Raw genomic sequence first — 57,671 nt, 5'->3', positions numbered from 1 at the left:
TTCGCCGACCCGTCGTTCCCGCCGCCCTTCCAGTCTTTTTACCACGAAAGCCGTCGCTGTGAGTGGGTCGAGATCAACGCCGAGCCGCTGGCGACGTTCGACTGAAGGCCGCTTTTTGGATACCCGGAACCGTCAACGCTCCGCGCCTTTGAGAGGGCATCGCCCCCTGATTGCCATTGCCGAGCCGTTAGCCACCGCGCTCGGCTGCCCCATGAATAGGCATAAGTCAAGACGAATCCGGCTTGCGGCCCGATTGCTGACATGCTTACCTGACGGCATGTGTTCAATGGGGGTATATGGATGGCTAAGGAATCTTCGAATTCCGCTTCTTCAGAAAAGAAGGCGGACGTAAATCTGATAGGTAACACAGAAGGAAACGGGCTGAACTTCATGGGAGTTCAGGCCCGCGAAAACGGAACCGCCGGCGACGCCGTCGGTGTCGACAAGATCCGTGACCTGCTCTTCGGCAACCAGATGCAGGACTATGACCGCCGTTTTTCCAAGCTTGAAGAACGGGTGTTGCAGCGCTTCAAGGATGTCGAGTCCGAGGCCAAGCGCAATCTCGAAATGTACGAGTCGAATGCAAAGAAGCAGATCGATTCGCTTGCAGGGCAATTGCGGAGCGAAAAAGATTCACGAGCCGATGCCGACAAGGAGATCGACCGGAATCTTCGCGAGCAAAACCAGGCTCTTGAAAAGCAGGTGCGCACGTTGTCGGATCAGTTGAGCGCGCTCGAGCGCGACGTTTCGGACCGGATAAATCGAAACGATCATTTGCTGCGTGAGGAAATCAAGCAGAAGAATGAAGGCGTTCAGATGCTGATCGAGAAGATGTTTGCCGACCTCAGCAACGTCAAGACCGACCGAAATCTTTTGGCTGGCCTGTTTGTCGAGGTTGCAAAATGTCTCAATCAGGATCCCGTCGGGAGCAAGAGCAACTCGGACCGCAGCTGGAAAGTGAGTTGATGGGACCTTGACGTCCACCGTCGACCCATTCAACCTTCCGCAAAGAACAGCCTCGAACGATACAGAGATTGATCGCGAGGCTCTGGCTCGTCTTTTGATCGAAATTGCCCGGAACGTTGATCCGGACTACCGTGCGCAGTTCGAGGCGGTTCCAACCGCCGATCCGCGCATGGAAACGCTGCGGCAGTTGCTGGTCAGCCGCGAAATCTCGGAGCTTTCACGCGTTACGCATCTGCTCGACGAACCCGAGCAGCTTGCGGCGGCCGTGGGCGACGTTCTTCCCAGTGCTGCCGGACGAGCGCCTTACGCGCAACTCGGCGAGGCGCTTGCGCCAGCTGTCGAACGGGCTGTGCAACGGTCGATCCAGAAGAGCCCGCGCACGCTGACGGACATATTGTACCCGGTGTTTCTGCCGGCAATTCGCAAGTCGATCGGGGAAAAGATCGACCAGACCTTTCAGTCGCTGAATGAAACTCTAAGGCACATATTCACCTGGCACGGGCTCAAGTGGAGACTTGAAGCCTGGAGAACAGGGGCAAGCTTCTCGGCAGTTGTTCTGAAGCATTCCCTTGTCTACCGTGTGGAACATGCCTTTCTCATTCATCGGAATTCCGGCCTTTTGATAGCGCATGTAACTGCCGACAATGCGACGAGCGAAGATCCTCAGCTCATTTCTTCGATGCTCAGTGCGATTCAGGATTTTGTAAAAGACTCATTTAACGAGAAAGAGCAGAGCGGCCTGGACACAATCCGTTTCGGCGAGCTTCGTCTCTGGTCGGAAGTTGGACCGTTCGCGACACTGGTTTCGGTGATCCGGGGAAATCCGCCGGAGGAATTGCATGAAATCGTTCGCGATGTGTTGCTTCGCATCCATGAGCAATCCTCAGAGGCTTTAGAGCAGTTCGACGGCGACGGTTCGCAGCTGGCCTCCGTAGAGGCGCAGTTGCAGACCTGCGTCGAGCTCAAGCAAGAGGAATCAAACGACGGATTTCCGTGGCTGGTGGCGGCCGTTGCCCTGTTGCTCTTGAGTCTGGCAGGCGGTTGGTACTTTCTTTCCTGGCAATCAGCGCAGCGCTGGCAGGCTTATGTGTCGCGCTGGCAGGCTTACGTGTCGCGAGTGGAGGCCCAGCCGGGCATCATCGTTGCCGAACAGCAGGTACGCGATGGCCAGTTCTATATTGCCGGCCTGAGGGACCCGCTTGCCGTCGACCCGCAGTCGCTGTTGTCAGGCACGGGAGTCGATCCGGCCGGGGTTCATCCGCAATGGCAATTTTATCAGAGCCTTGAGCCGGAGTTCGTGCTGAAGCGGCTGACGGCGTCGCTGGCTCCGCCGGATTCAGTGCGACTTTCGATTGTCGATGGCCGCATCGTCGCCGAGGGTGAGGCTCCCGACACCTGGATCAGCCGGGCGCGCGCGGCGGCCCAGCAGCTTTCGGCAGGCGGGCCGGTCTTCGATATCTCGGGGGTTCGTGACGTAAGCCCCCAAGTGCGCGAGGCGGAGCGCTGGCACGCCTATGTGTCGCGACTGGAGACCCAGCCGGGCATCATCGTTGCAGACCAAAAGATAAGCGACGGCCAATTCTATATTGCCGGCCTGCGAGACCCGCTTGGCGCCGATCCGCAGTCGCTGTTGTCGGGAACAGAGGTCGATCCCGCCCGGGTTCATGCGCAGTGGCAGTTCTATCAGAGCCTTGAGCCGGAGTTCGTGCTGAAGCGGCTGACGGCGTCACTGTATCCGCCGGATACAGTACGACTTTCGATCGTCGATGATCGCATCGTTGCCGAGGGTGAGGCTCCCGACACCTGGATCGATCGCGCGCGCGCGGCGGCCCGGCAGCTTTCGGCAGGCGGACCCGAATTCGACATCTCCAAGGTTCGTGACGTGAGCCCCGAAGCACGCGCGGCGGAGCACTGGCAGTATTATGTGTCGCGACTTGAGGCCCAATCGGGAATCATCGTCGCCCAACAAAGCGCGAGGGGCGGACATTTCTACATTTCCGGCTTGAGAGACCCGCTTGCCGCCGACCCGCAAGCCCTGCTGTCTGGAACGGACGTTGATCCTGCCCGCGTTCATGCACAGTGGCAATTCTATCAGAGCCTTGATCCGAAGTTTGTGGTGAAGCGGCTGACGGCGGCGCTGTCCCCGCCGAAAACCGTTCAGCTCTCGATCATCCAGGGTCGCATCGTGGCCGTGGGTGAGGCTCCTGCCGGCTGGATCAACCGCGCGCGGGCCGCCGCTGAACAACTTTCGGCGGACGGAGTGGTTCTGGATGTCTCGCAGCTGCGTGAGCTGAACCTCGCAGAACTTAATCATTTGAGGCAGGCGATCCAGACGACCGATATTTTCTTCTCTTCCGGCAAGGTTGTGCCGGGACCGGAGCAGACGCCGGTTCTCGACAGGTTGGCGGATCAAATAAAGGAATTCGCCCAGAGTGCCCGCAATTCCGGCGTAACGGCGCGGTTCATGTTGACCGGGCATTCGGACACCACGGGCCGTGAGACGGCCAACGCGTCGATCAGCGCCGCCCGCGCCGAGACAGTTCGTGCGCTTCTCAACAAGCGCGGCGTTGCTCCCGAATTGCTGCTGGTTCGGGGCGCGGGCACTTTTGAGCCGGCTGTACCTGAAAACAGTCTAACCGGTAGCTCCACCAATCGCCGGGTTTCGATTACCGTAAACCTGGACTAGCGGAGCCCAACATGTTGCAAAAAAAGATCTGCATGCTGGGCGGTTTCGCTGTCGGAAAGACGAGTCTGGTCCGCAGGTTTGTGCAGAGCATCTTCTCAGAAACCTACTTGACCACCGTCGGAGTGAAAATCGACAAGAAGAGCGTCGCGCTCCCGGACAAAACCGTGGATCTGATTTTGTGGGATTTGGCCGGCGAAGACGATATCGGCTCATTCCGCGTCAGCTATGTTCGCGGTGCAACCGGGCTCGTGCTAGTCGTCGATGGAACCCGCGCTGCTACTCTTGCCGTGGCACTCACGCTGCGCGAACGGGTCGAGGCCGAATTCGGCGCCATGCCGTTCGTATTGCTGTTCAACAAGTCCGATCTGGCCGATCGGTGGGCGATATCGGATGGTGAGATCAACGAGTTGAGGCAACGTGGATGGCAAATCTATCTAACAAGTGCGCTCTCGGGCGAGCAGGTAGATGACGCGTTTCGTCAACTGGCCTTGATGGTCACCAAATAGACCATGCATGAATTGCCAAAAGAAGTCAGAAATTGGTTTTTCAATTTCTTCTTCGACGGGCACGCTGTCGCTTATCTGAAAATCGACGCCCAGCTTTGTATAGCTGCCAAGGGCGGCAATGTTGAACATTACGGGCTGTCATCGCTTCGCATCGGCAAGCCTGTTGCGGAGCAGCTTGAATTCATGGAAGGTTTGCTGCCTTGCCCGGAGCTTCCGTTTCGCATGGACATGATCGAACTGCCCGGCGGGCGTGTCGCCGACCTTCATTTTTTTGCTGACAATGCGTGCGTGTGGCTGCTTTTTCTGGACGCCACTGCCGAACGGGACAACAGGCAGCGGCTTCAACAAAAGGCCTATGAAATGACGCTCCTGCAGGAGAGGGAGCGTCAACTCAACGAAAAATTGCAATCGACGAACGAGGCGTTGAGGAAGAGCCAGGAGGGATTGGCGCGTGAATACCAGCGCGCCGAAAACCTGCTCCTCAACATTCTCCCGGCCTCGATCGCGGAGCGATTGAAAGCGCAAAAGAAAATTGCCGACAACCACGCAGAGGTGAGTGTGCTTTTTGCCGACATCGTCGGTTTTACGGAACGAGCGCGCAGCGTCGGAGCGGTGACGACGCTCGCTATTTTAAACTACTTCTTCAAGGCGGCGGATCGGCTCTCTGAGCGATACGGCTGCGAAAAGATCAAAACAATTGGCGATTGTGTGATGGTGGTCGCCGGCCTGCCCACGGCGCGATCCGATCATGCAAAGGCCCTCACGCGCTATGCGATTGAGCTGCGCAAAGCGGTCAAGCGGGAACGCTTCGCAGGAGAACCGATAAGGCTGAGAATTGGAATTCACTCAGGACCGATCGTCGCCGGCGTCATAGGCAAGAGGCGGTTCGCCTATGACCTGTGGGGTGAGACCGTTAATCTCGCCTCACGTATTCAAACGTCCGCGGAGCCCGATGAAATCCGTATTTCCGATGCAACTTACCAACTGCTTGGACCGAAATTTGCTTGCGACCCACTCGAGGAAACGGAATTGCGCGGTGCGGGTCGCGTGCGAATGTGGCGGCTCCCGAGCTGATCCGTCACCTGCGGTGCGACCGTGGAGCGCCGATAGCGGCGCCCGAAAGCCATTGGCGTGACCTGATCTTGCGATCGCAAAGCACCCTTTGCGCTTGCCCGGAAGGCCTCTATTCTGGAGCACAGTGGCCGCTGGTGGGATAGAATGTCGGTACTGCCTTTTCTGAGAATCTACGCACCGCTAAATGCGGTGCTCGCTGCGCCTGGGCTTCTGGCGGTGGCTGCGCTCACGATGCCGAACATGTCCGGACGAAGCAGACTGGCTCTGGCTGCCGTGCTCGCTGTCATTTGGGCCGCCTATCTTCTGCAGATGGCCGAGACCCTGCTCAAGCGCTGGGCGGGAGACCTCAGGGACAGGACGCCGGCAATCGCGATCGATGTGCTCGCGGTTTTGGTTCCAGTCGCCGCATTTCTGCTCGACGGCACGCCCGACCGGAGCCTCTACTGTGCTGTCTGGCTGCTGAAGCCGCTGCGCGACTCGACCTTCTTCCCGCTGCTTGGCAGGGTTCTGGCCAACGAAGCGCGCAACCTGGTCGGCGTCACCACGGTCTTCGGCCTGGTTCTGTTCGGTGTCGCACTCGCGGCCTATGTCATCGAGCGCGACGTCCAACCGGAAAAGTTCGGCAGCATCCCCGAGACAATGTGGTGGGCGGTGGTCACGCTGTCCACTACCGGCTATGGCGACGACATTCCGCAAAGCTTCGCCGGCCGCGTCCTTGCCGGGGCTGTCATGATGTGTGGCATCGGCATCTTCGGGCTCTGGGCCGGCATTCTTGCCTCCGGCTTTTATCAAGAAGTCCGTCGCGAGGATTTCGTCCGCAATTGGCAATTGATTGCCGGCGTTCCGTTGTTTCAGAAGCTTGGCCCGGCCACGCTGGTCGAGATCGTGCGCGCGTTAAGGCCTCGCACGGTGCCGGCGAGCGCCGTGATCTGCCGCAGCGGCGAGACCGGCGATCGGATGTTCTTCGTCGTGGAGGGCCGCGTCAGCGTCGCGACGCCGAACCCGGTGGAGCTTGGCCCTGGCGCCTTCTTCGGCGAGATGGCGCTGATCAGCGGCGAACCGCGTATGGCGACCGTCACTGCCGCAACTTCTGTCTCACTCCTGTCGCTGCACGCGGCGGATTTCCAGATGCTGTGCAGCAGCAGCCCGGAAATCGCGGAAATCATCCGCAGGACCGCGCTCGAGCGGCGCGGCGCGGCGCCGGTGGCTTGACCGCACAGCCGATGGTGGTCCGGCTGGAACTGGATGGAGCGGCTCTATCGGCCGCGCGCGGAGGTTCTGGACGGCACGTGGAAGTTCCAGAGGCGTAGCCGGAGACGTAAACGTAGCCGATGTTTGGCGCTGTGCGTCGACAGTTCCTGCCCCGCGGCCTTTCGGACGACCGTCTTTGGCTAAACTCTAATGCCTTAGAATCTTGCTTAGAAAAGCCCGGCTGCGGTCGGTCTTCGGGTCGGAGAAAAACGCCTCCGGCGTGCCGCTTTCGACGATGGCGCCCGCGTCCATGAACACCACGCGCTGCGCCACCTTGCGGGCAAAGCCCATTTCGTGCGTCACCACCATCATGGTCATGCCTTCCTCGGCCACCGCGACCATGACGTCGAGCACTTCGGAGATCATCTCGGGATCGAGCGCGGAGGTCGGCTCGTCGAACAGCATGATCTTGGGCCGCATGCCGAGGCAGCGCGCGATGGCCACACGCTGCTGCTGGCCGCCGGACAGCTGTGACGGGTAGGCGTTGACCTTGTCGGCAAGGCCGACCTTGGCCAGCAAGTCGCGCCCGGCCTGCTCGGCCTCGGCGCGGGGGATCTTGCGCACATGGATCGGCGCCAGCGTGACGTTTTCCAGCGCCGTCTTGTGCGGGTAGAGGTTGAACGACTGGAAGACGAAGCCGATCTCGGTGCGCAACTGCGTCATGTTGGTGGCGGGGTCGCCGAGGCGCTGGCCGTCGACGACGAGGTCGCCATCCTTGATCGCTTCCAGGCCGTTGATGCAGCGGATCAGCGTCGACTTGCCCGAGCCGCTCGGGCCGCAGACGACGACCACTTCGCGCGGCTCGACGCTGAGCGTGATGTCCTTCAGCACATTGAGCGAGCCGAACCATTTGTTGACGCCGCGAAAGTCGATCATGCCCGTTTTGGTAAGGTTTGGTTTGGTCGGGCTCGGATGGGTCATGGCGGTCAGCCCTTTGGGGTTCGATGTCACAGCTGCACCTCGCCATGCGCCGCGCCCATGCGTCGCTCCAGCCGGCGGGCGAGCATGATCAGCGGATAGCAGACGACGAAATAGCCGACGCCGACCAGGAAGAAGACCAGCAGGCCGTTGGGCACACGCTGCACCACAAGCCAGCCGACGCGGGTGAGGTCGGTCAGCCCGATCGCCGAGACGACGGAGGAATCCTTGATCAAGAGTACATATTGCCCGACCAGCGGCGGCAGCACGATGCGCATCGCCTGCGGCAGCACCACCTGGCGCATGCGTTGCCAGCGCGACAGGCCAGACGCCAGAGCTGCCTCAACCTGGCCGGTCGGCACCGAGCGGATGCCGGCGGCGACGATCTCGCAGATGAAGCACGCGGCGAGGTTGGTGAGCGCGATGATGCCGGCGGTGAAGGCATCGAGCTCGATGCCGAATTCCGGCAGGATGAAGAAGATCAGGAAGATCTGCACCAGGAACGGCGTGCCGCGGATCAGGTCGACCCAGGCCCCGATCACGCTCGAGATCAGCCGGTTGCCGCCGGTGCGCAATATGCCGAGGCCGAAGCCAAGCAGCGTGCCCAGCACCAGGCTGATCGCCGACAGCATCACGGTCATGCCAAGGCCGCGCAAGGCGAGGGGGTAGCTGCCGGCCAGGCTTTGCAGCTGTTGCCAGATCATGTGCTGCTCCTTGCCGGCTGCAGACCGAGCCACCGACTGGACAGCCCCGCCAGTCCTTTGAGGCAGTAATAGAGCAGCAGATAGAAAGCGGCGATGGTGAGAAAGCCTTCCGCCGGCATGAAGCGGTCGGACGCCAGCAACTGGCCGGCGCGCGTCAGTTCGGAAACCGAGATCAGCGACAAAAGCGCGGAATCCTTGACCAGCACGATCGCCTGGCCGAGCAGCGGCGGGATCGTCACCTTGAAGGCTTGCGGCAGGATGACCAGGCGCATGCGCTGGACATAGGTCATTCCCGAGGCAACCCCGGCCTCGACCTGGCCGCGCGGGATCGACAGGATGCCGGCGCGGATGATTTCCGCGACATAGGCGCCGCTGTTCAGCGACAAAGCGATGATGCCGACGACGAGTTCGGGCAGGACGAAGCCGAGACGCGGCAGGCCGAAATAGAGGAAGTAGAGCTGCGCCAGCAACGGCGTGGCGCGCACGGCATCGATATAGCCCTTGGCCAGCACGCGAAACAGCTGGCCGCGCTGCAGGTTCATGGCGGCGAGCACGATGCCGACGGCCAGCGCGCCCGCAAAAGACAGCGCCGACAGCCACACGGTCGTGATCAGACCCTGCCCGAACAGCGGCAGATATTCGACGATGGTGCGGAAGCTGAAATTTTCGAGCATGGCGGTGAATTGTGAATGGTGAATGTGCAGTAGTGAGTAGTGAGTGGTGAGCAGTGAAGGGCGTCCGGAATGGCCATTCACCATTCACCATTCACCATTCACTACTTCCTACTCACTACTCCCTGCTTACCTCTGCTTAGTGATCCTTCTTCCAGGCGTCGGAATTGACCCAGTAGTCGAGGTTCTTCTGCAAGCGGCCGTCGATGCTGACCTGGTTGAGGAACAGGTTCATCCAGATCAACAGGTCCGGCTCGTCGTAGCGGGTGGCGAAGGCAAGCGGCTCCTTCGACAACAGGTCCGGCATGATGGTGAAGGTGCCGGCGGGATAGGCTGTCGACTGACCCTTGACCGCCGAGACGTCGTTGACGCCGCAATCGGCTTGGCCGTTGTTGACCGCGTCGAGCAGCAGCGGGCCGCCGCCCTTGTAGCTCTTGATGTCGGCATCCGGGAAGGCGTTCTTGGCTTCCTTTTCGCCGGTGGCGCCCAACAGCACGGCGATCTTGGTGCCCTTGGCCTTGCAGTCCTCGGTTGTCTTGAACTTGCTGTCGGCCCTGGTGAAGACGGTGCTGCCCGTATACATGTAAGGTGTGGTGAAGGCGACCTTCATGCCGCGCGCCAGCGTCGGCGTCATGTCGGCGACGAGCAGGTCGGCCTTGCCCGAAAGCAGCGCCGGGATCAGCCCGTCCCAATCATAGTCGAGGAAGGTGATCTTGACGCCCATTTCCTTGGCCATCAGTTCGGCGAGTTCGACCGAACTGCCGGTGCGCTCGCCGGCCGCGCCGACCAGCGAGAAGGGAGGTCCTTGCGTCTGTACCGCGACGCGCAGTTCGCCGCGCTTGGTGATCTCGTCGAGCGTTCCGGCACTGGCAGCAGCGGTCAGGCCCGCAAGCGCAAGTCCGGCGATGAAAAGCTTGGCAATCTTCATTTGGCATTCCTCCTGTTATCGTTGTTGTTCCACTTTGTTGTTCCACCCTTTTGGGTGTTTTTTGAGCGGCGGCACCGTTTGCCGGCGGCAGCCACCGTTCGAAAATCCTCAGTCCCAGGCCACCGTCTCGGCAACCTTGATGCCACGCCTGGCCAGCTCGTCGAAGAAGGGTTCGTCCGGCACATGCAGCAGCGGGTTCAAAAGCCCTGGTGTGGCGATCTCGCGCCGCGCCAGCATCTGCGCCACGATGCTGGCGGGATAGCCGACGCCAAGGCTCATGCCGAACAGGCCTGATGCCAGGTCGCGTTCGATGATCAGGTCCGACGTCACCGTTTTGGCGCGGCCGCCTTCGAGACCGGAAAAGACATTGCGCATCACGCAAAGGTCCTTCTCGTCGGCGCCATATTGCAGTTGCGGGCCGAGCAGACGGCCGAGAAATTCGCGTGGGCTGGCGCCGGTGCCGGGCACCTTGTCTTCGGAGAGGAAGCCGAGTTCCTTCAGCGGCGCCCAGAACGCCGACCATCCCGGCCAGCGCAGCGTATAGCGGCCCGAGCGTTGCAATCCCTTGGCGGCTGCCAGCATCTCGACATAGTGCAGAGCGTCGCCATTGGGGAAAGCTTCCAGCCGGCCGAGGCCCGCGACCTCGATTTCGTGGATGAAGGGATTGTCGTGCTGCCGCCCGGCCGGCACTTCGACGCGCTTGCCATCCTCGATCATGACGCTGTCGCGGTTCTGGCTGACCAGAACCATGTCGAAATTCCAGCTCACCTTGTAGCACAGCGGCTTGGCCATCGCCTTCGGTTCGGGGATGCCGCCGCAATAGGAATCGATCGAAGAAATCGTAGAGAACTGCTTTGCGGCGCGCGCGTAGAGCACGAGGTCGATGCCGGGGTCGAGCCCGCATTCGGTCATGATCGAAACGCCGGCCTGTTCAGCCTCCGCCGCCAGATCGGCAATCGCCTTGCCGTAATTGGTGGTGACCAGCGGCGTGCGCGTTGCGATCGCGGCCTGCACCGCCTCGCGCATCAATGGCTGCGGCAACAGATCGATGGCGGCGTCGACATCCGCCAGCACGGTGGCAAGCGCCGGACCGATCGCGCCCTCGGGCATGACGAAACGCACGCGGGAAAGGTCGGTCAGCCCGGCAAGCCGGGCAGGGCCGTCAGCCGACGTATCGAGGCAGACGACTTCCTCGACACCGGCGCTGGCGACGAGATCGGCGATGGCCGCCCGTCCCTGCAGGCCGAGGCCGCCGAGAACAGCTATTCTCATGCCGGCTCCTTGCGTGACGGTGTTTCTTCCGACCAGCAGCCTTCGGGAAGGCTGACCCATTTGTTGCATGAAGCCATGACGACGAAGGTTTCGCTGCGCACGACTTCCCCGGGAATGCCGGCGCCCGGAATCAGCTCGCTGGTGATGCGGTAGAGGTCGGCGACATCGCCGGCGACGGTCACGTCGACGATGATGTCGAAGCGCCCGGTAACCACCGAGGCCGAGTTGACGAAAGGCAGTTCGGCAATGCGCTGCGCCAGTTCCCGGGCGCGGCCACGTCCCTGAGCGTTGATGCCGACAATGGCCGAGATCAACTCGGGGCGTTCGGTCAGATTGAGCAGCCCGACGATCTTCAAGAGGTTGCGGTCGAGCAGATTGCGCAACCTTGAGCGCACCGTCGGCACCGAGATCGCCATCGTCTCGGCGAGCCGGTTGATGCCGGGCTGGGCATCCTGCGACAACAGCTTTACCAGCCGTCGATCGGTTTGATCGAGATGCTCACGCAAAGGCAAGGCTTTCATAAAGGGAAAGAAACGATCGGATTTTCTTTCGGATATGAAAAATACCTTATGGGGAATTTTTTACAGCAGCAAGAGCTATGTCATCCCTCTGTGTCAGTTCCCGTGTGCGTTCAGGCAAGACAGGATGCATGTCGTCCCAAAACCGCTGCACATTTTGGGGCAGTCGAGGATGTGCGCGACAGCACTAGGTGAGGGAGTTCGAAGACGATCTTGCCGCGGCCGTGGTCGCTTGAACGCGACGGTAGGTCGTAGTGAGCAACGCACCCGAATGGCAGGCCGACCGAGCTGCGGCGTAGCCGCAACTCACGCCTTCACCTGATAGGCGGAGAGGCTCATTCGCGACATGGCCAAAAGCGGCCTTTCGATAAAACTATAACTCGCCAGGGACACGGCGATGCAGGCGGTGACAATAGCTATGCTTGCAAGCCATGGTGACACATTGGCGGTTGCAACGACAGGAGCGATCGCGAGCAGCACGATAGGATGGGTCAGATAGAGAGAGTAGGAAGCATCTCCCAGCCTTGCCAGCACGCGAGGAGCAAAAAGTCGGAAGTAGCTCTCCAGGCTGATGCAACCCGCGACAAGGATCAGCGCCGGGATACCTTGAGCAAGGGTTCGCGGCAAGTTGAAGCCAAGTACCATCACCGGTGTGGACACAATAGCGAACCCGACAGCCGAGGCGCCCAGGAAAGCCGGCAAACGCACCAGTCTGCCGACCAGATGGCCGACAGCCATGCCGGCAAGGAACTCAAACAGGATTGGCGTGGTATAGAAAAACAGCACAGTGTCGGCGGCGGGTTTGAAGATAATGCGTGCGGCTACGGCGATTGCAAAGACAACGCCAATCGTGGCCATTTGCGTCAGCGCACCAAAACCCATAGTCGCCGCGAACAGAATGTAAAACAGGATTTCCAGATTGAGCGTCCAACCCACGCCAAGCACTGGCTGGACATAGCCTGTGGCCGTATCGAGATAGGGCACGAAAAGCAGGCTATTGGTAATCTGCTCAAAGGACACTCCACGACCGGCAAACAGCCAAAGTGCGGCGACCATGAGGAAGGTCATGACCCAATAGAACGGAACGACGCGCGTGAACCGCTGCATCAAAAAAGCACGGTGGTCGCGATGTCTGTTCTCCGTCGAGAGAACCATGACAAAACCGCTGATGACGAAAAACAGGTCGACGCCGCTGTTTAGAATGGGAATAGGCAAATCGAGCACGCCTAGTGCGGCCGGAAGATGATTGATAACAACCATTAGGGCTGCTAGCCCCCGCAGGGTCTGTATCGATGTATATTGTTGAATCCGACGCGGCGCAGCGTGATCATTATCCGGAATGACGTTCATTAAAAAATGTCCCCGATGCCGGAGAATATTAACACCGATGAGATCGTTGATGCGACGATTAACTGCCGGTTTAATTAATACATAAAATTTGAATAGCTTTCACCGACTTTCGCGGCCCGGGCCTTGCGATCGCCATCGTCTCGGCGATGCCTTGGCGCGCTGCTTGTATGCGCTATCGCCCGGCCTGGAAGATCGCCACGGCTGCCGCCGTCAGCGCGGCATTGCCGGCCGCAACCGTGCCATCCGGCAGATGCTTCCCATCCTCCAGCCCGACGCGCGTCGACCAGTCGCGATCCGCGGCACGGCGCACGAACGGCCACACCGTCGCGTTCTCGCCATGCAGCAGGATGGCACGGCGAATGCCGGCGCGCTCCAGGACCTGTTCGATGCCGTCGGCGACCGCAAAAGCCTCGTCTAGCGTCTGCTCGGAAATCTCGATCAGCACGCGCAGCACGCGCCCGCCATGGTCGAGGCCGACCAGCCGCTCGGCGTCGGCGACCGACGCCAGACCCGCCTCGATGCCGATGCCGCGCTGCCGCAGGCTCTCCATGACGATAGGCGCGGCCGCCTCGCTGAGATTGACCGAGGCATAGTCCGGCAATTCGCGCCAGCCGGCGATGGCGACCAGCGTGCTTGTATCGTCATTCTCGATCCAGGCGCCGGTGGAGACGCCGATCAGCGTACCGGGGCAGGCACGGCGCAGCCCTGCGATGGTCGGATCCATCGCTGCCGGCGCAAGGCTCTCGCGGCGGTCCGCGCTGCGGGCATGGACATGCAGCTCAGCTGCGCCCGCGGCAATCGAAGCCGCCCCGTCGCGCGCCATAGCGTCGGAGTCGAGCGGCAGTGTGGGGTGAAAATCGGCGGCGCGCGCGCCATTGATGCAGGCCTGGACGATCATGGCTCTCGCGATCCTGTTGCGGATCGCGCGAGCCTACCGCAGGGCAGGGCGGAGAGGGAACGGGCGTGGTGAAGATTGCTGACAGGGTGCCGCTTCTGCGGAGGTTGCGGTATCGGCCCAGGACATACCATATAGCGGGACAGGACACGCCACGGGCGATCCTTACCCCTTTGCCGGACTGCCGGCCAGAAGGATTTGCGATGGCTGAGTTGAAGGTCAGAACCCGCGTCACCGGCGCGACGGCGACGCTGCAGCCCGGCGGCTTGCCTTCCATCACCACTCCGACCGGCGGTGCAGTCGATGTCGTCACCGGCGTCAGCGCGCCGGGCTTCAATCCGCTCGACCTGCTCTACGCCTCGCTCGCCGCCTGCATGGTGCTGAGTGCGCGCATCGCCGCCTCCCGCCTCGGGGTTGCCGCCGCGCTTGGCGAGGTGCGCGCCGAGGTCAGCGGCGAGAAGGCCAAGGACGAGCCGTCGCGCGTCGAAAGGCTCAACATCAGGCTCGACATCTCAGGCGATCTCGACGCTGCGACCAAGCAGCGGATCGTCGAGGACGCCGAAGCGATCTGCACGGTGTCCAACACGCTGCGCGCCGCGCCGCAATTGCATACGACGCTTGGGTGAGGGCTTCGCAGAATGCCTCGCTGCCACCAACCAAGGACCGTCCCATGGCCATGATCCCGCCGATCGACTACGCCTCGGCATCGCAAGACATCCGCGCCGAGCACGACAGGGAGCTTGGCCTGCGCGGACGCATGACCAACATGAAGCGCATCCTGCTGCATTCACCGGCGGCCCACCGCATCTATGCCGAATGGTTCACCCTGCGCGATCTGCTCAAGCCCGCACTCGACGACCGCGCTGTCTGGCTGTTGTCGCTGGCGATCTCCGAGAGATGCCGCGCCGAGATACCGCTTACCTTCTTCCGCCGCGCGCTGATCGACAGCGGTCTTGATCCCGAGGCGATCGAGCCCAGCGCTGAAGAAGCTTTGCTGATCGAATTCGGCAAGGCAGTCGCTGCCGATACCAACGCCGTTCCCGACGATGTCTGGGCGGCACTCAAGGCTAGCTACGACGACACACTGCTGGTCAACCTCGTCGCCTTCGCCGGCATCATGGTGGCGACCTGCCTGTTCACAAACGCGGTGAGGGTCGATCTGGACCCTGAGTTGGAGGCGTGTCGCCGCAAGGGTGCCGATCCGGTCTGATGCGATCGATACGCAGTCGATCTGCAGTGGATATCGCCCGGAAGGATCAGCCGTAGTAGCCGGCTCCAAACAGCAAAAGTGTTTCCACCTGGGAGTCCGCTTCTTTTCCTATGGCTGTCCAGATGCTGATGCCGAGAGCATTCGAAATCGCGCTATCGATCTCGACCTTCACATTGGGGTCGGTTTGTCTCAAGAACCTCAGCGCAACCTCCATGGAAATCGGAAACAGCGACGCGCCACCCAGTTCCAAGATCGCAGGCGAGGTGAATTCTAGCGCTTCGAGTGCGCCATCGGCCTTGTAATAGGCGAATACTCCAAGGTCCGGCCAATAGTCGGCCGGAACGCTGGTTGGGCTCCGCCGAAAGACCTTGAGTTCTCCTGAAAAGAAGGATCTGACAGTCGCCTTAGACGATCCGAGAGGAAGCCCTTTGACGCCATTTAGCGGTTCGATCGAAAGATGCATGTACACAGTTAATCGCTGCCGGCAGCAGATGACAATGTTCATCGCAGGAATCGGGTGGCCCAGGCGCCTCGTTCGCCCCACTTTGACCGCAAGCAAAGGAGGCATCCATGACCATCCATTCGATAAGCACCAAACGCGCAGCCCATTCGGCCGAAGCGCGCGTCGCAGCGCAGGACTGGAGTGCTCTGGTCGGCGAACTGAACAGCCACGGCAGCACCGTCATGCCGGCGCTGCTTTCACCCGAGGAGTGCACCGAGATCGCCGGTCTCTATCCGCATGAGGACCATTTCCGCAGCCATGTGGTGATGGCCCGCCATGGCTTCGGCAAGGGCGAGTACCGCTATTTCCGCTATCCGCTGCCGGATCTGGTCGGTGGCCTGCGCACCGCGCTCTATCCCAGGCTCGCCGGCGTCGCCAACGACTGGAACGAACGCATGGGCGCGGCACGGCGCTATCCCGATGACCACGCCGCCTTCCTCCAGCTTTGCCACGAAAGCGGCCAAACGCGGCCGACGCCGCTTCTCCTGCAATATGGCCCCGGCGACTTCAACTGCCTCCATCAGGACCTCTATGGCGATCTCGCTTTTCCCCTGCAGGTGGCGATCCTGTTGTCGCAGCCCGGCGAGGATTTCACCGGCGGCGAATTCGTCCTGACCGAACAGCGCCCGCGCATGCAAAGCCGTGCCGAAGTGGTGCCGCTGACCCGGGGCGATGCGGTGATCTTTGCTGTCCACAACCGCCCGGTGCAAGGCACGAAAGGCCATTACCGCGTCAACCTCAGGCACGGCGTCAGCCGCCTGCGCTCCGGCAGGCGGCATACAGTGGGGATCATTTTCCACGACGCGAAGTGACAATTCGTCGGACACAGCCAAAGCACCTCACTACCGCTGCTTATTGACATGGCGAGTTCGGCGGAACAGTCTCCGCTTGTGTAAGAGAGGGGCATTTATGAAACGATCCTATGAGAAGCCGACACTCGTCAGACGGGGCAAGCTCGCCTCGCTCGCCGCCCAGCAGGTGCCGTCAATAGAAGCGGAAGTGCCCGCACCGAACTGAGTACAGAAGCTGGTTCAAAAACAGCCCGTTGCGCAAAATCGCGCGGCGGGCTGTTTTGCATTCTGGAGGTGCGGACCGCAGCGGCTTTTGCGCGCGGCGTCAAATGGGCGCTTCCTCTGGCGCGGCCGATCGCGTAAGGGCCGGGGAAAATCCTCCAAGGTTCTTCCAGTCGCATGATCCGTCTTGAAAGCATCAGCAAACAGAACGGCCGCCAGCTTGTCTTCATCGAGGCCTCGGCCTCGCTACAGAAGGGCGAGAAGATCGGCCTTGTCGGTCCGAACGGCGCCGGCAAGACGACTTTGTTTCGCATGATTACCGGCCAGGAGCAGCCCGACGAGGGCCAGGTGCAGGTCGATCGCGGCGTCACCATCGGCTATTTCAGCCAGGATGTCGGCGACATGGCCGGCCACAGTGCTGTGGCCGAAGTGATGAACGGCGCCGGGCCGGTCAGCGACGTGGCGGCCGAAATGGCCGAACTCGAGGCGGCCATGGCCGATCCCGAGCAGGCCGACCGGATGGATGAGATCATCGAGAAATATGGCGAGGCGCAGCACCGTTTCGAGGAACTCGACGGCTATGCGCTCGATGGCCGCGCCCGCGAAGTGCTGGACGGCCTGGGCTTCAGCCAGGAAATGATGGACGGCGATGTCGGCAAACTGTCCGGCGGCTGGAAGATGCGCGTGGCGCTGGCCCGCATCCTGTTGATGCGGCCCGATGTCATGCTGCTCGACGAACCGTCCAACCATCTCGATCTCGAAAGCCTGATCTGGCTGGAGCAGTTCCTGAAAGGTTATGAGGGCGCGCTGCTGATGACCTCGCACGACCGCGAGTTCATGAACCGCATCGTCAACAAGGTGGTCGAGATCGACGCCGGTTCGCTCACCGCCTATTCCGGCAATTACGAATTCTACCAGCAGCAGCGGGCGATCGCCGACAAGCAGCAGCAGGCGCAGTTCGAGCGCCAGCAGGCCATGCTGGCCAAGGAGATCGCTTTCATCGAGCGCTTCAAGGCGCGGGCGTCACACGCCGCCCAGGTGCAGAGCCGGGTGAAGAAGCTCGACAAGATCGATCGTGTCGAGCCGCCCAAGCGCCGTCAGATCGTGAATTTCGATTTTCAGCCGGCGCCGCGCTGCGGCGAGGATGTCGTGACGCTGAAGAACGTCCACAAGGGCTATGGCAGCCGCTCGATCTATGAGGGGCTGGACTTCCAGGTCCGCCGCCGCGAGCGCTGGTGCATCATGGGCGTCAACGGCGCCGGCAAGTCGACACTGCTGAAGCTGGTGGCCGGCGCGTCTGACCCGGATGCCGGCACAGTTGCTCGGGGGCCGAGTGTGAAAATGGGCTATTTCGCCCAGCACGCCATGGAGGTGTTGGAGGGCGAACGCACCGTGTTCCAGACGCTGGAGGACGCGTTTCCGCAAGCCGGCCAGGCGCCGCTCAGGGCACTCGCCGGCTGCTTCGGCTTTTCCGGCGACGAGATCGAGAAGAAATGCCGGGTTCTGTCAGGCGGCGAAAAGGCGCGCCTGGTGATGGCGCTGATGCTGTTCGATCCGCCCAATCTTCTGGTGCTCGACGAGCCGACCAACCACCTCGACATCGCGACCAAGGAGATGCTGATCACGGCGCTGTCGCAATACGAAGGCACCATGCTGTTCGTCTCGCACGACCGCCATTTCCTGGCCGCACTCTCCAACCGCGTGCTGGAACTGACGCCAGAAGGCATCCACACCTATGGCGGCGGCTATACCGAATATGTGGAGAGGACCGGGCACGAGGCGCCGGGGCTGCGGACCTGACGCAGGTCCTGCGTCCGCATTTGCGTCCAGCAAAGCCAGGATTTGTCAGCTCGCCGCCAGCCATTTGCGCGACTGCGCGAAGGCCTTGAAGGCTTTGGCATCCATCGGGTAGCCGAACAGGAAGCCTTGCAGGATGTCGCAGCCAAGCTCTTTCAGGATGCGCGCGTGCTCCATCGTCTCGACGCCCTCGGCGATCACTTCGATCCCGAGCGACTTGCCGATGTCGATGATGGACGACACAAGCTGCCGCTGTGCGGTTGAGCTGGTGATGGGGGTGACCAGCTGGCGGTCGATCTTGAGGCGACGGGGCCGCAACTTCAACAGCGAGACGATCGAGGCATGCCCGGTGCCGAAATCGTCGATCTCGACGTCGATGCCGAGCCCCTTGATGTGTTCGATGTTCCAGCTGACCAGCTCGTCGTTTTCGTCGAGGAAAATCGACTCCACCAGTTCGAACGACACGGTCCCTTCCTTGATCGGAAGCTTGCGCAAACCCTTGATCAGGTCCCTGTCTTCCAGGCGCCGTGCGGAAACGTTGACCGAGACGCGCGGGATGTTGAGGTGGCTGCGCGACCAACGCTCAAAATTATCGAGCGCCTGCTCCAGGACGGTGCGGTCGATAAGCGCCACGACATTAAGTTCTTCAGCCACCTTGATGTAGGCGTCGGGGGTCAGCATGCCGCGTTGCGGATGATCCCAACGCGACAGCGCCTCGACGCCGACGATCTCCAGCGTCTTGGCGTCGAACTGCGGCTGATAGTAGACGATGAATTCGTTCCGCTCGAGCCCGCCCAGAATCTCGTCGGCGGTCTGCTTGGTCCGCACGATCTCGCTCTGCAGCTCTTCGTTGAAAAACTCGTAGCGGTTGCGGCCGCGGCCTTTCGCCCGGTACAGCGCCAGATCGGCATTGACAAGCAACTGCCTTGCATCGACGCCGCTATTGGCCGCAATGCCGATGCTGACGCCGAACCGGCACTGGTGACCCAGATAGTCGACCGGCTGGCGCATCGCATCGATAATGTGGTCGGCCAGCGCGGCGAGTTCCTTGTCGTCGCGTCCATGGCTCAGCACGACAAACTCGTCGCCGCCGATGCGCGCAACGAAATCGGCACTGCCGACGCTGGCCTTGATGACTTTCGAAGCATGCACCAGCAATGCATCGCCCGCTGCATGGCCGAGCGTGTCGTTGATCTGCTTGAACCGGTCAAGGTCGAGATGCAGCAACGCCGCACGGCCGTCGGCTTCGCGGTTTTCGGCAAGCATCTCGTCCAGATACCGACGGTTGGGCAGACCGGTCAGCGAATCATGCATCGCGACATGCTCGATGCGGGCTTTGGCCAGGTTCAGTTCGGCATTTTTCGATTCTGAAAGGCGACGTTCACGCACGAGATTCTCGTTGAGCAGCACGTCGCCTGTCACATCCCATTCGGCGCCGATCATTTTTGGCGTGCCGTCGATGTCCCGGAAGAAACTGGCGCGGGTGCGCACATGGCGAATGGTGCCGTCCGGCCGCAGGAGCCGATACTGCGAAGAGTAGGGGCCTTGTGTTGCAACAGCCGAATCGAAATCTGCTTTAGCCCGTTCGAAGTCTTGGGGATGGATCGCCAGCGCCCAGTCGTCATAGCTACGGGTCTTGCCGCCGCCGGGTTTGCCATAGATTTCGTTGATGCGGTCGTCCCATACGAGTTCGTTGCTGACGGTATCGTGCTCCCACACGCCTATAGCAGAGGCTTCCAACGCCAGCTCCAGCCGCCGGGACAGGCGCCTCAACTCGGCGTCACTTTTCTGCCGCTCACCGAAAAGACGTCCTGCCACGAGGATCGGCAGCACCACCAGCGCGCCGGCAAGCGCCATGAGCAGACGCAACAGCCACTCATTTTTCGGAGCGGTCGGCCAGCCGCCCTTCGGTATGGCTGAAATTTGCCAGGAGCCTGAAGGCAATTGCACCTCTGCCATCACCGGATTGCCGGACACGACATTATCGCCGCCGAAGAACAGTTCCCCGCCGCCGCCGAGCGCATCCTTGCCGATAAGCGCCACATCGATATCCAGATCAGGGTCGGTCAGTCCGCTGGCAGCGTAGAGCCGATCGACATCGATCACGGCCGAGACGATACCCCAGAAACGGTCGCCGCCACCCGCCGTCGGCACGAAGACCGGGATACGGCCGATGAAGCCACGTCCGCCTTGCGCCAGTTTGACCGGCCCGGCGAGCACCAGCGCGCGCTGGTCACGGGCGCGAAGCGCGGCCATGCGTTGCGTATCGCTCTTGCGGTAGTCCAGCCCGATGGCTTTTTCATTGCCTTCCAGCGGATACATCAGCGCGATGACGAGGTCGGGGGCGCCGGCAATATCGCGCAACTGCGATTTTTGCTCGAACAGATTACGGGCGAGTGCCGCAAATCTTTGCTGGCCCATATAGGGCTCGGTAACGATTGTCGAAACGAGACCCTGAACCAGCTGGAGATTGCCGCCTATGTTGCCTTCGAGCTTGGCGCGTATGATGTTGACCTTGGCCAGGACGTCGGCGCGCGCCAGCTGATCGGAGACCTCTCTGTTCCTCTGGTCGGCAACCAGGGCGCAGACGAGAAGCACGACAAAGGCAATCGCCGCCGGCAAGTTGGCGGAAGAAAAAACGGCCCGTTTCAACCGGCCGGAATTGAGCATTGCACCTGCCAACTCGATCCGAAGACCTTTCCAGGACAGTAGTCCTTCGGTCGACCATAGTAGCTAAAGCTTAAGTTTGAGCTTCGAGACGAATCCGAGAACAAACGGTAAGCTTTTGGCTGCCAGGGTCCAGCCGAAATCTGAATGAGTGTCCGAAAGTAGGACGCCAGGTTGCAGCGTTCTGCAACCCAGCGGCGAAGTCATATTCGCCTCAGATTGCAACAAGCCGCCTGATCTTGCCGCGCGGGCCCTTGCGGGAGGCTTACTTCCCAGCCATTTGACCGGCCAGCGCCTGCGCCTGGGCGAGCAGCGCCGGGAAAGCCGGGTCAGTCGGCAGGCGCTGCGCCATGCAGGCCCGGTAGTCGCTGTCGCCCTTGTCCCAGGCGGCGTTGGAGGAATCGAACGCTTTTTCGTCCTTCAGGTCCGATGCCTGGTAGGCCTCCTGGAATTTCTGCGCGGCGGCGTCCGCAGCAGCCCACACGGCGTCGCAGGCGGCGATCTTCGGAACGGCTGGGGCTGCCGGCGCTGCGATAATTCTCACGCTGTTGCCTTTGACGAGCGTAATGACGACTTCCTGCTCGTAGATCGGCCCGACGTCCTGCGTCCAGCCGCCGAGCCGTGCGAAGGCGATGTCGGCGCCCTCGGGCTTCTTCAATGGAAAGTCGAGCGTTCCCTCGAAGGCGGCGTCGCTGTTGATCGCCTGGGTGTAGAAGGCATCGAGCTTAAGCGCCTCATCGATGCCGACGGGCAGTTTGAAACTCTCGTCGGTCTCGGCGGTTCTGGACTGGAGCCAGCGCTCCAGCAGCCCTCGCGTCGTTGCCACCAGGCTAGGCCCGTCGTCGTCCTTGGTGTATCGCAGCCCATCGAGCATGCCATAGCCGATATCGGAGTCGCTGAGGCTTTCGATATTGATTGTGCCGGTTGGCGGAAAGTCCTTGACCGCCAGCGGGCCGACGATGCCGGCAAGACGATGCTGGAGATCGGCCAAGGCCTTCTCGTTCTCAGCGTCGATGGTCTCGATTGCCGCGTTCGCGCTGTTCAGCGCCGCGATATCAGCCATCGCCTTGTCACGCGCGGCGACATAGTCGTCCTCCGGCGAGGCCGCGAAAGCCACGCTGCTCACCAGCGCAAACAGAAACGTCCAGACCCACCGCATGATATAAACCCTGCTCTACGTTCGATTCCAAGGATACATGACAACATTGGGCTGAAAAAAGACGGCGTTGGAGCTGCCCCCTTGAGGGGGAGATGGCCGGCAGGCCAGAGGGGGGTCGCCGCGCGTGAAGCGCTGACTCCTTTTGCAGCGCGAGACGACGTTAGCGCTTCACGCACAACGACCCCCTCTGTCGCCTTCGGCGACATCTCCCCCTCGAGGGGGGAGATTGGCGCCTAATCACGCCTTGCGCTTCTCCACCTCCGCCTTCCTCAGCAGGAAGCGCTGGATCTTGCCGCTCGGGGTCTTCGGCAGTTCGGTGATGAACTCGACCTCGCGCGGGTAGGCGTGCGCCGACAGCCGTTTCTTGACGTGCTGGGCAAGCTCTTCGGCGAGCTCCGAATTGCCCTTGTAGGCCGGCGCCAGCACGACGAAGGCCTTGACGATCTCGGTGCGCTGCGGATCGGGCACGCCGACGACAGCCGCCTCGGTGACCGCCGGATGCTCGATCAGCGCGCTTTCGACGTCGAACGGGCCGATGCGATAGCCGGCCGAAGTGATGACATCGTCGGCCCGGCCGATGAAGGAGACCGAACCGTCCGCCTCGTACTCCACCGTATCGCCCGTGCGGTAGTAGCCGCCCGTGATCGCCGGCGTCTCGGCTTGGTGATAGCCGTCGAACCAGCGCAGCGGCGACTTCGCGATGTCGACGGCGAGGATGCCGGGCTGGTTGGGGCCGAGCTCGTTGCCGGCCTCGTCCAATACCACCATGCGATATCCGGGCATTGCGAAGCCGGCCGAGCCCGCGCGCACGACATGCGAGAGCCCATGATGGTTGTTGACCATCATGCCGTTCTCGGTCTGGCCGTAATGGTCGTGAATGGGCGCGGCGAGATTTGCGTCGAACCAGCGGATGACTTCCGGGTTGAGCGGCTCGCCGGCGCTGCTCACCACGCGCAGTCTGCCTTTGACACGGGCCGCAGCTTCCGCGCCTTCCGCCATCAGCAGGCGATAGGCGGTCGGCGAGCCGGCAAGGCTGGTGACGCCGAGCCGCTCGATGATGTCGTAAGTGCTCTTGGCGTTGAAGGCGCCTTCATGGAAGGTCGTGGCGATGCCGAGCTGCAACGGGCCGGTGATGGCGTAATAGAGGCCGTAGGCCCAGCCGGGGTCGGCGATGTTCCAGAAGATGTCGTCGGGCAGCAAGCCGATCGCGTCACGCATATAGGCGCCGAAGGCGAGCAGGGCGCGGAGCGGCACCGGGACGCCCTTGGGCAGGCCGGTCGTTCCCGACGTCGACATCATCATGAACAAATCGTCGCCCTTGCGCATCACCGGCTGGCAGTCGGGCGAGGCGGTGCCAAGCGCGGCGCGGAAATCGATGTCGCCTGCAGGTAGCACATCGCCATTGCCAAGGATGGTGGCGATTTGCGCTGATGTCTCGACCTCGTCGAGCTTGCCGCGATTGGCCGGGTTGGTCACCACGATCCTCGCGCCGCTATAGCCGAGGCGGTGCTCGATGGCTTTCGGACCGAAGGCGGTGAACAGCGGCTGGTAGACCGCGCCGATGCGCCATGTCCCGAGGATCAGCGCCACCAGTTCGGGGACGCGCAGCAGCATCCCGGCGACGACATCGCCGGCACCGACGCCGGCGGCCTTGAGCACATTGGCGGCGCGCCCCGACATGTCGGCGAGATCGTCGAAGCTGAATTCGCGAAGCTCGCCGCCGGCCGAGATCGCGCGCAGCGCCAGCCGGTCTTCTCCGGTGTAGCGGCCGCAGCATTCGACATAGGCATTGATGCCGGTTCCAGGGTTGCCATACAACCGCGCGATCTCATCTTCGATGCGAAAGCGCTGAACGGCATCCTCATAGCGCGGCATTTTGCTCATGGCAGTCCTCCCTAGGCGGCGCCCATCTCCCCTTGGAGCGCCTTATCGGTCAGATTGCCTGAAATTGCTGCGCTGGTCGATTACGGCGATAGTCGGGGAATGTGAAGGACCGCAGCGCAGCGACAATCCGCGCCGAGCCACTGCTGTTGACCGAACCGTCCATCCGGCCGATAGCACCGCCAGAATTGCCCCGAGGCCCCAATGACCCCAGACCCAACTTTCGATGACGCGGCCATCGCCGACGAAGGACGCGATGCCGACACCGCCTGGCAAAACGACATCCGCGCGGGCGTGCGCCACGTCCGCGATCTCGCCTCCCTGCCGCTGTCACCCGCCGAGCGCGCGGCGGCGCAGGAGGCGGCCGTACGCCACAAGGTGCGTGCCCCCAAAACCTATCTCGACCTGATCGACTGGAACGATCCCGCCGATCCGATCCGCGCCCAGGTCATTCCATCGCCGGATGAGCTGACGGAAACGGAAGGCGAGCTCGACGATCCGATCGCCGACCATGCCTTCAGTCCGGTGCCGCGACTGACGCACCGCCACGCCGACCGGGTGCTGTTGTTTGCGACCTACCAATGCGCGGTCTATTGCCGTTTCTGCTTCCGCAAGGAATCCCTGACCTCGATCGGCCGCGGCTATACGCGAGAAGCGCTCGAAGAGGCTTTTGCCTATATCGAAGGCCATACCGAAATCCGCGAAGTGATCCTGACGGGCGGCGATCCGCTTTCGCTGCCCGACAAGGCGCTGGCTGAAATCCGCGCCCGCATCGAGGCGATCGCGCATGTCAGGCTGCTGCGTATCCACACGCGCGTGCCTGTCGTACTGCCCGCGCGCATCACGCCGGGGCTGGTTGGCGCGTTGCAGGGCCGGCTGATGGTCACAATCGTCACCCATTTCAACCATGCGCGGGAGATCACGCCGGCCACCGAATTGGCCTGCCGCGTCATGCGCCAGGCAGGCTTCGTGCTGCTCAACCAGAGTGTCCTGCTCAAGGGCGTCAACGACACGGTCGAGGTGCTGGAGGAACTCTGCCGCGAACTGATGTACCGGCTCGGCGTCAAACCCTATTACCTGCACCATGGCGACCTCGCGCGCGGCATGGCGCACAGGCGCACCACGATTGCGCAGGGACAGGCGCTGGCCGGCGCGCTGCGCGCCCGCCTGTCGGGCATCTGCAATCCGGTCTATGTGCTGGACCTGCCGGAAGGCGGTGGCAAGGTGCCGCTCGGGCCATGCCATGTCGAGGGCCGGGACGGGCAGGACTGGCGCATCCGCGGCCAGGACGGCGAGGTGAGGCTGTATCAGGACGTCGTGGTGTAGGCAGGGCGCAGCGGCGACGATGACCGCCGCCGTCACATTGTCGATCGGGATGACCATCGCACCAAACTCTCGCCATGACGCGTTCGCCTGCATTCCGTATGTTGACATAAAGATATCCTTATGTGATGGTTGTCGCCTCAAGGATAAAAAATGTCGCAGAATTCTGCATCGCTGGACGCAATGTTCGGCCCCGTCGCGGCCAAGCCCGACGGTTCGGAAGTGCTTGCGGTGCTCACCGCGGCGGCACGCGAGCGCATCCTCATCCTCGACGGCGCCATGGGCACGCAGATCCAGGGCCTCGGTTTCGACGAGGAGCATTTTCGCGGCGAGGCTTTCGCCGGCTGCGCCTGCCACCAGCAAGGCAACAATGACCTCTTGATCCTGACGCAGCCGAAGGCGATCGAGGAGATCCATTATCAATACGCCATCGCTGGCGCTGATATCCTCGAGACCAACACCTTCTCCTCGACCTCGATCGCCCAGGCCGATTACGGCATGGAGGATGCCGTCTACGCGCTGAACCGGGACGGCGCGCGACTGGTGCGTCGGACAGCGGCGAGGGCACAGCAGGAAGACGGCAAGCGGCGCTTCGTCGCCGGCGCGCTCGGGCCGACCAACCGCACCGCCTCGATGTCCCCCGACGTCAACAATCCCGGCTACCGCGCGGTGACCTTCGATGAATTGCGCCTGGCCTATGGCGAGCAGCTGCGCGGCCTGGTCGACGGTGGCGCCGACATCATTCTCATCGAGACCATCTTCGACACGCTGAACGCCAAGGCGGCGATCTTTGCCTGCAACGAGATTTTCCTCGAAAAGGGCGTGCGCCTGCCGGTGATGATTTCGGGCACCATCACCGATCTCTCCGGCCGCACGCTGTCGGGCCAGACGCCGACCGCCTTCTGGCATTCGGTGCGCCATGCGAGCCCCTTCACCATCGGCCTCAACTGCGCGCTCGGCGCCAATGCGATGCGCGCGCATCTGGCCGAAATTTCAGGCGCCGCCGACACCTTCGTCTGCGCCTATCCGAATGCCGGCCTGCCCAATGAATTCGGCCGCTATGACGAGAGCCCGGACTTCATGGCCGCGCAGATCGAGGATTTTGCGCGGGAAGGGCTCGTCAACGTCGTCGGCGGCTGCTGTGGCTCGACGCCGGACCACATCCGCGCCATCGCCGAGGCTGTCAAGAAGTATCCGCCGCGCGCCATCCCCGAGATCGAGCGCAAGATGCGCCTGTCGGGGCTGGAGCCATTCACGCTGACCGACGAGATTCCCTTCGTCAATGTCGGCGAACGCACCAACGTCACCGGCTCGGCCAGGTTCCGAAAGCTGATCACGGCGGGCGACTATGTCCCGGCGCTCGACGTGGCGCGCGACCAGGTCGCCAATGGCGCACAGATCATCGACATCAACATGGATGAAGGCCTGATCGATTCGAAAAAGGCGATGGTCGAGTATCTCAACCTGATCGCCGCCGAGCCTGATATCGCCCGTGTTCCGGTGATGGTCGACTCCTCGAAATGGGAGATCATCGAGGCCGGGCTGAAATGCGTTCAGGGCAAGCCGCTGGTCAACTCCATCTCGATGAAGGAAGGCGAGGAAGCCTTTCTGCATCACGCGAAGCTGGTGCGCGCCTATGGCGCGGCCGTGGTCGTCATGGCCTTCGACGAGGCCGGTCAGGCCGACACCAAGGCGCGCAAGGTCGAGATCTGCACCCGCGCCTACAAGCTGCTCACCGAACAGGCCGGTTTCCCGCCCGAGGACATCGTCTTCGACCCCAATGTCTTCGCGGTCGCCACCGGCATCGAGGAGCACGACAATTACGGCGTCGACTTCATCGAGGCCGCCGGCGAGATCACCGGCACGCTGCCGCATGTCCATATCTCGGGCGGCGTCTCGAACCTGTCCTTCTCGTTTCGCGGCAACGAGCCGGTGCGCGAGGCGATGCACGCCGTGTTTCTCTATCATGCCATCCAGCGCGGCATGGATATGGGCATCGTCAATGCCGGCCAGCTTGCCGTCTACGACACGATCGAACCGGGACTGCGCGAGGCTTGCGAGGACGTCGTGCTCAACCGCGCGCCCAGGGCCGGCGGCACCGCCACCGAACGCATGCTGGAGATCGCCGAGCGCTTCAAGGGCACCGCCGGCAAGGAAGCCAGGGAGCGCGATCTCGCCTGGCGCGACTGGACGGTCGAGCGGCGGATTTCGCATGCGCTGGTCAACGGCATCACCGAATTCATCGACGCCGACACCGAAGAGGCGCGCCTTGCGGCCGAGCGGCCTCTGCATGTCATCGAAGGCCCGCTGATGGCCGGCATGAATGTCGTCGGCGATCTGTTCGGCGCTGGAAAGATGTTTCTGCCGCAAGTGGTGAAGTCGGCGCGCGTGATGAAGCAGGCGGTGGCCGGATTGCTGCCGCACATGGAGGCCGAAAAACTGGCCAACGCCGCCAATGGCATCGACAATGGCGAGCGCCAGACGGCCGGCAAAATCCTGATGGCGACTGTAAAGGGCGATGTCCACGACATCGGCAAGAACATCGTCGGCGTCGTTCTGGCCTGCAACAATTACGAGATCATCGATCTCGGCGTCATGGTGCCGGCGGCAAAGATCCTGCAGACGGCGCGTGAGCAAAATGTCGACATCATCGGCCTGTCCGGCCTGATCACCCCGTCGCTGGACGAGATGGTGCACATGGCCGCCGAGATGGAGCGTGAAGGCTTCGACATTCCGCTGCTGATCGGCGGCGCGACCACCAGCCGCGTGCACACGGCGGTGAAGATCCACCCGCGCTATTCCAAGGGACAGACGGTCTATGTCAATGACGCCAGCCGGGCGGTCGGCGTCGTCTCGTCCTTGCTGTCGAACGAGACCAAGGGCGGCTACGTCGATACCGTGCGGGCCGAGTACAAAAAGGTCGCCGACGCGCATGCCCGCTCCGAGGCCGACAAGCAGCGGCTGCCGCTGGCCAAGGCCAGGGCCAATGCGCACAAGGTCGACTGGTCCGCCTATGAGCCGCCGAAGCCGTCCTTCACCGGCGTCAAGGTTTTCGGCAACTGGGACCTGACGGAGCTCGCGCGCTACATCGACTGGACGCCGTTCTTCCAGACTTGGGAGCTGAAGGGGCGCTATCCCAAGATCCTCGATGACGAGAAGCAGGGACCGGCGGCGCGCCAGCTGTTCGAGGATGCGCAGGCGATGCTGAAAAAGATCATCGCGGAAAAATGGTTCGCGCCGCGCGCCGTCATCGGCTTCTGGCCGGCGAACACCGTCGGCGACGACATCAGGTTGTTCACGGATGAGGCACGCTCGCAGGAACTGGCAACCTTCTTCACGCTGCGCCAGCAACTGCCCAAGCGCGACGGCAAGGCCAATGTCGCGCTGTCGGATTTCGTCGCACCCGCCGACATCGGCAAGCCCGATTACATCGGCGGCTTCATCGTCACCGCAGGGATCGAGGAGGTGGCGATATCAGAGCGTTTCGAGCGCGCCAACGACGATTACTCCTCGATCATGGTCAAGGCGCTGGCCGACCGTTTCGCCGAAGCCTTTGCCGAGCGCATGCATGAGAAAGTGCGCAAGGAATTCTGGGGCTATGCCGCTGATGAGAAGCTGGCGCCCGACGAACTGGTCGGCGAGCCCTATCGCGGCATCCGCCCGGCGCCCGGCTACCCCGCGCAGCCCGACCACACCGAGAAGGCGACATTGTTCCGGCTGCTCGACGGCGAAGGCAATGCCGGCGTCAGCCTCACCGAAAGCTACGCGATGTGGCCGGGCTCATCGGTGTCCGGCCTCTATCTCGCGCACCCCGAAAGCTATTATTTCGGCGTCGCCAAGGTCGAACGCGACCAGGTCGAGGATTATGCGCGGCGTAAGGAGATGCCCTTGGCCGAGGTCGAGCGCTGGCTGGGGCCTATCCTCAACTATGTGCCGGTGGATTATGCCGAGGCGGCGGAATAGCGGCTCGGACGTGATCTGACCCAACAGCTGCTCGCGCTTCCTTGATTTCCACCGACGAAAAAATCGCGCCCGGTCCTCGGCGGATGTGAGCTGCCGGTTGTCGGTCGGTCAGACTTAGGTCCCTCGCGCCTGCTTTTCTGGAACAAGCCGTGATGTCCCGCATTTTATTGGCAGGGACACAAGGAGTGTCGAGTGAAAGCGATTTTGGGACTGGTCGGCGGCTTCGTGCTGACCCTTGCGGTGTTCGGCAGCGGGCTGGTTTTCGCAGCCTGGCTGCTTGCCGCCAAGCCAGCGCGGGAGGCAAGGCCGACCGTCAGCGTGGCGGAACTGTGGACCCGGAAAGCGCGGCCGGTGGACAAGACGGCGCAGGACTTCGAACGTGTGCCGCCCGAGCAGTCCGCGCCTGCCGACATCGCCGCCAGGGAGCCAGCCCAGGACCCGGCCAGGCAGCAGCCCGATCCCACCGTCACCGGCGCCATCGCGCGGACCGAACTGCCGCCGCCGCATCTCGCCTGGTGCGCCAGCCGCTACCGCTCCTACGATCCCGAGGACAACAGCTACATGTCCTATAGCGGACAGCAGCGCACCTGCGTATCGCCCTATCTCGCCGCCGACCGCGTCGCGCCGCGAGAGGCAAGCTATGTCGAGGGCGCGGGCGCCTACGCGGCTGCCGGCGGCGAACCGGAACATGTCGCCTCCTGCTTCAGCCGCTATCGCTCCTACCGTCCGGAAGACAACAGCTACCAGCCATATTCCGGCGGGCCGAGACGGCAATGCGAGTAGCCAGCGCGAGGGGCGCCGCGAACGATTGCGACCGCGCGATTTCTGGGGTCGTTCGGATCGTCCTCGAAGCCCAGGGGAGGAACCACCATGGAAGACGACCGCCATCATAAGATACAGCAGCGCGCCTACCAGATCTGGGAGCGCGAAGGCACTGGCGACCCCGAGCACCACTGGCACCGGGCCGAGGCCGAAATCGACCGCGAGGCGGCCCTGCCGCTGACCGCCGACGACGCCCTGCCGCGCGAGATCGCCAGCACCGACGTCCTGACCGTCGAGGAACTCGCCGTGCGAACCGGCATATCGGGCGACGAGGCACAGGAGCTGATCGACAGACTGGGCACGGACCGCGCCGCAGTTGAGCAGGCTGCGCGGGGGGATTGAGGGAAAGAGGCGGGCGACGTCCTGATCGGAGGGCCAGGACGATCTTTCAGAGTGTCTTGTTGACACTTATCACTTTGGCAGTCGCGACAGAGGCCGTCATTTCCGACAGCTTTGCGCCCAAATTGATCCGTGCTGGCCATAGCAACATCCGTAAGCGGACGGTGCCGACGCCGGCGAAGCAGCCCAGATGCCGCGATACGAAGTGCCAACCACTTCGCGGCACCAGCGTGCCTGTAGACACTCTCGCCACTTTCTCTATACGACGTCGAGACGGGGTGGCGAGCAACGATGATCACAGTGTTGGTGCACGAGTTGAATCAGACGCCGATGCGGCGGCTGATTTCGTCGGCAGGGCACTTGTTGCCGCTTTTGCGCATGGAAACCTATCAGTCAGTCTTCCGCCGACTAAACTTTCCCGCGGGTACCTTGGTTTTTACTGATTTTGAGTATCTGAATGGCATGGAAATGATGGCGGCGGCGGATATTGCCGAAGCCGCAAAGCGCGCCGACCCTGATGCTCGAATTCTAAACCATCCCGCGACTGTCCTGGAGCGGTTCGCCCTGCTCCGCCGGCTTCGTATTAGAGGAAACAACCCGGTCGAAGTATCGCGTCTGGAGCAGGATGAGCGACCAACCCGCTACCCTGTTTTTATCCGGATGGAAGATGGCTTTTGGGGGCCGGAAACCAAGCTTCTGGAAAACCCACGCCAACTTGAAGAGGCGATCGCCGTGCTCCAGGGCAACGCCAAGCCGATGAAGCGGCGCATCGCCGTCTCCTTCGAAGCCGATCGCGATTCGAACGGCTACTATCGAAAGTATGGCGCATTCCGCATTGGGGACGCGATTGTGTCCCAGCACATACTTAGGTCCGTCGACTGGAACGTTAAGTCATCGGCAAGCAGCACCGACCCGGATTTCGTGCGCGAGGAACTCGCCTTCGTAAAGGACAATCCGCACGCTGAGGACCTGCTTCGCGCCTGCAATACGGGCCATATCCAGTTCGGCCGCGTGGACTACACGTTGCGAGACGGCGCATTGGTGATATTCGAGGTCAACCCCAATCCGACTTTTCCGAAGTTCAAAGGTGGCGCAGCCGCCCGTGAGGAACGACGTGGCCACATTATCGCGGCGTTGAAAGTTGCATTCGAGGCAATCGACAGTTCCGGCACCGGGAGAATCGACTTCCTGCCTTCAGCCGGATCTTACCAATTCATTCAGTCGGGCCGCTGGATATGGCCGGTGAGATGGCTTTGGAGAACAAGAATGGCCCGGCGAAGGAAGATGCATTCGCAATGAACGGCCCGCGAGAAAGCCCACCGGCAGGGCAACGGATCTCGATCCACACCGACGAACCACTCACGCAACTTGCCCGTTTTTCGTTTGATTGGGCTGAGGTGCTGTGTGACCCGAGCCATGGGTGTATGCCCTACCATCGCACGTGGAGCATGATCCGCCTGCTGGAATCGAAAGGTGCCAAGCCGGCCGGCGGGGGGTTCTTTGGACGTGAATTGGCTGCCGTGGCCCAGGAGGGACGCTGTCGGATTCTCCTGTCGGGCGCGGCCGACACCGGCCTGGCGGCAATGGTTCTGGGCCAAACGAGGCCGGTCGGCATCGAGCCCGAATTTGTGCTGATCGATCGCTGTGAAACGACGGTCGAACAGAACAGGCTGTTTGCCCGCTCCGCCGGTTTTGCGCTCGAGACCCACCGCGCCGACATTCGCGGTTGCGACTGTGCGCCGGTGCAGGCAGTTGTCGCGCATAGCGTTCTTAATTTCTTCGACCGCAGCGCACGCCAGCAGGTGGTCGACAGTTGGGCACGTAATCTCAAGCCTGGCGGACGCCTGCTTCTCTCCCAGAGGTTGCTATCGGAAAAAGACCAGCCGAGGGGGCCTCGCAGCAGTGCTGAAATCGGCCGAAGGCTTTCGACCATCGAGAAGGCCGCCGTCGCGGCGCATTTTCCTGCCGCTGCCGTGGCGGAGCTGAAGACGGCCGTCGAAGCGCTCTGGGATGAACCGCTACATGAAGATCGCACTACATATTCAGACCTTGCGGATATGCTGAAGCAATCCAACCTGACGATTGTCGGCTCGGAGCAGCATCATACCGGGAAAAGCGTTTCCCCGCTTGCCGCTGCCGACAGCGTTCAGACAATTCCTAGATACGAAATCGTCGCCGTCAGGATGTAGCCCGACCACTAGAATAAGTGCGACATCGCAGAAGCGGGAAGGTCGATAGCGGCTATCCGATCGAAATAAAACCAGGTCGCCACTGCGACCGCAACCGAGGTGCAAGATGCCAGTGTCGCCGACTTCAAGGTCAGCTTCTGACCGGCTGCAATCCATACCAGGGTAAACAGGGACAGCGCCGCCGGGAGGCCCGCCAGCCAGACAGCGACCGGCAACACGAGCATCATCATCAACGGCACACGATGGCTTTCCGGGATCGTATGGGTCCTTTCGCCTCCCTGTTTCTCGTGGCCAACAAGCGAGATCGTTTGCACAAGGGCGACCGCGAGCATCGCAAACAGACAACACCAGGCCACGGCCTGCGCGAAGATCGAATAGCCTGGCTGCCCTTGGAGCGATATCGCTGCCAGCACAGCGCATCCACCGGTCAACAGCCATGCGACTGCGGCATCGGCACGCTTTGGCTTGACACGTCGCGGCGGCAAAACACCACCGCGCACGATCCATGCGAGGGAAAGCGCGATTATGACCATGATCGTCAACGACGCCGGCCGTTGTAGAGGGTTCAGCCTGCCGACACGGGCCAACTCCACACTGAGCGCCAGGTTTCGCTCGATGAAGCCGCCCAGGACGAATGATATGACAAAAGGAATTTGCGGCCAGTCGAGGCGCTTCAGCATGTAGCCGGCCAGCCCGAAAGCGACGGCTACGTACAGATCGATCAGCAGCCCGTTTAGCTGCACGATCGTCACGAAGCTGACGACAATGATCGGGAGCGCGATGCGGTCGATCCTGAGAGCAGTCAGGCGCGCAAAATATGGTGTCAACGCCAATCCCACTGCGGACGTCAGCAGGTTCGACAGCAGCAGCGCGGTAATCAACGTGAACGTCAGGGGCAAGCCGGTCGTCAGCATCGGTATGCCCGGAACGATGCCGTGTACCGTCAGGACTGTCAGCAGGATCAAGCCGCCCTCGCTGCCGGGAAGGCCGAAGGCAACGGTCGGCAGAAGCGAGCCTCCGTCCTTCGAATCGACGGCCGCTTCCGGCGCAATGATGCCCCTGATGTCACCAGATCCGAACCTTGAGCGCTGGTCCTTGGGGGTTGTCTGGATCGCCTGCCCGTAGGCAACGAAGCTGGCGACCGTTCCTCCAACACCTGGAATGATGCCGACCAACACGCCGATGGCCGACGATCGCATTGTTAGTCCCCAATGACGAAAGACAGCAAGCATACCGGTCCAGGTCGAGTCGTTCGCGTTTTCCAGGCCAGCCGCTTTTTCAAGCTGCAATCTTTTTCGCCACGAGATGATTTCAGAAACGGTGAAAAAGCCAAGCAGCAGCGCGACCATGTCGACGCCGTCGAAGAGAGCGATGCTCCCAAACGTCCAGCGTGGTTGGCCATAGGTCGGATCAGTTCCGACAAGACCGACCAAAAGTCCCAGCAGCGCCATCGCCAGCGCTTTCAGACGGGACGTGCTTGGAACCGCAATGATCGTCGACAGGCCCCATACGCCGAGCAGCACGTATTCAAACGGTCCGAATTGCAGGATGAACGGCCGAATGATCGGCATGAGCGCTAAGAGGACGAGGACGCCAAAAACCGATCCGACGGCCGAGGCCGTTGCCGCGGCGGCTATCGCGGTGCGAGGCAGGCCGGCCCTGGACATCGGATGGCCGTCGAGCAGGGTTGCCGCGCTTGGCGCATTGCCCGGTATGTTGAAGAGGATAGCCGTTATAGATCCCATGAAGGTCGCGCCGCCGGTCAGGGCGCCAAACAGCAACAACACCGATACCGGATCCCAATGCACGGTTGCGACCAGCAGAAGGGTTGCAAGGCTGGCGCCGCCAATCCCTGGAAGAAAGGACGTAGCCATGGCAACCAAGGTGCCAAGCACCGGGATCAGTATGTTCGGCCAGGAGAATACATTGCCCAGTCCAGTGCCGAGGGCAGCCCAATATCCGGTCATCAGCGCGTTGCTCGCGCATCCCGCTCGAGTTCCGGGTGTTTTTTCAGATACGCTTCCGCCTCATGGAAGGCACTGAGCATATCGTTGATCACGATGACGGTCTCGTCGGCGTCGCGCGGCTCGATTGGACGTTTCTGAGCTTCAAGCGCCACCTTGAACCCATCGCTCTTGACCGCGGCGGAGACGGCGTCACGAAGACAACCTAGCGATTTCTGCTCCATGTCGGCAGGGGCAAAAAATCCCCGCGCTGTCGCCGAAGCTTTCGCGACGGCGATGGCCAACCGCAATCGTTCTTCCTGCTTCTCCTTGGAAAGGCCTTGGCTGCGCTGCCACACCAACCCTCCTTCGCCCGCCAGGAAAGCCACGCCTGGCGCGTTCGGGTCAGGTCCCTCCGTGAGAACCAGACCGACTTTGGCTTCGCCTGCGGCGGTCGAGCGCAAGCCTGTCGTCAATGAATTGGATGTCATATCGCCTTCGCCACGCAGGAGCGCGGACATGAGTGCGCCGCTGCCTTCATAGCCCGAGACCACGTCGACCTTGATATCGAGGAGGTGCGCGGTGAGCACTATCGGCAGGATGCCGGCTTCAAGCGATGAAACCGACGCGACCAGATGTTTGGCGCTTTGCAAATCGACATCGTTCCGAACGATCCACGCTTCGGGATCGATGTGAATCAGTCCTATCGGATTTAGCCGATTCATCCAGTTGTCGACGCCAGCCGGAATGTCACCTTGCGAAATTATGTCGGAGACGCTTTCAATCATAAGGACCAGTTCGTCGGATGGCGCATTGGTTACACGCTTTAGCGCCGCAAATCCGCCTGCCGCGGGCATATTCACGACCCTGACATCGAGCTCGGTCGTGCTGGCAAGGGCCGGCGCAAATGCACGGGCATAGGTATCATAGCCGCCGCCGGCAGCGTTGGGGACAACGAGGGTGATTCGCCGGCCGGCGTAGGTGGTTGCGCAAGCGATCTCGCCGCCGCTTGCCGCGGACGGCAGGTAGATTGCCGCGGCGGTGATTGCCGCCAACGCCACACGAAAGAACTTCATCTCGCCAAGCCCCAGATTTCACCCAGTGGTGATACTTTAGATAGCCCTTGCAACGCCAGCGTTGTTCCTTAGCAATCGCGCTTAGTTTCGTGAATGTCGCGGTCTGTGTCGCCAATTGGCGTCCGATCTGCCATGCGGTTATTCAGTTCATTAACCTTTCATTAACCATACCACGGCTAGCGTTTACCTCTCAGTAAGGAATCGCCCGCCGTGACCTTTGCCGCTCCCCTCGAGGCCAAGTCCATTCGCTTTCGCGCCCGCTCCTTCGTCGCTTTCACGCTGACGCCAGAGGCGCCTTTGGATGTTTGGCTGGAGAGCCTCGATCGCTGGGTCGGCAATTCGCCGGGCTATTTTGCCGGGCGCCCGGTGGTGCTCGATCTCAACGTGCTGAAGCCCGATGTCGTGGCCATCGAAGCGCTGGTCGATCTGCTCGGCCAGCGCGGAATCCGCATCTATGCCATGGAACTCGATGGTGGCGCCGAGCTTGGCACGCATCTGCCGCCAGTGCTGGTCGGCGCCAAGGAGGCGACCACCGACGGGCTGCTGCAGCCGAGCCGCAAGGCGGGCAGGGCGGAGGAGGACACTGCGGTAAGCGACATGAAGGCGGCCGGTGACATCAAGGCAGAGGCCGGCGATTTGAAGGCGGGCGATTTGAAACCGGCGAGCGATGCCAAGGCACAGCCGAAAGACGCCAAAATCGCCGCACCCGACGCCAGCACGCTGATGATCCGCTCGCCGATCCGTTCAGGGCAGCTGGTCTTCCACCCGCATGGCGATGTCATCGTGCTGGGCTCCGTCGCCTCCGGATCCGAGATCGTCGCCACCGGCTCGATCCACGTCTATGGCACGCTGCGCGGCCGCGCTTCGGCGGGCGCTCAAGGGAACACGGCGGCGCGCGTCTTCTGCCGCAGGAACGAGGCCGAGCTTCTGTCGGTGGATGGCTGGTATTGCACGGCCGAGGAGATGGACCCGTCAGTCCGGGGCAAGCCTGTGCAGGCATTTCTCGACAACGGCATGCTGCGCATCGCCCCTTTCAGCTAATGCGTCTCGCCCGACAACGACATAACGAACAACAACGGAGGCTTTATTGATGGGCAAGGTAGTGGTGGTCACCTCGGGCAAGGGGGGCGTCGGCAAGACGACCTCGACGGCGGCCCTGGGGGCGGCGGTCGCCAAGACCGGTAAGAAGGTGGCGCTGGTCGATTTCGATGTCGGCCTGCGCAACCTCGATTTGATCATGGGCGCCGAACGGCGCGTGGTGTTCGACCTCGTCAACGTCATCCAGGGCTCGGCAAAGCTGTCGCAGGCGCTGATCCGCGACAAGCGGGTCGAGACGCTGTTCCTGCTGCCGGCCTCGCAGACGCGCGACAAGGATGCGCTGACCGAGGAGGGCGTCGCCGAGGTCATCGGCAAGCTGCGCTCGGTGTTCGACTACGTCTTCTGCGACAGCCCGGCCGGCATCGAGCGCGGCGCGCAGCTCGCCATGCGCTTTGCCGACGAGGCGGTCATCGTCACCAATCCGGAAGTGTCGTCGGTGCGCGATTCCGACCGCATCATCGGCCTGCTCGATTCCCGCACCTTGCGGGCCGAGGAGGGCGAGCAGATCGCCAAGCATGTGCTGGTCACGCGCTACGATGCGGGACGCGCCGCGCGGGGCGAAATGCTGTCGATCGACGATGTGCTGGAAATCCTGTCGGTGCCGCTGCTCGGCATCATTCCCGAAAGCCAGGATGTGCTGCGCGCCTCCAATCTCGGTTCGCCGGTGACGCTGTCGGAGCCGCTGAACGCCGCTGCCAAGGCTTACATCGACGCGGCCAAGCGGCTCGAGGGCGAACAGCTGCCGGTCATCGTGCCCTTCGAACGCAAGGGCTTCCTCGATCGTCTTTTGGGAAGGAGGGCGGCATGAACCTGCTCGACATCTTCAAGCGGCGCACCAGCGCGCCGGTAGCGCGCGAACGGCTGCAAGTGCTTCTCGCCTATGAGCGCCGCAACCGCAGCCAGCCCGATCTCGTCTCCATCCTGCGCGAGGAGATCATGGCGGTGATCGCCAAGCATGTGCAGATCGACCAGGATTATCTCCAGGTCTCGATGGACCGCGGCGAGACCATGTCGACGCTGGAGATCGACATCCAGATCCCCAACAAGAGCGCGGTGCCGCTGGCGATGGCGGGGTGAGATTGAAGCTGCTGATCTCCCCCCTTGTGGGGGAGATGGCCGGCAGGCCAGAGGGGGGCACTGTCCCGCCGGCCTGTCGATTGTTTGGCAACGGCTTGGGCCGAAGTCGGTCCTAGCCGACACGACTTGTCGAACGTAGCGATCCTTCGCGCCCCCCTCTGTCCTGCCGGACATCTCCCCCACGAGGGGGGAGATTGGGCACTCCTTCGCGGCTTCGCCGATCAGTCACCCTATCAAAAAACATTCAACCAACCAGTTGACTATCTAAAATCGCATCTCTATATTCAACTACATGGTTGAATTAGAGACGCCCCAGATGGACCAGGTTTTTCACGCCCTTGGCGATGCCACGCGCCGGAACATGCTTAACCACCTCGCCGGCGGCGAGCGTACGGTGAGTGAGTTGGCGCAGCCCTTCGCCATGTCGCTGGCCGCAGCCTCCAAGCACATCAAGGCGCTGGAGCATGCCGGGCTGATCCGGCGCGAAGTGCGCGGGCGCACCCATGTCTGCCGCCTCGAGGCCCGCCCGCTGGCCACCGCCTATCAGTGGCTCGGCCAATACGCGCGTTTCTGGAACAGCCGCCTCGATGTCCTCGAACAGCTTTTGCGCGAGGAGGCGGGGCGCAAAACGTCGACAACGCCGTCAACGCCGGCACCGGCAAATCCGGAACCATCCAAGCCGGAATCACCCAAGCCAGACACATCCAGGCCAACATCATCCGAGGGAGACGACCGATGAACCAGATGAACAGCTTCGACGGCTACGCCCAGCTGATCCAGCCGGCCACTTTGAGGATCGAACGGCTTTTGCCCGGAACCAGGGAGCGCGTCTGGGAATATCTGACGCAGAGCGATCTGCGCCGCAAATGGCTGGCGGCCGGCGACATGGAGATGGAGGAAGGCTCTTCCTTCGAGCTGGTCTGGCGCAACGACGAACTGACCGATCCGCCCGGCGACAGGCCGGCCAGCTTCAGTGGCGGCGAGCAGCGGATGCACAACCAGATCGTCGAGTGCGATCCGCCGCGCAAGCTCACCATCACCTGGAACGGCAGCGGCAATGTCACCTTCGAATTGGCGCAGCGCGGCGACGACGTTCTGCTCACCCTGGTCCACCGCCGCCTGCCGGACCGCTCGAGCCTGATGATGCATGCCGCAGGCTGGCACGTGCATCTCGAGCTCCTGGTTGCCCGCGTGGCGGCCGAGAAACCCGAACCGTTCTGGGACAGCTTTAGCCGTCTCGTGGCGGAATACGACCGGCGCCTGCCGGCCTGACCTGACCTGACGCATCGCCCGGTCCGACCGGGCCCCATCGATCCCTTGCGCCGGATGCCGGCGCAAGGGCCGGCGAAACACGCGCCTTCGGCAGACACCGCGGCGCGTCATCGGAAGTGAAACCAGGCAACGTGCTTGCATCCCGCAAGCCCGAAGGAGGAAGTCATGCGTAAATTGATCACCGGAATGAAGATCTCCATCGACGGCAAGATGGAGGGCCCCGAAGGCTTCGCCGACTGGGTCGACAACTGGTCGGAGGAATACGGCTTGATGCCTGAGATCGACGCCTGCCTGCTCGGCGGCGTGATGTATGCCGGCTATGAGCGCTACTGGAGCGCGATCCTTGAGAACGAGCCGGACCAGCCATTGCCAATGACCGGCAGGCTGGTCGACCCGGCCGAACTCGAATGGGCGCGCTTTGCCGCCAAGACACCGCACTATGTGTTGTCGAACACCATGACTTCGGCCGCCTGGGCATCGACGCGCTTCCTGCGCAGCCTCGACGACATCGCGGCGCTGAAGCGCGAGCCCGGCAAGAACATCTACCTCATGGGCGGCGCGAGCATCACCGCCAGCCTGATCGAGGCGGGGCTAGTGGATGAAATGCGGCTCATCGTCTATCCGCTGCTCGCCGGCGACGGCAAGGCGCTGTTTGGCAAGGTGCACGCCCGGCACGGACTGGAACTGCGCCAGGTCGGCCAGCTGTCGGATGGGCGGGTGAGCCTGGTGTATGGGCTGGCGAGTTAGCCTCTTTTCCTCTCCCTCCGGAGGGGAGAGGTGGCGCCGCGAAGCGGCGACGGAGTGGGGGAAGGCGCTCATGAAACCCGCAGTCGCCGCAAGATGGGCACCACCCAACGCGCGCGAACGCTGAGGCAAGGCGGCAATCAGGCGGAAGCATTGCTATGGCTTGAATTGAAGGCGCGCAAGCTTGGCGGCTATCGCTTCACCCGCCAGTTTTCCATCGGACCCTTTTTTGCAGACTTCGCCTGCCGCGAAAAATGGCTTGTCGTGGAAATCGACGGCCATCAACACGCCGGCAGCTCCTATGACCGTCGCCGTGACGATTTCATGCGCGCGCAAGGCCATTCGATCCTGCGTCTCTGGAACCATGACGTCCTGAACCATCGCACTTCCGTCTGCGAAACCATCCTTGCCGCGCTTGATGGCAGGTTGGCCGAGAACGTCGCTGCGGCCGATCTCCGCTTTGTTTTCACGCCACGCCCATTCGATTCAATCTCTTAAAAAACGGACCTATCTCTCATGAAATCTCACGTTAAAGCGGTTGTCATTGGCGGCGGCGTCGTTGGCTGCTCGGTGCTCTACCATCTGGCCAAGGCCGGCTGGACCGACATCATGCTGATCGAGCGTTCCGAGCTCACCTCCGGCTCGTCCTGGCACGCAGCCGGCGGCTTCCACACGCTGAACGGCGATCCCAACGTCGCCAAACTGCAGGCCTATACGGTGCAGCTCTACAAGGAGATCGAGGAAATCTCCGGCCAGTCCTGCTCGCTGCATCTGACCGGCGGCGTGATGATGGCCGATACGCCCGAGCGCATGGATTTTCTGCGCCTGGCCCACGCCAAGGGCCGCTATCTCGGCATGGACACCGAGCTGATCACGCCCTCCGAAGCCAAGGCGATGTTCCCGCTGATGGACGAGACCAATTTCGTCGGCGCCATGTGGGATCCGGTCGAAGGCCATCTCGATCCCTCCGGCACGACGATCGCCTACTCCAAGGCGGCCAAGAAGCTGGGCGCCGAGATCGTGCTGCGCAACCGCGTCGTCGACTTGACGCAGGAAGTTGACGGCACCTGGAACGTCGTCACCGAACAGGGCACCGTCCACGCCGAGCATGTCGTCAACTGCGGCGGCCTGTGGGCGCGCGAGATCGGCCGCATGGTCGGCGTCGAACTGCCGGTGCTGGCCATGGAGCACATGTACCTGCTCACCGAGCCGATGCCCGAGGTCGAGGAATTCAACAAATCGACCGGCCGCGAGATGATCGGCGTGCTCGACTTCAAGGGCGAGATCTACACCCGCCAAGAGCGCAACGGCATCCTGCTCGGCACCTATGAAAAAGCCTGCAAACCCTGGTCGCCGGTCAATACGCCGTGGGATTTCGGCCATGAACTGCTGCCGCCCGACCTCGACCGCATCGCGCCGTCGCTGGAGATCGGCTTCAAGCATTTCCCCGGCATCGAGAAAGCCGGCATCAAGCAGATCATCAACGGCCCCTTCACCTTCGCGCTCGACGGAAATCCGCTGGTCGGGCCGGTGCAGGGCCTGACCAATTTCTGGTGCGCCTGCGCCGTCATGGCCGGCTTCAGCCAGGGCGGCGGCGTCGGCCTCGCGCTGTCCAACTGGATGGTGCATGGCGATCCCGGCTTCGACGTCTGGGGCATGGATGTCGCCCGCTTCGGCGAGTGGGCCGGCCTGCGCTACACCAACGCAAAGGTGCGCGAAAACTATTCGCGCCGCTTCTCCATCCGCTTCCCCAATGAAGAGCTGCCGGCTGCGCGCCCTGCACAAACCACCCCGCTCTATGACACGATGCTCGCCAACAACGCCGTAATGGGCGATAGCTGGGGCCTGGAGACCCCGCTGTGGTTCGCGCCGAAGGGCAAGGAGCCGAAGGACGTCGTCTCCTTCCACCGCTCAAACGATTTCGGTCCTATCGGCGAGGAAGTGCGCGCCACGCGCGAACGCGTCGGCGTCACCGAAATCGCCAACTTCGCCAAATACGAAGTGTCGGGACCTGCGGCTGAGGATTTCCTCAACCGGCTGATGACCAACCGCATGCCGAAGATCGGCCGCATCGTGCTGACGCCGATGATCAACGAGTTCGGCAAGCTGATCGGCGACTTCACCATCGCCAAGGCAGGCGAAGACAGATTTATGATCTGGGGTTCGTCCGCCGCGCAGAAGTACCACATGCGCTGGTTCGAAAAGCACCTGCCGAAGGATGGTTCGGTGCGCATCCACCGCTTCGATCAGACGCTCGTCGGCCTGTCGATCGCCGGGCCGAAATCGCGCGACCTCTTGCAGAACCTGGTCGATGTCGACATCTCGACGAAAGCTTTCCGCTTCATGGATTTCCGCGAAATGGCGGTCGGCGGCGCGCCCTGCATGGTCAACCGCATCACCTATACCGGCGATCTCGGCTATGAAATCTGGATGGCGCCGGCCTATGAGCGTCTGGTCTACAAGGCGATCAAGGACGCCGGCCAGGAGTTCGGCCTCGTCGATTTCGGCATGCGCGCTTTGCTCTCCATGCGCCTGGAGAAGAACTTCCCGACCTGGTACCGCGAGCTGCGCCCGATCTACGGCCCGTTCGAAGGCGCGATGGACCGCTTCATCAAGCTGGAGAAGAACGACTTCATCGGCCGCGAAGCCGCCGCCAAGGAACAGGCGGAAGGGCCGAAACTGCGCCGTGTTTCCTTCATCGTCGATGCGGCCGACGCCGATGTCATGGGCGACGAGCCGATCTGGGCCAAGGTCGGCAAGGACTATGGCACGGTGGAAAAGCCGCATGGTTATGGCGCGCCGCGCTTCGACATGGCGGGCAAGGAAGTGCGTGGCTCGAAGGCTGCCGAAGGCGCTTCCGCCGTGCGCGGCATCGTCGACGGCGACTGGCGCGTGGTCGGCTGGGTCACCTCGGGCGGTTATGCGCACTATGTGCAGAAGTCGATGGCGCAGGGCTATGTGCCGGCGGCACTCGCCGAGGACGAAAGTGCCGGACTGTTCGAGATCGAGATCCTCGGCCACCGGCGTCCGGCGCGCATCAATGTCGAGGCGCCCTTCGACCCCAGCGGCGAGAAGATGCGGACCTGAAAAGGCGACAGGGAGCGTGAGATCGTGTAAGGGGCCTTCGGCAGTTGGCCGCAGGCATTTTCCCTCGATGAGAAGACGATCCCCTTGCAGTATCTAGAGAAATGGACGGACTGGCTCGGCGAAGGCAAGGTCGGTCCCTTCAACGCCGCACTGGTCTGCGTCGCGGTCTATTGCGTCGTCCAGATCGTGGTGATGGCGCTGCTGTCCCATGTCGTAGGAACCGGTGTCGGCGTCGACGATTCCGAACAGCTGATGTACATGCACTACCTCTGGGCTGGCTATGGCGGCTCGCAGCCGCCGCTCTACACCTGGCTTGCCCGCCTCGTCGCCGCCGTGGTCGGAACGAACATCCTGGCGCTCAAGATCGTGAAGTACCTGCTGATCGGAGCGGCGCTGGCGTCGGTTTTCATCGCTGTCCGCCGCCTGGGCTATTCCAGCCGCGCTGGCGCCGCCGCATTGTTCGGCCTGCTGTTGTTTCCGCAGATGGTGTGGGAGATGCAGCACGCCCTCACCCACTCGATCGCCGCTTTCTGTTTTTCAGTGGTGCTGTTTCTTGCGCTCGTTGAACTGGTGCAGCGGCGTTCGCTGGCCACCTATGTGCTGTTTGGCGTGGCGATGGCCGCCGCCATCCTGTCGAAATACAACAACGCGATCTTTCTCGGCGCGCTGATGCTGTCCACCCTGTCGCTGCGCGAAACGCGCGGCGTCATCCTCAACCGCCGGTTTTCGATCAGCCTTGTCGTGGCGGTGCTGCTTTGCCTGCCGACGCTCTACTGGAACCTGACCTACACCGACCAGTTGCTGTCGCACAGCGGCGGCTTCGGCATGGGCAGAGGAGAAAGCGCCATACAAACCGCATTCTACGGAATGCGCGGACTGGGCAAGGCTATCCTGTATTTCGCCGTGTTGCCGGCCGGCATATTCGTCGCGGCTTTGCTCATCGCATGGAAAAAGCCAGCGCCCGCGCTGCAACCGGCGCCATGGACCGAGAAACTGGTGTGGCGCACCATCGCTTTTGCCCTGGCGATGACCATCGTGCTCGTCCTGGCGAGCGGGACGACGCAATTTCGCGATCGCTGGATGCTTCCCATCCTTGTGTTGCTGCCGGTCGCGCTGGCCTTGCGGATGGATGCCAGAGGCGACAAGGGAAGGAAGGTGCAGGACGTCGTCGTCTTTGTCGGCGCAACGCTTGCCATCCTCGTGCTGCCGGTGACCTGGTACACGCACCTCAATGGCGGCGACAGCCGCGGCAGCATCGTGCGTGTCGACTACCAGTCGCTCTATGGCCAGCTGACGGCAAACGGTCCGGTTCGCACGGCGATATCGAGCTGGCACTGGGTGGGAAATCTGCGTCTTGTCGATCCCGATCTGGTCGTGCTCGACGACGAGATGCCGAACTTCGGCCATTTGCTGATCGAGCCGGCGGTGCTCGTGATGGCCAATGACAAGGAACCTCCCGAGGGCATCCTGCGGGCCTTGAGCGAGGCCGGCTATGTCGCTGACGGCTCGCCGCAGCAGTTGGTCGTCCCGATGCTGTTCGACAGCGAGCCGCCCACCCGCACGCTGACGGTCACGCGGCTGAAGAAAGCGGCCGCGGGCGCAGCGCCACAGTAAGTCGGCAGGGAGGCGTCGGGTGGAGAAACAAGGGTTCGGCCGTTACCGCAAGATCATGCCGTTCGAGCCGGGCTCCGTCGAAGCCTTGCGCGACGCCTCGCGCCAGAAAGCGGCGTCGCTGAACCAGCATGTGCTGGGCTATGGCGCGCTGGCTGAAACCGAATGGCAAGCGGCAGGCATCGCCGCGCCCGATCTTGCCGCGATGCGCCAATACCGGCTCGAGCGCATCCGAGCCGAACTGAAGCGCCGAAACTACGCCGGCGCGCTGCTCTACGACCCCGTCAACATCCGCTACGCCACCGATTCGACCAACATGCAGCTGTGGGTCGCGCACAATCCGACCCGCCACTGCTTCATCGCCACTGAGGGGCCCGTGGTGCTGTTCGACTATTTCTCCTGCGAGCATCTGTCCGACCATTCCGGCGTAGTTGACGAGGTGCGGCCGGCAGTGTCGTGGATGTACCTCTATGGCGGTGAGCTGACCGAGCATAAAGTCCGCCGCTGGGCGGCCGGCATCGCCGATCTGGTCAAGGAGCATGGCGGCGGCAACAGCCGCATTGCGGTCGACCACATCAACCCGGAAGGCGTCGAGGAACTCGCCCGGCTCGGCATCTCGATTGGCAATGGCGAAGCGGTGATGGAAAATGCGCGGCTGATCAAATCGCCGGACGAGATCCTCGCCATGCGCCGCGCAATCGTCGCTTGCGAAGCGGCGATGGGTGAAATGGAGAAGGCGCTGACGCCGGGCATTTCCGAAAACGAATTGTGGGCCGAACTCCACCGCGGCAACATTGCGCGCGGCGGCGAATGGATCGAAACCCGGCTGCTTGCCTCGGGGCCGCGCACCAATCCGTGGTTCCAGGAATGCTCGTCGCGGGTGATCGAGGAAGGCGACCTCGTCGCCTTCGACACCGACCTGATCGGTCCCTACGGCTTCTGCGCCGATCTCTCCCGCACCTGGCTTTGCGGTGACGCCAGGCCGTCGAACGAGCAGCGCGACCTCTTCCACATCGCCGCCGACCAGATCGCCCACAACACGCAACTGATGCAGCCCGGCATATCCTTCCGCGACCTGGTCGAACGCTCGGTGGTGCCGCCGGGAGATTGCTTCCCGGCGCGCTACGGCGTGCTCTATCACGGCGTCGGCCTCGCCGACGAGTATCCAACCCTGCCGCATGCAAGCGACTGGACGCCGGACACGCCCGACGGCGTGCTGGAGCCGGGAATGGTCCTGTGCGTGGAAAGCTATATCGGCCGTCTCGGCGGCCATGAGGGCGTCAAGATCGAGGAACAGATCCTGATCACCGAGACCGGTAACGAGCAGCTTTCAACCTACCCGTTGGATGCGAGGCTGCTCGGCTGATCCGGCAAGCGCCTCGCGCAGAGCCTTGAGCGTCTTTTCCGGCGTCGTCCTGGCGGTGATGTAGGGCAGGCCTTTGCGCCTTGCCGTCCAGCCGACCACCTTCACGGCGTTTGCCGCAGGTTCGAAACGCTGCGCCAGCGCCCAGCTCTCACAGTCGATGGCAGCTATATCCGCCTTGCCCTCGGCGACCGCGATAATCGAGCGGCGATGGCCACCGCTTTCGCTGCGCGAGGAAAAGATATCCAGGCTTTCGCCGGCGGCCTGCAGGTCGCGCGTCAGCGCGATGATGCCCGACATCGAATCGAGGCTGTTGTAGGTAAAACGCTTGCCACGCATCAGATCGAGCGGCAGCAAGGCTTTGCCATCCGCGGGCGAGCGAACTTCCGGTCCCTCGGCCGTGCGCATCACCAGCGCGCTGGAATAGAGTTCGCCCTGGCCGCCTTCGTAAGCGTCGTAGCTCGGCTGGCCGACCACCTGCACATGCTTGTTCAGGCCAAGTTCCATCGGCCCCCAGCAGGTCTGCGCGAACAGCAGCGCCGGATGGAGCCAAAGCTGATGATGGTCGAGTTCGTTCGGCGGCAGTGTCGCCGGATCGGGCGCGATCAGTCTGCCCTCGGCGTCCTGGATACCGCCCGGCACCGGCGGCAGGTCGCCATTGCGGCGCACGATTGTCTGCGGTGCATCGACGCCCTTGTGCCGAAAAGCCTCGCGCAACGCTGCCCATTGCGCGTCGACCTCGCCGCGCACTTCGGGCCAGTCGTACATCGGCAATGCCGCAATCAATTCACTCATGCCGACACTCAATCATCATGGCTCGGGAAAGGATCGCAAAAACGCGGCGTCCAATCAGAATTGGCCGACACCGGGATGTCCGGGGATTATTCCTTCGGCGGCTCGGCCGGAACCGGCGCGCTGCCAAGCCCGCTGATGCTGCGCGCCCTGATGCGCGGCTTGAACGCCCTGCCCGGCTCGGGCTGGCGGCGCAGCACCGGGTGCACGATCGGCTCCTTGGCCTTGAATGCGTAGGCTTTGATCAGTGCGAAATAGTTCGGATAGGCGTAGCCATTGTTCATCCGCAGCCACTCGTCGCGGCGGTCCGCAAACAGTTTTGGAAGTCTGTACCAGGCAACCGTCGGGGTCTTGTGGTGGACGAAGTGCAGATTGTTGTTGAGGAACAGGAACGACAGCGGCGAGCGCTCGATGATCACCGTGCGTCCTTCAGGGTGCTCGGACCACTGATGTTCGGCGAAAGTCCGGACCGCGATCAGCGACTGGCCGAGCCAGACCGGCACCAGAATGTAGAGCCATACGGGAATGCCGAAGCCGAACTGCACGATCGGCACCACGATGGCGAGGCCGATCGCATGCAGCAGCCATGCCTTGCCGATCACCTTGTCGCCGGCAATCACATGCTTGGCATCGTCGACGAAGAAACCGACGCAGGACAGCCAGGGGCCGAGGAAGAAACGGCCGGCCATGGTGTTGTTGATCTTGAGCAGGAATTTCATCGTCGGCGGCAGATCGTCATGCATCCACAACGCCTGGTAATAGCTCTCGGGATCGTCGAGGGGATCGGTCAGGCGCTCGTCGGCGTGGTGGCGCAAATGAAGCGTCTTGAAGCGACGGAACGGCCAGACCAGGCCGATCGGCAGGAAGACGAAGGCTTCGTTGATGAGCGCGCTGCGCGTCGGATGGCCATGCAGCACTTCATGCATGATCGACGACTGCAAGGCCAGGATGAAGCCGAGGAGAAGAAGTGCCGGGATCGGATAAGAGGGCCAGAGCAGGAGCCCGGCAGCGAGCCACATTCCGTAACAGAAGAAAGCGAGGACCACGGTCGGCCACTCGATGGCCGCTGCGTCGCGTCGCTTGATGCGCTTGCCTGTCATGCTATCGACCACTGTCCCTCAGTCGCCGGAATTGGTTCCTGACAGCATAGTGTCAGGAGAAGCGATTCCGCTCAACGAGACAAAGTGTACAAAATGTTGCGATTGCGCATTTTCGACCGCAGATGTTATACATTGTAAACAACCTTACGGATTCATTTACGCTGGAAGTGCTGATTCGACGGCTCGGGCGCAAATTTTTCCTAAGAGAGTGCGGAGAACGAACAGTGGACAAACGGGACCTTTCGGCAATCTTCCGGGAGCGCCTGAAGCTGCTCCTGACACGGTCCGATCTCAACCAGTCAGCTTTCGCGTCAGCAGTCGGCATCGACCGGTCGGCGCTGTCGCAACTGATGTCCGGCGCCTCGACGCGCCTGCCACGTGCCGAAACGCTGCTCAACATCGCCGCCGAATTCAAGATCTCGCTGGACTGGCTGCTCGGCCTCTCCCAGGACGAAGGCGTCACCGGCGAAATCCGCGAAAGCCTGGAGATCGAAGAGGCGCCCGACGGCTTCGACCGCACGCTGCTCGCCAAATGGTTCGCGGAAGCCGCAGGCACCAAGATCCGCTATGTGCCGGCCGGCATTCCCGATCTCCTGCGCACACGCCAGCTGGTCGACTACGAAGCCAACATCACCAACCGCAGCCGCCTCGCTCAGGCGAGCGAGACGCAGTACCGCATCGAGTACAACCGGCGCCCTGAGACCGACATGGAGGTCTGCATGCCGCGCCATACGCTTGAGATCTTTGCCCGCGGCCTGGGCGTCTGGGACCGCTTTCCCGAGGCTGACCGCCGGCAGCAGCTTGCCCATATGGCGACGCTGCTTGACGATCTCTACCCCACCTTCCGCCTGTTCCTCTATGACGGCCGCATGCGCTATTCGATCCCGCTGACAATCTTCGGTCCCTACCGCGCCGCCATCTATGTCGGCGACATGTATGTCGTGCTGAATGCCACCCAGCCGGTACAGGCGCTGACCCAGCATTTCGACAATCTGATCCGGGCCGCCGACATCAACCCGCATGAGGCCGCCGCCTACGCGCGCAATCTGGCCGGCGCGTCATTTCCATCGGGTTCTGCCTGATCCCCAACGCCCCGGAAAGGTGCGCCGCGCGGCAATTGCAGGTCGCAAACACATTGACTGGACATAAAGACTTCTTTATATCCTTATTCCATTCGAATATCTGAAAGTCGATCCGATGACCGCGAACAATCCCATCGATGCTCTGCTGGCCGAAAAGGGCGTGCTGCTCGCCGATGGCGCCACCGGCACCAATCTGTTCGCCATGGGTCTGGAGGCCGGCGAAGCGCCGGAGTTGCTGAACGAGGCAGCGCCCGACACCATCGCCAGCCTGCACCAGAATTTCGTCGACGCCGGCGCCGATATCATCCTCACCAACTCGTTCGGCGGCACCCGCCACCGGCTGAAGCTGCATCATGCGCAGGACCGCGTGCATGCGCTGAACAAGCGCGCCGCCGAGATTGCCCGCGCGGTCGCCGACAAGGCCGGCAGGAAAGTCATCGTCGCCGGCTCGGTCGGTCCGACCGGCGAGTTGCTGGTGCCGCTCGGCGCCATGACCTATGACGAAGCAGTCGAGGCTTTTGCCGAGCAGATCGAGGGTCTCAAGGAAGGCGGCGCCGAAGTCGCCTGGATCGAGACCATGTCTGCGCCGGACGAAATCCGCGCCGCGGCGGAGGCCGCCATCCGCGTCGGCCTGCCCTACACCTATACCGGTTCGTTCGACACTGCCGGCCGCACCATGATGGGCCTGCTGCCCAGGGATATCCACGGCGTCGTCGACGGACTTTCAGAGACACCGCTCGGTGTCGGCGCCAATTGCGGTGTCGGCGCCTCCGACATCCTGGCCTCGCTGCTCGACATGACCGAGGCGAAGCCGGAAGCGACGGTGATCGTCAAGGGCAATTGCGGCATTCCCGAATTTCGTGGCACCGAGATCCATTATTCCGGCACGCCGGAGCTGATGGCCGACTATGTCCGGCTGGCTGTCGATGGCGGCGCGAAGATCATCGGCGGCTGCTGCGGCACCTCGTTCCAGCACCTTGCCGCCATGCGCAAGGCGCTCGACGCGCACACCAAATCCGAACGCCCGACCGTCGCGGGGATCGTGGAGCGCATCGGTCCGATGCGCAACAAGGTGGCGACGGAAAACACCGCCGAGACCAGCGAAGCCCGCCGCGAACGCCGCCGCAGCCGGGCCTGATATCGAACTTATTCGCTGTTTTCAGCGTAACGCGATAGCGCCGTCGTGAAATCCAGGGCGGTGCTGTCGGCGCTTTCATTCATCGTCACCAGGTCACCCGACGACTGCGGATTGCCGATCTGCTCCAGCATGACGCGAAAGCGGTCATTGGTCAGCGCCGACTTTGCGGTATTCCGGGCTGCGTCGACGTCATCCATGATGCGCCTGGATTCTGGCGACAGCGTTCCCGACGCCTGCGTGTGTCTCACCGCCGGCGTCGTGTTTCCAATGTTCATGATCTGCAATTCCCGGCTCCCCAAGCCCAGTCCCGACCCCATGCAATAATAGCCGGGCATTGCGATGACGTTCCGGAAAAGCCGCGCAATTTAACGATCAGGCGCATCATCTGTGCGCTTCGGATCAATCGGTCCGAAAAAAGGCCGGCAGGGTTTCCCCCGCCGGCCTGCCTCACCCGCCCGTAGCCGGTTCCCCGATCAGAACGACCCCCGTCTGAAAGGAACCGGCGTTATTGCCACTACCGGTTACCGCCCAGCGCCGAGGCAAGGCGCACAAGCGAAAGGAACTCGGACCTGTACCCAAACGGGTCGGCTCCTCGGGCGGCGGTGGCAATCTCCATGATCTTGTCGTAGCCGAACTTCGCGGTCGCATCCTCGTCGCGCAGCTTCTGGCCGAAGGCGGCGACAGCGACGGAGAAACGCTGGTCGGTGCTGGCCTGGTCGAAGGACGCGACCTCGTTGGCCGAGGTCACCGGCGTGGTGATCAGCTTCGAGACGTCTTCGTTCGGCAGCTTGTAGCGGATCTTGACGAATGCATATTCGTCGGCATTGGCGACGCCGCCATTGTTGACCGTCGCCTGGCCGTAGCGCAGCGGATCCATCTGCTCGCCGCCGCTGCCCTTCGGCGTGATCTCGTAGATGGCGGTCACCGAATGACCCGAGCCGATATCGCCGGCATCGACGCGGTCATTGTTGAAGTCCTCGCGGTTCAAGGCGCGGGTTTCATAGCCGATCAACCGGTACTCCGAGACCTTGTCTGGATTGAACTCGACCTGGATCTTGACGTCCTTGGCGATGGTGAACAGCGTCGAGGAGGCATCCTCGACCAGAACCTTCTCGGCCTCGGCCAGCGTGTCGATATAGGCGGCGGTGCCGTTGCCGTTCTGGGCGATGGTCTGCATCATCTGGTCGTTCAGATTGCCGCGTCCAAAGCCGAACACCGACAGGAAGACGCCGGTCTTGCGCTCCTGCTCGATCAGCCGCTTCAGATCGTCGTCATCGGTCTGGCCGACATTGAAGTCGCCGTCCGTGGCCAGCATCACACGGTTGATGCCATCCTTGACGAAGGACTGCTGGGCAAGCTTGTAGGCTTCCTTGATGCCCGCCTCGCCGGCCGTCGAGCCGCCGGGCGACAGATTGTCGATGGCGTTGAGGATCTTGTCCTTCTCGGTAACCTTGGTCGGCATCAGCACGGTGCCGGCGTCACCGGCATAGGTGACGATCGAGATGGTGTCGTCCGCCTTGAGCTTGCTGACCAGCAGCCGGAAAGCCGACTTGAGCAGCGGCAGCTTGTCAGGCTCGTCCATCGAACCCGAGACGTCGATCAGGAACACCAGATTGGCCTTGGGCTGCTCGACCGGCTTGATGTCGAAGCCCTTGATGGCGACGTGCATCAGCTTGGTGTGCCCGTTCCACGGCGTCGGCATGACGCTGACGGTCGAATTGAACGGCGTCGAAGCCGAGTCCGGCCCCTTCCAGTCATAGGGGAAGTAATTGACCATCTCCTCGACGCGCACTGTGTCGGCCTGCGGCAGGTAGCCCTGCTTCAGCGAGCCGCGGACGAAGGAATAGGAAGCGGTGTCGACGTCGATCGAGAAGGTCGAGACCGGATCCTGAAGCGCTGCATGCACCGGATTGGTCTTGAAATCCTCGACGCGGTCGCGGTTTGGCTCCTGCGGCGCTATCTGGTCGGCCGGCATCGTCGAAGGCTGCGCCAGGTACTTGGATTCGGTCGCGCCGGCCATGCGGTCGAACCGCGCGCCGCCGGCCGGGGCAGCGGTGCCGTCAAGCGAAAACTCGCGGCTCTCAACTGGCGCAGGCTCGGCCAACACGCCGCGTCCCAGCGCATCCTGCTGCGCCGGGGCGACAGCAACGGTCGATTCGGGCTTCGGCGGCGCGGGTGGCGTAAGCGGCGTAGTGGTGTCGCGGCTTCGCACATCGGCGTCGGCCTTCTTGTCGCCTTCAGGCGCCTGCTTTTCTTTTACCGGCGCGTTGGTTGCCGGCCCATTGGTTGCCGGCTTGTCGGCCAGCGTTTCGGTGATCTTCTCGTCGCCGCCGAACGGCAACGGCTGTTCCCTCAGCATGTGGAAGGTGGCGTATCCGGCGATCGGCAGGGCGACGAGCCCGGCAATGGCTGGCGTGGCGATGAGTTTCTTTTGCATGATCTCGCTCCAGAGCTTTTGTGCTCGCTCTGTGAGACGAAGCCCGCCTACCGATCCTTGGGTGACGACAGAAATATTTTGCTGATCATAGGCGCTCATGGCGGCTTCGAAGGCGCGTGCCTTCGCGCTTTCGCCCGGCGCCGGTACTGCTGCGTCGCGCAGCCTGTTGAGCTCGTTGTCGTCGACCATGGTCACACTTCCCCGGCTGAACGCATGAGCGTTTTCAGCCGTTTCTTCGCTTCATGGATGTGCCAGGAAACCGTCGTCTCCGAGATTGCCATCGCCTCGGCGGCGGCCGCATGGCTCAACCCTTCGCCATAGACCAGAAGTACTGCATCGCGCTGCTTGTCCGGCAGTTGCCGCACCGCTGCCCAGAGCGCCTCAGTCGGATCTTCGGGCTCGGCGGATGCCTCTCCCGATATCATGCTGTAGGCGCCGAAAGCCTCGGTCTTGACGTTTTCGTGCGTCGTCTTGCGCATCATGTCGCGCGCCGCGTTCAGCGTCACGGAATAGAGCCATGTCGTGAACGCGCCGCCGCCGCGGTAGTCGCGGATCGCCTTGCCGAGACGGACACAGACCTCCTGGGCGATGTCTTCGGCATCGGCCTTCTTTCCGCACCAGCGATAGGCGGCGCGATAGACGAAGTCGTAGTGCCGCTCCAGCAATTTGCCGAAGGCACCCCTGTCTCCGCCCTTCGCCCGCCCGATCAATTCGGCGTCGGAGGCTTCGCTTTCATCCAGCATCATCGCCATCATTTGCCTGTTGGACGAAGGCTAATGGCCAATCCTTGGGGTTATGGAAAGATTTTTTTCCGAGGCGACGGATGCACGCGCAACAGGTGCGCTGAGATTCAGGTCAGGCCGAGCCGAAAACGATGGATTTCGAGAACCGGAGCGGAGCGTACTTTTGTACGCGAGCACCGGAAGCACAGAAAGCCGTCGTTTGCAGGCCGGCCTCACCTGAATATCAGCACACCTGGCCCGAGGCCCAGCCGGACGACCAAGCCCACTGAAAATTATAGCCGCCCAGCCAGCCGGTGACATCGACGACTTCGCCGATGAAAAACAGCCCCGGCACGGATTTCGCCTGCATCGTCTTCTGATCGAGCCCGTTGGTATCCACACCGCCAAGGGTCACTTCCGCCGTGCGGTAACCCTCGGAGCCGGCCGGCTTGATGCGCCAGTCGTTGACAGCGGCTTCGACGGTTTTCATTTGCAGGTCTGTCAAATCGGCGAGATTGCCATCGATCCCGCTACGCTCGGCGACCGCTTGCGCAAGGCGCTTCGGCAAATGGTTTGCAAGCACCGTCTGCACCGCTTGCCTGCCGTTGACGCGCCGGGCGGCGCGAAGCAGTTCCGCCACATCCATCCCCGGCAGCATGGCGATGCGGATCTCGTCGCCCTCGCGCCAGTAGGACGATATCTGCAGGATGGAAGGCCCGCTCAAGCCGCGATGCGTAAACAGCATCGCCTCCGAAAACCGCGTCTTGCCGCAGGCGACTTCGGCATCGACGGCATTGCCGGCCAAGGGCGCCAGCCGCTCCAGCGTTCTTGCGTCGAAGGTAAGCGGCACCAGCGCCGGCCGTGTTTCCACCACCGCCAGGCCGAACTGCGCCGCAAGCTCGTAGCCGAAACCGGACGCGCCCATTTTGGGGATCGACTTGCCACCACAGGCAACGACCAGCGAATTGCAGGCGACGCTGCCAGTGGAGAGCGTCAGCACAAAACCGTCCGCGGCCTTGCTGACGTTCCTCACCTCGGTCGACAGCGCCAGCTCCACGCCGCCATCCTGCATTTCAGAGACCAGCATGTCGATGATCAGCCGCGCCGAGCCATCGCAAAACAGCTGTCCCAGCGTCTTCTCGTGATAGGCGACGCCGTGGCGTTCGACGAGCTCGATGAAATCGCGCTGCGTGTAGCGGCTGAGCGCCGAGATGCAGAAATGCGGATTGCCGGAGATGAAATTCTTCGGGCTGGTGTGGATGTTGGTGAAATTGCAGCGGCCACCGCCGGAGATGCGGATCTTCTCGCCGGGCTTTGCCGCGTGATCGAGCACCAGGACCGAGCGGCCGCGCTTGCCGGCCTCGATGGCGCACATCATTCCGGCCGCACCGGCGCCGATCACCACGACATCATAGGATTGCATCAGGCTGTTCGTTCCCGCTCGACTGGCGCTGTTGCAACAGGCCGCGCCAATCGTGCAGTCTCTACCCGTTCGTTGCGACTTCAGGCAACGCCTCGTTAGATCAGCGTCTCGGCGAACAGCGTCGTCAATCGCTTCCAATGACGTTCGGCGCCGGCCGCGTTGAACACGCTGTGGTCCGACACGCACCAGCCATGCGCCATGCCGGCATAGTTTTCGATGACGTGGTCGACTTTCGCCACGCGCAGCGCCTCGGCCAGTCGCGCCGACTGCTCCGGCGGAAAGCTGCGGTCCACCCCAGACGTTCCGACATAGACCCGCGCCTTGATCATTGCAGCCTTGCGGTGCGGACTGTCGGCGGCATCGCTGGCCAGATTGCCGCCATGGAAGCTTGCCGCCGCCACGATGCGATCGGGATAGGTTGCAGCCGCATTCAAGGCCCGCGCCCCGCCCATGCAGTAACCGACGACACCGACCGGTCCGGTGACACCTTCAGCGGTAAGCGTGTCGAGGAACGCCCTGCTGTCGCGGATGGTCATGTCCTGTGTCGTGCCGTGGACCAACGCCGTCAGCGCGACCTTGGTCTCCTCCACGACGAAAGCGGTCTTGGGCTCGAACGGCCCGTAGGGCGCTTTGCGATAGAAAAGATCCGGCACCAGCACCGCATAGCCCTCACCCGCCAGCCGCTCCGCCATTGCGTCGAGCGCCGGTCGCGGACCGAAGGCGTCCATGTAGAGAATGATACCGGCCTTGACCGGGGAAACAGTCGCCGAACGGAACAATCCCGCCTTCGCCACGCCGTCTCCGGTCTCTATCTCAATGTCCTGCTTCGCCATGGCTCGCCCCATTGATTGTCGTGCGATACATATAAGCAGGCATTGTCAGGGCAAGCCGTTCCCTGACAATCCCGTTCAACACTTTGTGCAGGCGTTCAACGCCGCTACAGGCCAGCAAACGCCGTCATGTGAAAGGCCTGAACCTCAAGCGGATAGCGATGGGCCGTGCCATACGGACAAGCGTTGCGGTCGAGGCAGCCGCCGCCGCGGCATGGTTCGCCCTTCGATCCCCGCACATGCGCCAGGCAAGCCTGATGAGCGAAACCATCCGCGGAATAGGCGTCAACCGGACAGGATTTCAGGCAAGGTTTTGCCACACAGGCGTCGCAAAGGTGAATCGATGCGTGAGCTTCTGGAGCCGCGATCTCGTCTTCGAACAGCAGAGCGCCGCGATAGGCATGCCAGAGCCCGTATTGAGGATGCATGAGGATGCCGAGCGGCGACGGTTTCAGCCCCTCCGCCCGCATCGCCCATTGCTGGAACGGCAGATAAGGTCTGTCCGAAGGCGAAACGGCGCGCGCGCCGAATTTCTCCGCCACCGCACCGATCACTTCGCGCGACCATGTGTCGAGCGGATTAGCAATGGTTTGCGGTTGCCGGTCGCGCCAGCGCAGGAAATGCGGCCAGGGTGCCGCTCCCGCCTGCCCGACCAACAGCACGGATTTGGCAAGGGCGGCTGAAGGGCTATGCGGCGGCGTTTCGCTTGTTGCGAAATTGAAGCCGCCGCGCAGGATGAGGCCGTCGGCGGAAAGCGCGGCCGCTATCTCGTCAGCCCGGCGCCGCGCAATCATCCCTTCTTGTCCGGGTCGGAGAAAGCGCTCCGCCAGACTTCCTTGTGGATGATGTTGGCGACTTTAGCCCCGCCTGACTCGGGCTCCTTTCAGGTGAAGGCGTCAGCCATCGACGCCTTCTTCGTCGCGATGTAGTCCTTCAGCCCGTCGTCGATGCCCGGATCGAGATACGGCGCCTCATAGGTCTCCAGCCAGCGGCGGGCGAGTTCGTTGGCGCGCTGCGGCGCTGTCTTCTCGCCCTCGGCCAGCCACTGCTCGTAGGAATTGTTGTCGGCGATGCTGGAGCGGTAGAAGGCGGTCTGGAAATTGGCCTGGGTGTGGTCGCAGCCGAGATAGTGGCTGCCCGGGCCGACCTGGCGGATGGCGTCCATCGCCTGGCCGTTTTCCGAGAGGTCGACGCCTTCGGAAAACTTTTGCGTCATGCCGAGCTGATCGATGTCCATCATGAATTTTTCGTAGCAGGAGGCCAGTCCGCCCTCGAGCCAGCCGGCCGAATGCAGGACGAAATTGGTGCCGGCAAGAATGGTCGAGTTGAGCGTGTTGGCGCTCTCATAGGCGGCCTGCGCGTCCGGAACCTTGGAGGCGCAGAGCGAGCCGCCGGTGCGGAACGGCAGACCGAGCCGGCGGGCAAGCTGTGCGGCGCCGTAGGAAACCAGCGACGGCTCCGGTGTGCCGAAGGTCGGCGCACCAGACTGCATGGAGATCGACGAGGCGAAGGTGCCGAACAGCACCGGCGCGCCGGGACGGATCAACTGCGTGAAAGAGGCGCCGGCCAGCACCTCTGCCAGAACCTGCGTCAGCGTGCCGGCCACCGTGACCGGGCTCATCGCGCCGGCAAGGATGAACGGCGTGACGATGCAAGCCTGGTTGTGACGCGAATAAACCTTCAGCGCGCCCAGCATGGTTTCGTCGAACACCATCGGCGAATTGGCGTTGATCAGGCTGGTCAGCACGGTGTTGTTTTCGACGAAATCGTCGCCGAACACGATCTTGGCCATGGCGACGGTGTCTTCGGCCCGCTCTGGCGCCGTCACCGAACCCATGAACGGTTTGTCCGAATATTTGATGTGGCTGTAGATCATGTCGAGATGGCGTTTGTTGACCGGCACGTCGACCGGCTCGCAAACCGTGCCGCCCGAATGGTGAATCGACGGCGCCATATAGGCGAGCTTCACGAAATTCCGGAAATCCTCGATCGTCGCGTAGCGCCTGACACCGTCGAGATCGCGCACGAAGGGCGGACCATAGACCGGCGCGAAGACCGTGGCGTTGCCGCCGATCTGCACCGAACGTTCGGCGTTGCGCGCATGCTGGGTGTAGATGGGCGGGGCGGTCTTCAGCAGCGAGCGGCAGAGGCCCTTGGGAAAATGCACGCGCTCGCCCTTGACGTCGGCGCCCGCCTCTTTCCAAAGCTGCAGCGCCGCGGCGTCGTCGCGAAAGATGATGCCGATCTCTTCCAGCACCGTATCGGTGTTGTT

51 protein-coding genes (2 of these 51 running past the window's edge) are annotated in these 57,671 nt (G+C 62.4%); 28 read left to right on the top strand and 23 right to left on the bottom strand.

Annotation, left to right across the window (positions count from 1 at the left end; all coding sequences use genetic code 11):
* The 6 genes from NKI06_RS06350 to NKI06_RS06325 all read left to right on the top strand — a co-directional run.
* Positions 1-105 carry the 3' portion of a GFA family protein gene (locus tag NKI06_RS06350; protein ID WP_023715108.1) on the top strand. 297 nt of this gene lie to the left of the window's left edge, so 105 of the gene's 402 nt are visible here — the last part of the coding sequence; the start codon falls outside the window, past its left edge; its stop codon occupies positions 103-105.
* A gap of 195 nt (positions 106-300) precedes the next feature.
* The gene (locus tag NKI06_RS06345; RefSeq protein WP_023670314.1) at positions 301-966 is read left to right on the top strand and encodes a hypothetical protein; all 666 of its coding nucleotides are present in this window, start codon (positions 301-303) and stop codon (positions 964-966) included.
* Between the two features lie 7 nt (positions 967-973).
* The gene (locus NKI06_RS06340; RefSeq protein ID WP_031204239.1) at positions 974-3,652 is read left to right on the top strand and encodes an OmpA family protein; all 2,679 of its coding nucleotides are present in this window, start codon (positions 974-976) and stop codon (positions 3,650-3,652) included.
* Between the two features lie 11 nt (positions 3,653-3,663).
* Positions 3,664-4,158, top strand: coding sequence for a Rab family GTPase (locus NKI06_RS06335; RefSeq protein ID WP_023670316.1), 495 nt, complete (start codon positions 3,664-3,666; stop codon positions 4,156-4,158).
* A 3-nt stretch (positions 4,159-4,161) separates the two neighbouring features.
* Complete coding sequence (locus NKI06_RS06330) at positions 4,162-5,232, top strand: adenylate/guanylate cyclase domain-containing protein (RefSeq protein WP_352984524.1); 1,071 nt, start codon at positions 4,162-4,164, stop codon at positions 5,230-5,232.
* Positions 5,233-5,376: 144 nt separating this feature from the next.
* The gene (locus tag NKI06_RS06325) at positions 5,377-6,444 is read left to right on the top strand and encodes a cyclic nucleotide-gated potassium channel (RefSeq protein WP_352984522.1); all 1,068 of its coding nucleotides are present in this window, start codon (positions 5,377-5,379) and stop codon (positions 6,442-6,444) included.
* Between the two features lie 186 nt (positions 6,445-6,630).
* Here NKI06_RS06325 and NKI06_RS06320 read toward each other — a convergent pair whose 3' ends face one another.
* The 8 genes from NKI06_RS06320 to NKI06_RS06285 all read right to left on the bottom strand — a co-directional run bounded on the left by NKI06_RS06320 (position 6,631) and on the right by NKI06_RS06285 (position 13,742).
* The gene (locus NKI06_RS06320; RefSeq protein ID WP_460222850.1) at positions 6,631-7,404 is read right to left on the bottom strand and encodes an amino acid ABC transporter ATP-binding protein; all 774 of its coding nucleotides are present in this window, start codon (positions 7,402-7,404) and stop codon (positions 6,631-6,633) included.
* A 26-nt stretch (positions 7,405-7,430) separates the two neighbouring features.
* Positions 7,431-8,105: an amino acid ABC transporter permease gene (locus NKI06_RS06315; RefSeq protein WP_023684787.1), complete on the bottom strand. Its 675-nt coding sequence runs from the start codon at positions 8,103-8,105 to the stop codon at positions 7,431-7,433.
* Positions 8,102-8,779 carry an amino acid ABC transporter permease gene (locus NKI06_RS06310; RefSeq protein WP_023695534.1) on the bottom strand — a complete coding sequence of 226 codons (678 nt, stop codon included), beginning with the start codon at positions 8,777-8,779 and terminating at the stop codon, positions 8,102-8,104. The genes NKI06_RS06315 and NKI06_RS06310 overlap by 4 nt, the downstream gene beginning before the upstream one ends.
* 136 nt (positions 8,780-8,915) lie before the next feature.
* Entirely contained in the window at positions 8,916-9,704 is a 789-nt protein-coding gene (locus NKI06_RS06305) for an ABC transporter substrate-binding protein (RefSeq protein WP_352984520.1), read from the bottom strand.
* A gap of 108 nt (positions 9,705-9,812) precedes the next feature.
* Positions 9,813-10,976, bottom strand: coding sequence for a saccharopine dehydrogenase family protein (locus tag NKI06_RS06300; protein WP_352984518.1), 1,164 nt, complete (start codon positions 10,974-10,976; stop codon positions 9,813-9,815).
* Positions 10,973-11,482 (bottom strand): Lrp/AsnC family transcriptional regulator, encoded by a 510-nt coding sequence (locus NKI06_RS06295; RefSeq protein WP_023670324.1) that lies wholly within the window; start codon positions 11,480-11,482, stop codon positions 10,973-10,975. Before NKI06_RS06295 ends, NKI06_RS06300 begins: the two co-directional genes overlap by 4 nt.
* A 318-nt stretch (positions 11,483-11,800) precedes the next feature.
* Complete coding sequence (locus NKI06_RS06290; RefSeq protein WP_352984516.1) at positions 11,801-12,844, bottom strand: acyltransferase family protein; 1,044 nt, start codon at positions 12,842-12,844, stop codon at positions 11,801-11,803.
* Positions 12,845-13,016: 172 nt separating this feature from the next.
* On the bottom strand, positions 13,017-13,742 hold the full coding sequence (locus tag NKI06_RS06285) for a 3-keto-5-aminohexanoate cleavage protein (protein WP_023743846.1): 726 nt from the start codon (positions 13,740-13,742) through the stop codon (positions 13,017-13,019).
* 200 nt (positions 13,743-13,942) lie between these two features.
* On the opposite strand from NKI06_RS06285, the gene NKI06_RS06280 reads away from it, so the two are divergent.
* Entirely contained in the window at positions 13,943-14,365 is a 423-nt protein-coding gene (locus tag NKI06_RS06280) for an OsmC family protein (protein WP_023670326.1), read from the top strand.
* A 44-nt stretch (positions 14,366-14,409) separates the two neighbouring features.
* A complete protein-coding gene (locus tag NKI06_RS06275; protein ID WP_352984513.1) occupies positions 14,410-14,949 on the top strand; it encodes a carboxymuconolactone decarboxylase family protein in 540 nt (179 codons plus the stop codon).
* Between the two features lie 46 nt (positions 14,950-14,995).
* Here the strand turns inward: NKI06_RS06275 and NKI06_RS06270 are convergent, their stop codons facing one another.
* Positions 14,996-15,454, bottom strand: coding sequence for a hypothetical protein (locus NKI06_RS06270; RefSeq protein WP_050586866.1), 459 nt, complete (start codon positions 15,452-15,454; stop codon positions 14,996-14,998).
* A 65-nt stretch (positions 15,455-15,519) separates the two neighbouring features.
* On the opposite strand from NKI06_RS06270, the gene NKI06_RS06265 reads away from it, so the two are divergent.
* The gene (locus NKI06_RS06265) at positions 15,520-16,263 is read left to right on the top strand and encodes a 2OG-Fe(II) oxygenase (RefSeq protein WP_023805622.1); all 744 of its coding nucleotides are present in this window, start codon (positions 15,520-15,522) and stop codon (positions 16,261-16,263) included.
* Between the two features lie 378 nt (positions 16,264-16,641).
* On the top strand, positions 16,642-18,264 hold the full coding sequence (locus NKI06_RS06260; RefSeq protein ID WP_023689031.1) for an ABC-F family ATP-binding cassette domain-containing protein: 1,623 nt from the start codon (positions 16,642-16,644) through the stop codon (positions 18,262-18,264).
* A gap of 45 nt (positions 18,265-18,309) precedes the next feature.
* Here NKI06_RS06260 and NKI06_RS06255 read toward each other — a convergent pair whose 3' ends face one another.
* From NKI06_RS06255 to NKI06_RS06245, 3 genes are all read right to left on the bottom strand, one after another.
* Positions 18,310-20,931, bottom strand: a complete 2,622-nt coding sequence (locus tag NKI06_RS06255) for a bifunctional diguanylate cyclase/phosphodiesterase (RefSeq protein ID WP_023827696.1) — start codon at positions 20,929-20,931, stop codon at positions 18,310-18,312.
* A gap of 262 nt (positions 20,932-21,193) precedes the next feature.
* Complete coding sequence (locus NKI06_RS06250; RefSeq protein WP_023689029.1) at positions 21,194-22,087, bottom strand: hypothetical protein; 894 nt, start codon at positions 22,085-22,087, stop codon at positions 21,194-21,196.
* A gap of 237 nt (positions 22,088-22,324) precedes the next feature.
* Positions 22,325-23,971, bottom strand: a complete 1,647-nt coding sequence (locus NKI06_RS06245; protein WP_352984511.1) for an acyl-CoA synthetase — start codon at positions 23,969-23,971, stop codon at positions 22,325-22,327.
* 201 nt (positions 23,972-24,172) lie between these two features.
* Between NKI06_RS06245 and NKI06_RS06240 the strand changes: the two genes are divergently transcribed.
* From NKI06_RS06240 to NKI06_RS06215, 6 genes are all read left to right on the top strand, one after another.
* The gene (locus NKI06_RS06240) at positions 24,173-25,294 is read left to right on the top strand and encodes a KamA family radical SAM protein (RefSeq protein ID WP_352984510.1); all 1,122 of its coding nucleotides are present in this window, start codon (positions 24,173-24,175) and stop codon (positions 25,292-25,294) included.
* A 150-nt stretch (positions 25,295-25,444) separates the two neighbouring features.
* Entirely contained in the window at positions 25,445-29,254 is a 3,810-nt protein-coding gene (metH, locus tag NKI06_RS06235) for a methionine synthase (protein WP_352984508.1), read from the top strand.
* Positions 29,255-29,446: 192 nt separating this feature from the next.
* Positions 29,447-30,037: a BA14K family protein gene (locus NKI06_RS06230; protein ID WP_352984506.1), complete on the top strand. Its 591-nt coding sequence runs from the start codon at positions 29,447-29,449 to the stop codon at positions 30,035-30,037.
* Between the two features lie 87 nt (positions 30,038-30,124).
* On the top strand, positions 30,125-30,418 hold the full coding sequence (locus tag NKI06_RS06225) for a DUF2934 domain-containing protein (protein ID WP_352984504.1): 294 nt from the start codon (positions 30,125-30,127) through the stop codon (positions 30,416-30,418).
* 288 nt (positions 30,419-30,706) lie between these two features.
* Positions 30,707-31,714, top strand: a complete 1,008-nt coding sequence (locus NKI06_RS06220; protein WP_352984502.1) for a hypothetical protein — start codon at positions 30,707-30,709, stop codon at positions 31,712-31,714.
* Complete coding sequence (locus NKI06_RS06215) at positions 31,663-32,604, top strand: class I SAM-dependent methyltransferase (protein ID WP_352984501.1); 942 nt, start codon at positions 31,663-31,665, stop codon at positions 32,602-32,604. Before NKI06_RS06220 ends, NKI06_RS06215 begins: the two co-directional genes overlap by 52 nt.
* 8 nt (positions 32,605-32,612) lie before the next feature.
* On the opposite strand, the gene NKI06_RS06210 is transcribed toward NKI06_RS06215, so the two are convergent.
* On the bottom strand, positions 32,613-34,571 hold the full coding sequence (locus NKI06_RS06210; protein WP_352984499.1) for a tripartite tricarboxylate transporter permease: 1,959 nt from the start codon (positions 34,569-34,571) through the stop codon (positions 32,613-32,615).
* The gene (locus NKI06_RS06205) at positions 34,571-35,623 is read right to left on the bottom strand and encodes a Bug family tripartite tricarboxylate transporter substrate binding protein (RefSeq protein ID WP_023693880.1); all 1,053 of its coding nucleotides are present in this window, start codon (positions 35,621-35,623) and stop codon (positions 34,571-34,573) included. Before NKI06_RS06205 ends, NKI06_RS06210 begins: the two co-directional genes overlap by 1 nt.
* A 210-nt stretch (positions 35,624-35,833) precedes the next feature.
* On the opposite strand from NKI06_RS06205, the gene minC reads away from it, so the two are divergent.
* The 10 genes from minC to NKI06_RS06155 all read left to right on the top strand — a co-directional run bounded on the left by minC (position 35,834) and on the right by NKI06_RS06155 (position 45,878).
* Positions 35,834-36,664 (top strand): septum site-determining protein MinC, encoded by an 831-nt coding sequence (gene minC, locus NKI06_RS06200; RefSeq protein ID WP_352984498.1) that lies wholly within the window; start codon positions 35,834-35,836, stop codon positions 36,662-36,664.
* Between the two features lie 49 nt (positions 36,665-36,713).
* On the top strand, positions 36,714-37,529 hold the full coding sequence (gene minD / locus NKI06_RS06195) for a septum site-determining protein MinD (protein WP_023670342.1): 816 nt from the start codon (positions 36,714-36,716) through the stop codon (positions 37,527-37,529).
* Positions 37,526-37,798: a cell division topological specificity factor MinE gene (gene minE / locus NKI06_RS06190; protein WP_023684809.1), complete on the top strand. Its 273-nt coding sequence runs from the start codon at positions 37,526-37,528 to the stop codon at positions 37,796-37,798. Before minD ends, minE begins: the two co-directional genes overlap by 4 nt.
* Positions 37,799-38,090: 292 nt before the next feature.
* Positions 38,091-38,537 (top strand): ArsR/SmtB family transcription factor, encoded by a 447-nt coding sequence (locus tag NKI06_RS06185; protein WP_023747864.1) that lies wholly within the window; start codon positions 38,091-38,093, stop codon positions 38,535-38,537.
* Positions 38,534-39,070 (top strand): SRPBCC family protein, encoded by a 537-nt coding sequence (locus NKI06_RS06180; protein WP_352984495.1) that lies wholly within the window; start codon positions 38,534-38,536, stop codon positions 39,068-39,070. Before NKI06_RS06185 ends, NKI06_RS06180 begins: the two co-directional genes overlap by 4 nt.
* A 165-nt stretch (positions 39,071-39,235) precedes the next feature.
* Positions 39,236-39,817 (top strand): dihydrofolate reductase family protein, encoded by a 582-nt coding sequence (locus NKI06_RS06175; protein ID WP_352984493.1) that lies wholly within the window; start codon positions 39,236-39,238, stop codon positions 39,815-39,817.
* 30 nt (positions 39,818-39,847) lie between these two features.
* The gene (locus NKI06_RS06170; RefSeq protein WP_352984491.1) at positions 39,848-40,312 is read left to right on the top strand and encodes an endonuclease domain-containing protein; all 465 of its coding nucleotides are present in this window, start codon (positions 39,848-39,850) and stop codon (positions 40,310-40,312) included.
* 18 nt (positions 40,313-40,330) lie between these two features.
* On the top strand, positions 40,331-42,901 hold the full coding sequence (locus NKI06_RS06165; protein ID WP_352984489.1) for a GcvT family protein: 2,571 nt from the start codon (positions 40,331-40,333) through the stop codon (positions 42,899-42,901).
* Between the two features lie 84 nt (positions 42,902-42,985).
* Positions 42,986-44,515 (top strand): ArnT family glycosyltransferase, encoded by a 1,530-nt coding sequence (locus NKI06_RS06160; RefSeq protein WP_352984487.1) that lies wholly within the window; start codon positions 42,986-42,988, stop codon positions 44,513-44,515.
* A gap of 55 nt (positions 44,516-44,570) precedes the next feature.
* On the top strand, positions 44,571-45,878 hold the full coding sequence (locus NKI06_RS06155) for a M24 family metallopeptidase (RefSeq protein WP_352984550.1): 1,308 nt from the start codon (positions 44,571-44,573) through the stop codon (positions 45,876-45,878).
* On the opposite strand, the gene NKI06_RS06150 is transcribed toward NKI06_RS06155, so the two are convergent.
* Positions 45,843-46,670, bottom strand: coding sequence for a phosphate/phosphite/phosphonate ABC transporter substrate-binding protein (locus NKI06_RS06150; RefSeq protein WP_352984485.1), 828 nt, complete (start codon positions 46,668-46,670; stop codon positions 45,843-45,845). The genes NKI06_RS06155 and NKI06_RS06150 overlap by 36 nt on opposite strands.
* 86 nt (positions 46,671-46,756) lie before the next feature.
* Entirely contained in the window at positions 46,757-47,767 is a 1,011-nt protein-coding gene (locus NKI06_RS06145) for a fatty acid desaturase (protein WP_352984484.1), read from the bottom strand.
* Positions 47,768-47,991: 224 nt separating this feature from the next.
* Between NKI06_RS06145 and NKI06_RS06140 the strand changes: the two genes are divergently transcribed.
* Both NKI06_RS06140 and bmt read left to right on the top strand, forming a co-directional pair.
* Entirely contained in the window at positions 47,992-48,849 is an 858-nt protein-coding gene (locus tag NKI06_RS06140) for a helix-turn-helix domain-containing protein (RefSeq protein WP_023681768.1), read from the top strand.
* A gap of 115 nt (positions 48,850-48,964) precedes the next feature.
* The gene (gene bmt / locus NKI06_RS06135; protein WP_352984482.1) at positions 48,965-49,987 is read left to right on the top strand and encodes a betaine--homocysteine S-methyltransferase; all 1,023 of its coding nucleotides are present in this window, start codon (positions 48,965-48,967) and stop codon (positions 49,985-49,987) included.
* Positions 49,988-49,995: 8 nt separating this feature from the next.
* On the opposite strand, the gene NKI06_RS06130 is transcribed toward bmt, so the two are convergent.
* From NKI06_RS06130 to NKI06_RS06100, 7 genes are all read right to left on the bottom strand, one after another.
* Positions 49,996-50,262: a hypothetical protein gene (locus NKI06_RS06130; protein WP_023724232.1), complete on the bottom strand. Its 267-nt coding sequence runs from the start codon at positions 50,260-50,262 to the stop codon at positions 49,996-49,998.
* 239 nt (positions 50,263-50,501) lie between these two features.
* Positions 50,502-52,613, bottom strand: a complete 2,112-nt coding sequence (locus NKI06_RS06125; RefSeq protein ID WP_352984480.1) for a vWA domain-containing protein — start codon at positions 52,611-52,613, stop codon at positions 50,502-50,504.
* Between the two features lie 2 nt (positions 52,614-52,615).
* Positions 52,616-53,176: an RNA polymerase sigma factor gene (locus tag NKI06_RS06120; RefSeq protein ID WP_352984478.1), complete on the bottom strand. Its 561-nt coding sequence runs from the start codon at positions 53,174-53,176 to the stop codon at positions 52,616-52,618.
* 214 nt (positions 53,177-53,390) lie between these two features.
* Positions 53,391-54,569, bottom strand: a complete 1,179-nt coding sequence (locus NKI06_RS06115; RefSeq protein WP_352984476.1) for a BaiN/RdsA family NAD(P)/FAD-dependent oxidoreductase — start codon at positions 54,567-54,569, stop codon at positions 53,391-53,393.
* Between the two features lie 95 nt (positions 54,570-54,664).
* Positions 54,665-55,402: a dienelactone hydrolase family protein gene (locus NKI06_RS06110; RefSeq protein WP_352984474.1), complete on the bottom strand. Its 738-nt coding sequence runs from the start codon at positions 55,400-55,402 to the stop codon at positions 54,665-54,667.
* A 104-nt stretch (positions 55,403-55,506) separates the two neighbouring features.
* Entirely contained in the window at positions 55,507-56,193 is a 687-nt protein-coding gene (locus NKI06_RS06105; RefSeq protein WP_352984472.1) for a 4Fe-4S dicluster domain-containing protein, read from the bottom strand.
* Positions 56,194-56,282: 89 nt separating this feature from the next.
* Positions 56,283-57,671: the 3' portion of a trimethylamine methyltransferase family protein gene (locus tag NKI06_RS06100; RefSeq protein WP_352984471.1), read on the bottom strand. The gene runs 186 nt beyond the window's last position; the window shows 1,389 of its 1,575 coding nt (coding positions 187-1,575); its start codon lies off the right edge, out of view; its stop codon occupies positions 56,283-56,285.

Source organism: Mesorhizobium sp. M0772 (assembly GCF_040320135.1).
GTDB lineage: Bacteria > Pseudomonadota > Alphaproteobacteria > Rhizobiales > Rhizobiaceae > Mesorhizobium.
Note: the sequence above shows the minus strand (reverse complement) of the source record. Positions and strands in the feature narration are given on the sequence as shown.

Excerpts from the sequence above, each read along its gene's own strand:
- NKI06_RS06285 (WP_023743846.1), bottom strand. The coding sequence starts at position 13,742 with ATGATCGTCCAGGCCTGCATCAATGGCGCGCGCGCCGCCGATTTTCAC.
- NKI06_RS06115 (WP_352984476.1), bottom strand. The coding sequence starts at position 54,569 with ATGCAATCCTATGATGTCGTGGTGATCGGCGCCGGTGCGGCCGGAATG.
- NKI06_RS06315 (WP_023684787.1), bottom strand. The coding sequence starts at position 8,105 with ATGATCTGGCAACAGCTGCAAAGCCTGGCCGGCAGCTACCCCCTCGCC.
- NKI06_RS06145 (WP_352984484.1), bottom strand. The coding sequence starts at position 47,767 with ATGACAGGCAAGCGCATCAAGCGACGCGACGCAGCGGCCATCGAGTGG.
- NKI06_RS06220 (WP_352984502.1), top strand. The coding sequence starts at position 30,707 with ATGATCACAGTGTTGGTGCACGAGTTGAATCAGACGCCGATGCGGCGG.
- NKI06_RS06300 (WP_352984518.1), bottom strand. The coding sequence starts at position 10,976 with ATGAGAATAGCTGTTCTCGGCGGCCTCGGCCTGCAGGGACGGGCGGCC.
- NKI06_RS06335 (WP_023670316.1), top strand. The coding sequence starts at position 3,664 with ATGTTGCAAAAAAAGATCTGCATGCTGGGCGGTTTCGCTGTCGGAAAG.
- NKI06_RS06155 (WP_352984550.1), top strand. The coding sequence starts at position 44,571 with ATGCCGTTCGAGCCGGGCTCCGTCGAAGCCTTGCGCGACGCCTCGCGC.
- NKI06_RS06330 (WP_352984524.1), top strand. The coding sequence starts at position 4,162 with ATGCATGAATTGCCAAAAGAAGTCAGAAATTGGTTTTTCAATTTCTTC.
- NKI06_RS06305 (WP_352984520.1), bottom strand. The coding sequence starts at position 9,704 with ATGAAGATTGCCAAGCTTTTCATCGCCGGACTTGCGCTTGCGGGCCTG.
- bmt (WP_352984482.1), top strand. The coding sequence starts at position 48,965 with ATGACCGCGAACAATCCCATCGATGCTCTGCTGGCCGAAAAGGGCGTG.
- NKI06_RS06320 (WP_460222850.1), bottom strand. The coding sequence starts at position 7,404 with ATGACCCATCCGAGCCCGACCAAACCAAACCTTACCAAAACGGGCATG.
- NKI06_RS06260 (WP_023689031.1), top strand. The coding sequence starts at position 16,642 with ATGATCCGTCTTGAAAGCATCAGCAAACAGAACGGCCGCCAGCTTGTC.
- minE (WP_023684809.1), top strand. The coding sequence starts at position 37,526 with ATGAACCTGCTCGACATCTTCAAGCGGCGCACCAGCGCGCCGGTAGCG.
- NKI06_RS06275 (WP_352984513.1), top strand. The coding sequence starts at position 14,410 with ATGGCCATGATCCCGCCGATCGACTACGCCTCGGCATCGCAAGACATC.
- NKI06_RS06325 (WP_352984522.1), top strand. The coding sequence starts at position 5,377 with ATGTCGGTACTGCCTTTTCTGAGAATCTACGCACCGCTAAATGCGGTG.
- NKI06_RS06125 (WP_352984480.1), bottom strand. The coding sequence starts at position 52,613 with ATGGTCGACGACAACGAGCTCAACAGGCTGCGCGACGCAGCAGTACCG.
- NKI06_RS06345 (WP_023670314.1), top strand. The coding sequence starts at position 301 with ATGGCTAAGGAATCTTCGAATTCCGCTTCTTCAGAAAAGAAGGCGGAC.
- NKI06_RS06105 (WP_352984472.1), bottom strand. The coding sequence starts at position 56,193 with ATGATTGCGCGGCGCCGGGCTGACGAGATAGCGGCCGCGCTTTCCGCC.
- NKI06_RS06270 (WP_050586866.1), bottom strand. The coding sequence starts at position 15,454 with ATGAACATTGTCATCTGCTGCCGGCAGCGATTAACTGTGTACATGCAT.
- metH (WP_352984508.1), top strand. The coding sequence starts at position 25,445 with ATGTCGCAGAATTCTGCATCGCTGGACGCAATGTTCGGCCCCGTCGCG.
- NKI06_RS06290 (WP_352984516.1), bottom strand. The coding sequence starts at position 12,844 with ATGAACGTCATTCCGGATAATGATCACGCTGCGCCGCGTCGGATTCAA.
- NKI06_RS06225 (WP_352984504.1), top strand. The coding sequence starts at position 30,125 with ATGGAAGACGACCGCCATCATAAGATACAGCAGCGCGCCTACCAGATC.
- NKI06_RS06205 (WP_023693880.1), bottom strand. The coding sequence starts at position 35,623 with ATGAAGTTCTTTCGTGTGGCGTTGGCGGCAATCACCGCCGCGGCAATC.
- NKI06_RS06245 (WP_352984511.1), bottom strand. The coding sequence starts at position 23,971 with ATGAGCAAAATGCCGCGCTATGAGGATGCCGTTCAGCGCTTTCGCATC.
- NKI06_RS06240 (WP_352984510.1), top strand. The coding sequence starts at position 24,173 with ATGACCCCAGACCCAACTTTCGATGACGCGGCCATCGCCGACGAAGGA.
- NKI06_RS06310 (WP_023695534.1), bottom strand. The coding sequence starts at position 8,779 with ATGCTCGAAAATTTCAGCTTCCGCACCATCGTCGAATATCTGCCGCTG.
- NKI06_RS06185 (WP_023747864.1), top strand. The coding sequence starts at position 38,091 with ATGGTTGAATTAGAGACGCCCCAGATGGACCAGGTTTTTCACGCCCTT.
- NKI06_RS06175 (WP_352984493.1), top strand. The coding sequence starts at position 39,236 with ATGCGTAAATTGATCACCGGAATGAAGATCTCCATCGACGGCAAGATG.
- NKI06_RS06130 (WP_023724232.1), bottom strand. The coding sequence starts at position 50,262 with ATGAACATTGGAAACACGACGCCGGCGGTGAGACACACGCAGGCGTCG.
- NKI06_RS06180 (WP_352984495.1), top strand. The coding sequence starts at position 38,534 with ATGAACCAGATGAACAGCTTCGACGGCTACGCCCAGCTGATCCAGCCG.
- NKI06_RS06165 (WP_352984489.1), top strand. The coding sequence starts at position 40,331 with ATGAAATCTCACGTTAAAGCGGTTGTCATTGGCGGCGGCGTCGTTGGC.
- NKI06_RS06210 (WP_352984499.1), bottom strand. The coding sequence starts at position 34,571 with ATGACCGGATATTGGGCTGCCCTCGGCACTGGACTGGGCAATGTATTC.
- minD (WP_023670342.1), top strand. The coding sequence starts at position 36,714 with ATGGGCAAGGTAGTGGTGGTCACCTCGGGCAAGGGGGGCGTCGGCAAG.
- NKI06_RS06250 (WP_023689029.1), bottom strand. The coding sequence starts at position 22,087 with ATGCGGTGGGTCTGGACGTTTCTGTTTGCGCTGGTGAGCAGCGTGGCT.
- NKI06_RS06150 (WP_352984485.1), bottom strand. The coding sequence starts at position 46,670 with ATGAGTGAATTGATTGCGGCATTGCCGATGTACGACTGGCCCGAAGTG.
- NKI06_RS06120 (WP_352984478.1), bottom strand. The coding sequence starts at position 53,176 with ATGGCGATGATGCTGGATGAAAGCGAAGCCTCCGACGCCGAATTGATC.
- NKI06_RS06265 (WP_023805622.1), top strand. The coding sequence starts at position 15,520 with ATGACCATCCATTCGATAAGCACCAAACGCGCAGCCCATTCGGCCGAA.
- NKI06_RS06215 (WP_352984501.1), top strand. The coding sequence starts at position 31,663 with ATGGCTTTGGAGAACAAGAATGGCCCGGCGAAGGAAGATGCATTCGCA.
- NKI06_RS06255 (WP_023827696.1), bottom strand. The coding sequence starts at position 20,931 with ATGCTCAATTCCGGCCGGTTGAAACGGGCCGTTTTTTCTTCCGCCAAC.
- NKI06_RS06280 (WP_023670326.1), top strand. The coding sequence starts at position 13,943 with ATGGCTGAGTTGAAGGTCAGAACCCGCGTCACCGGCGCGACGGCGACG.
- NKI06_RS06110 (WP_352984474.1), bottom strand. The coding sequence starts at position 55,402 with ATGGCGAAGCAGGACATTGAGATAGAGACCGGAGACGGCGTGGCGAAG.